Origin of the sequence: Vibrio sp. SCSIO 43086 (assembly GCF_051132235.1) — a bacterium.
GTDB lineage: Bacteria > Pseudomonadota > Gammaproteobacteria > Enterobacterales > Vibrionaceae > Vibrio > Vibrio diabolicus.
Genome location: NZ_CP072678.1, coordinates 1,268,772 through 1,326,442 on the forward strand (window position 1 = coordinate 1,268,772; position 57,671 = coordinate 1,326,442).

Genomic DNA, 57,671 nt, shown 5'->3' on the forward strand with positions numbered 1-57,671 from the left:
GAAGCTGGTTACGCTATCGATGATAACGACGGCGACGAAAACAAATACGGTAAGCTAACTGTTGCTCAAGCATGGTCTGCTGGTTCTAGCTTCTGGGCTCGTCCTGAAATCCGTGTTTACGCTTCTTACCTAACGGCTGACAAAGAAGACAACTCTAACACATTTGACAACGGTCGTTCAGACGATACGTTCCAATTCGGTGTACAAGCTGAAGCTTGGTGGTAATCATCTAACCACTAAGTCCTAAATTGTCCTAGAATGATACAGCCAGAACTTATCTGGCTGTATTTATTTAAAAAACAATAAAGAGTCGAGGTAGACAGTAATGAAAAAATGGCTTGCTCCCGTACTGCTGGGCATGTTGGCTACTGGTTGTGCGTCCGTAGAACAAGTAGAGATGAGTCCAAAAGATCAGCAACAAGTGATCACTCAATCGGGTGATATTCAATGGGTAACGGTTGATGTACCTGTGGTTACTGAATTCGCTTTGACTAATAAAAGCCAAATGCTGTTGGATGGTAACAGTGCTGGCGCTATTGCAGCGTTTGCTCTTCCGGGCAACCGTGGCAGTCTCGATATCAAATTAGAGACATTCGTAAGTAAAGAACTTCAATTTTATGCTCCTAATGTCGCAGTGATGAACTCGGCAGGAGAAACCATTTACCAAGCAGATTTCTCAAAGTTTAAGTACGAACCAGCAAAACTGTTGGACAATGATAAATTCGTACTTGATCTCAATGTGATTCCAGACATGACAGGTAACGATCTGCATGTATTGGTGTACACGACTTCCGCTGATCTAAAAGGCAGTACGCAAGTTCTGCATCCTGCAAAAGCCTTCGCCATGGCGCGCCACACTCAGCCGCCAGATATTGCAGACCCTTTAGCGAAACACAGCCCACTGGGTCAGTTCCGTTTGTCGGTATCCGCAAATGATATCGTGAATACCAAGATTGTTGCGAAAAACGACAACATTCCTCAAGGTACGGATCTCACTAGCTACTACCACAGCTCAATTGAAGCGGCGGTCGCAGCGAACGATATTCCGAAAGCACTCACCTTGCTCGATGAAGCAAAAGAGCTGGGTATTGAAGGTGCGCAACAAGTGTTTGTGAAAGCCGTAAATAAAAAATAATTGAATATAAAAGGCCAGCAAAATGCTGGCCTTTTTTCATAGAATATAAACCAATAAAAATACCCCTACATAGAGTTATCTTATTCACATATTTATTTTTATTGTTTTGTTTTTTATATTGGTTAGATCAATAATTATTGACAGTTCCTAACTTATTTTTTGTATTTAGGAAATAAATAAACTTCTCGAAGTAATTTAAATTCGCAATCCGACGATATTTATTTAGCGTTTGATATTTCCATTTTAATAACGATTAATATTTCTTTTAAACGTTGAGTTTATTTTGCTTTGGATATACTAAAAAGGAATTACGTGAAATGAACATGATGAAGACCTCTCTTGCTGCTGCCCTACTTGTTGCCTTAGTGGGTTGTCAATCGACTGCAGAATCAGAAGCGGCCGCAGAGCCAGTTGTGAATATGTCTCAAGACGAAGTGGTTGCTTTCATGAAAGCGTGTGACAACCCAGATAGCACAGCGAAAGGACCAATTTCTAAACCACTGTTTGTGGTGGGTACGTTTGCGGATTCCGACTGGAAACACGTGCCTCAACGTCAATACACCTACAAAGGAAATAATTTCTACCAAGCTGTGGTTCAAGAAAAAGTAGGCTCCTACAAAATGCAGTATGCGACCGAGTTGTGGTTCCCACAATTTACCGCTAAAGGGAATCGAATGAACGTTGGTGAATTAACACCATTAACATTTGGTGGTTACGGTACAGATACTTCAGTTGATATTAAAGAAGACGGGAAATATGTCTGGAGCCTTCAATTTGAAGGAAAAGGCAAACCGCTTCATGTTATGGTAAATAAGTGTCAATAATATTCCATTCAGTTATTTAAAATCTGTTTTTATTTATTAACCCCTACATGGGAAGCATGTTGGGGTTAATTTTATTACTCAAATGTTTGTAGGTTATTTGAGTAAGTTAGGGAGAGTAAAATGCGTAACGTCCGACGTAACCATCGCCTGTATCGATCGCTGCTTGCGTTAAGTGTGATTGGTGCTTTATCTGCGTGTAATTCTTCTGGTGGTGGTGATACTAATAGCAGCACTCCGCTACCGGATACCAGTTATGCTTGCCAAGCCAATGTCATGGCGCAAAGTAACCAACTTCGTACTTATCAAATCATGGTCGAGAGTTTTGTGGATGGCGATGCGAGCATTGGTCACGGTACGGGCTATGGCACCAGTCATCATAATGGCGATTTGCAAGGGGTGATTGATTCACTTGATTACATCCAAGATTTAGGGATGAACGCGATTTGGTTGACGCCGATTTTTGAGTCTGAAGCGATCGCAGGACAAGATCACTGGGCCGATCGTTTGGATGCCACGGGATATTTTGCGACAGATTACTTTAAGATTGACCCCAAATTTGGTGATTTAGCGACCGCGAAAACTCTAGTCGAAGAAGCACACAAACGCGGCTTATACGTGTTTTTTGATGGCGTATTTGGTCATCACAAAGATGGTTTGATCAAACCATCTCCCTCCGGCTTGTTGCCAACGGGCTCGAGTAACCCCGTTGATTACCCGGCCAGTCTCGACTTCTACAAAGAGGTAGCAACGTATTGGATCAAAGAACTCAAGATTGACGGCTGGCGTTTAGATCAAGCCTATCAAGTTCCGACAGACGCTTGGACACAACTTCGTAAAGCTGTCGATGAAGCCTCGCAAGGTGTCACGTACACCAATAGCAAAGGCGAACAAGTCTATCCGTTGGGTTACATGGTGGCAGAGATTTGGAAAGGGGAGTCTGAGATCGCGAATGAGGCGTATGGATCGAACAGCGATCCAGCATTGTGCTCTGCATTTGACTTCCCGATGCGCTATCGCATCGTAGAAACTTTGGCCGTGAATGAGAGCGGCGTGGGTGGTCGCGGTGTGGATTGGCTAGACAACGGTTACAGCACACACAACCAATATCCAACACATGCGCAGCCGAATTTGATGATCGGCAACCATGATTTAGTGCGCTTTGGTGACTTGTTACAGCGCGGAAACTTGGCGGATGTGAATGATGCAGAATATTGGTTACGCCATAAAGCCGCGTTTGCTTTCCAAGCGGCGTACACCGGGCCAATCACGTTGTACTACGGTGATGAAATCGGGGATCAAGTGGATGGTTTTGCCGCAAAAGAAGACAACAGTACCTGTGCCATTCAAGGTTTTTGCGATGATCACGTTGCGCGCAGCAGTGCGAAAATTGAAGGCGTGACGGCGACGCTTGATGCAAACCAAGCCGATCTCAAAGCTTATGTGACATCGCTGATGACAATGCGCGATGCGCATCCTGCACTTTATCAGGGGTCACGCACGAATTTAGTTGCGAGTAACGGCAGTTATGTGGACTTGAAACAATCTGGTTCGGACAAAGTCTTGTTTGCGCTAAATACCTTAGAGAGCGCTAGAAGCGTCACTCTTACTCAGGAGAGTGTTGGTACTGGTGAGTTGGTGGATTTGCTCACGAATGAAAAAATTACTTCGAGCAATGGTCAATATCAGATTCTGATGTCGCCACTACAAGGACGATTCTTTGCGGTAACTCCCTAGGGAAGTATCCAGAATCACCGCTCATCAGTTGAGCTGACCAGAAGCTTTTCTCATACACAAGCCAAGTGTTGTTGCTGACCCCCATAGGCACACACTTGGCTTTTTCCGTCCGTTTTACTTTTCCCTTAATGGTTTTCCAATGATGTGGCCGACAGGTTGCTTCGCTTTTTGCATTGGCGTTTGTTTTCGGCCGGTAGATATTTGTGAGATAAGCTGCACATTAAAAAGTAAATTAACACTTGTGCAACGTAAAAGTGTGACCGAGGGATTACTTATGCCTTACTAATATGTTTATCGTGTTTGGGATTTACATAACTAATGGAAAAGTATAATGAAATCCATAACGAAACCCCTCTGTCTTCTTGCTGTTATTAGCTCTCCGCTTGCATATAGCCAAATTCTCAATGGTGACTTTGAACAGTGGAATGGCAGTGCGCCTACGCAGTGGTCAGTGATTGACGCTGGCATCGCGGTGTCGCCAAGCAGCGAACAAATCAAATCGGGCGGCCTGGCTGCTCAAGTCGTCGTGAATACAGGTACCCAAAGCAACACTGACCTTTTGCAAACCATTAATGTGGAGCAAGGGAAAACCTATCCGTTTTCTGTCTCGGTTTATCACACCGAAGGAAATGTAAAAGCACGTCTGGTGGTTGATGGTTATCACAATTACTCAGATCCGCAGCAGGTAAACCAGTGGCAAGAGCTGGCGCACAACTACACAGCGAGCTCGAACAAGACCATCAACGTCGGTCTGCGTTTTTACGATGAGGCCGGTTTTGATGGCTCAGAAGTTGTCTACGTCGATAATTTTCAACCGACCGAGACAAGTACACAACCTCCTGTAGAAAATTGTAGCGATCATGAAGTGGTTCTTACACTCACGACGGATAACTATGGCTCAGAAACTAGCTGGGAGTTGAAAAATAGCCAAGCGCAAGTGCTTTTCTCTGGTCAGGGGTATGAGTCGTCAACCACTATTGAAAAGACCATGTGTTTAGCCGATGGTAACTACCAATTTACGATTCAAGACAGCTATGGCGACGGCATTTGCTGTGGCAATGGTTCGGGGTCTTACGCGTTGAAGGTGGGAGATAAGACTCTTGCTTCTGGCGCTGAATTCTCGAAAAGCGAAACCACCGACTTTACGTTAGGTGACTCAACCACGACCCCACCAGTGGTTGATGGTTACTACCAAGCGGCGTCTGGCAAGACGGGCTACGCTCTAAAAACGGCGCTGTTTAACATCATCAACAACCACACTAGCCGAGGTTATTCTGCGGTGTGGACCTTGGTAAAAGATGCCGATATTGATCGTTATTACGAAAATGATGGCTCTATTCTCGATATGTATTCAGAGAAACCTGCGGGCACTGATGCTATCAGCTTCACGAAAGTGACAGACCAATGTGGTCAATACAGCCAAGAAGGGGATTGCTACAACCGTGAACACTCGTTCCCGAAAAGCTGGTTTGGCGGTAAAGTTGAACCGATGAACTCAGACGGTCACCATTTGTTTGCGACCGATGGCTATGTGAACGCGAAGCGCAGTAACTGGCCATTTGGTGAAGTGGGCACCGCGACGTACGTGTCTAGTAATGGCTCTAAACTTGGTCAAGCAAGCACAGGCCTAGGTTATTTCGGTACGGTGTTTGAGCCGATCGATGAGTTTAAAGGCGATTTTGCTCGTGCCTATTTCTACATGGCAACCCGCTATGAAAATGTTGTAGGTAACTGGGAAGGCAATTCAAGCAATGCGGATGCTGTCCTTGATGGTTCAAGTTCAACGGTTTTTGAACCTTGGATGTTAAACATGCTTAAGCGTTGGCACAAAAATGATCCCGTTAGTGAAAAAGAACAAAACCGCAATCAACAAGTGTTTGAGTTTCAGGGCAATCGCAATCCATTCATTGATCACCCTGAGTTTGTTGAACAGATTTGGGGAAACTAACACCTTTTTGATTTTGGTATCCACCATTTAGTGACGCCAACAAAACAAAGGGGAAGCGTGATGCTTCCCCTTTTTCATTACGGATGTTTTTAAATGAAACTAGTTTTTTGTTACCGTCACGATTGGCGCCGACTTGTCAGCCGCGTTGAAGTGGAAGTTGTAATTTCCCGCTTCTGCAATCGCAATTTTGAGGTTTGCACTACCGCCACCGACTTCCATCGTTAGCGCTTTACCAAGCTCAACACTACCTTCGCCACCGAAGTTGGTGTCTGCTGCCCAGTCTGCGCTCGCAACTTTCATCTCGTAGTTGCCCGCCGCTAGGTCAATGTCTAGCGAGTAAACGTCATTTGCTACATAGCTGAACTTCGCAGTTGAGTCTTGCGCTGGAGTATCCCATGTGGTGATAGTGCCACGTAGGTAAAGTGCTGTTTCACCGAACGTTGGTGCATCTGCTGACTTCGTCACTGAAACGACAGGTTTTTCTACGCTTTCATCTTGAACATGTAACGCGTCCAGAGTGAAGTTGTACTTACCAGTTTCAGCGACAGACAACGTACAGTTTCCCGCAGAGCCTAAGTCTAGTGAGCCAGAAGCCAAATCCGCAGCATCACAACCGATGTTTGGATTTGCCCATCCTGAATCCGCAAATTTGAACTCGTGTTCACCAGCTTCAAGAACGCCAGTTACAGAGTACATGCCATTGCCAATAAAGGTCATCGCCCAGTCACTGCTATCTGACCACTCGTTCATGGTGCCTTTGACGTAAACCACAGTTTCGCCGTAAGGAGGAATGCTCGATACGTCTTTATTGTCCGTGTTTACTGGTAGGCCTGCACCTTGCGCGCCGTCTTGTGGCTGTACGAATACCGCTGTTGTCAGTGCTGGTACTGTGAACGTTTCATTGGCGAAGCTTGCACCTTTCACGATGTCATCCGCAGAGTTTTGTTGAACTTCATGCAGCTCGAAACCAGTTGCGCCAGCAACTTTGAAAGATTTCTCAGTTGATGTTGAGTTCACAACGGCCACGATCGCATCGTAGTTCGAATCCAAATCGGCACCTGCTGATGTGCCATCGTCGATAGACATCACAATCAAGCCTTCTACTTGGTCTTGGCCCACGTTGCGGAAATCAACACGATTCATCACTTCTTGCGCGGTGTCTAAGCGGAACAGTTCGCTTGTACTGCGGATTTTTAGTAGCTCTAGGAATTGTTGCTTCGTCAGCTCGATGTCCGTTGAGTCTGGTTTCGCCGTGCTGTCACCGACGATGGTTTTGATCAACTCCCAGTTTGCACCGTCTTTGTCTTCACGTGGTAGACCAACGTTCCAGTTATTGTCGCTTCCATCGAAGAATACACGGTTGAACCAGTCACCAGAATCGTACGAGTCACGCTGCATTGACTTAGATCGCAATAGCTCAGAACCCATGTGAATGAACGGAATACCTTGACCTAGCATCACCGTTGATAGTGATACAGACTGCATTCGTGCTCGCTCAGCAGATGAAGTGCCTGTCGCAATCTTGTAAGCGTTGTTGTCCCACAGCGTTTGGTTATCGTGCTTAGACACGTAGGAAATGTTCTCTGATGGCACTTTTGTGTAGCCTGCTGGAGCACCATTGTAATCAACATTCTTACCAAGTTTGGTTTCGCCTTTGTAATCCAGAAGGACGTAGTCAGCTAAGTTACCAGCCATACCTAGACGAACCAGATCTTGGTTGTGTAGGCGGCCATTCACAGATTCTGCATCAGTTTTAGTTTCTTCGTTCGGGTAAGCGGCGTTACCAAAGCCTTGGTTGAAGCGAAGTGGGTGCTTACCTTCAGAATCTACACCGCCATCAAACGGGCTTCCGCCACGAACTGCGTCACGCAGACGATCAGAGAAAGTACCGATTTCTGTCCCCGCCATGTTGACTTGTGTTGCTTGATCGAAGCGAGCGTTTTGCGCAACTTCACCGAAGTCCCAGCCTTCGCCGTAGAACAAAGTATTCGGATCAATTTCACGGACTTTTTCAAGTGCGTAGACCATGACATCTTTCGGCTGGTGGCCCATAAGGTCAAAACGGAAACCATCGACTTTATAGTCATCCGCCCATACCATCAATGAGTCAACCATCAGTTTACCCATCATTAGGTTCTCGGTTGCGGTGTTATCACAACAGGTTGAGTTTTCTACGCCGCCAGTGTTGACGTTTAGGCGGTGGTAGTACCCAGGGACAATTTTATCCAGTACTGATTTTTCGTTCACACCGGATGCATTCGTGTGGTTGTACACCACGTCCATGACCAGTTTCAGATCCATTTTATGCGTCGCTTGAACCATTTCGCGGAACTCAAGGATACGTTTAGAACCGTTAGGATCGGTCGCATAACTGCCTTCTGGCACGGTGTAGTGGTATGGGTCGTAACCCCAGTTGAAGCTGTCTAGCATGCGAAGATCGTTCATCAACGCTTGTGCTTTGCCCGTTGTTGGGTCGTAGCTGTTTAATACCTCTTCGATCACTTTGCCGTCGTCTTCGGTCTCACAGATGGACGCTTCTGGCTTGATGCCACAAAGTTTACCCACGGTGTCGGTGATATCGACTCGTTTGTCGGCGTCTTCATCCACGGTTGCAATATCAAATGCTGGCAGGATATGTAGCGTTGTTAGGCCAGCATCTTTTAAAGCTTGTAAGTGAGATACAGACTCACGCTCAGGTTCTGTAAGCGCCAGATATTTGCCATCAAGACTTGGTGTGCCTTTGCTGTCGTTAAAGCTGAAATCACGAATGTGTGACTCGTAAAGGACATGGTCTTCGTCTTTTTTAACCGTTGGGCGTGCGTAGTTTTTCCAATCTTGAGGCATTAAGCTTGGATCATCTAAATCAACCACTTGCGAGTATCGTGAATTCTTAGACAAGCTCATTGAATATGGGTCTGTTACCAAACGCGTTTCAACGACCCCAGTTGTAGGGTGGTACACCTTAACTTGGTAGCGATAGTATTTGTTAACAACATTACTTTGTGCCTCAGAAGCCCAGATACCTGTTGCTGGATCTTCTGTCATTGCAACGGTAGCTTCTTCCGCTAAGTTTTCATCGTAGATTATCAGATCAACATCTTGAGCAGTTGGCGCCCATAGCTTGAAGGTTGCAGCACCGCCTTCCACAATCGCGCCGAGTTCTTGACCAATCGCGTTACCTGCCTTGGAATCGGCAAACACCGCATCCAAAACGCCTGGCTTTTGCACTTCAGTTGCAGAAATGACGTCACCATTTGCGTTGTAAGCTACCATAACGATTTGTGACTTCAGGATCGTGCGTAGGGTCGCGTCATCGACATCAATACCCGCAGCTTGAAGGCTAGCAAGGTGACGGAAGCGTGATTTCAGACCATCAGATAAATCACCTGCTTTCGTCAACTCAACCGCCGTGCCACCGGAGATTTGCTTGTCTTCATCCATTTTAATGTCGTTGCTGAGGCTGTAGAACAGCTTCATGGAATCCGCATTGGTCGCCGCTTCCCACGCGATGGTGTTGGCATCTAGCCAATGCGCTTTTTGACCATCAATATCAACAGGGCGTTCTTCGATTGGCTCGTAGTAAAGCTCACTGCTGCCGTGGAAGCCAAACAACCCTTTAGATTCGCCGATTTTCGTCAGCTCTACTTTTGAGTTTGCACTGCCGAATGCTTTCTCATCACCTTTGTGCAGAATGAAGTTCATGCATTCGTGTGGGTCAGAGGCATCTGGGTTCACTTTCAGTACGTAATAAGCACCGTAGGTGTCGTTGATGCCATCGAATGGATGCGGTGCCGACCAATCCGTTCCTGTGCCAGGAATGCCCATTGCGTCTAAATCTGTGCTGGTACAGCCTTCACCGTTCCACAGGTGCAAGCCCCAACCTTCGTAGTCGCTGGCCGTTGAAGCGGACGCCACGTCGCGTTTGTAATAAATGACGACCTCGTTCTCTCCCGCAGGGTACAAGCCTGAGCCTGGGTTCGTCGTATCTTCGTTCGTGCTATCACTACCACAACCGCTGATGACTGCGACGGAAATCAAAGGCAGTACGGTTTTGGCAATTGTTGATAATTTAAATGTCTTATTGTCCACGTTTACAAATCCATTGTTATTGAATTGATATTGAGCTGCGCGCTGCCTTCGCTGACTCAGTCATCAAGAAGGTTTCGCACACGCTAGAAAGGCAGATGCCGAAAAAGGAAATGTTCAACTAGATGCTAATACACTGAATCATCAGCAAAATGTGAGAGCAGGCAGTTAAGTTTTTTACAAGTGAAAATTTTCTGTTACAGTCGATTTTGTTCACAAATTAAATAATAAAACAGACGCATAGTGAGAGCTTCTGCACATCATTAAAATGTAAATTTTTATAGGAGGAGCAAGGGGGGATGATAGGGGAGGAGAATATCTCAGCCCCAAAACCGTGATTAAGTTCTATAAAAATCGCAGTGATATTTTTTAATTAAAAATAAGTTGCAGTGATATTGAATAAAATACCGCCATTAAGTCTTGGCAAGCTTCAGATTTTCGCTAAGTGGTCGTTATATAATGAAGGTAGTCGGCGTTATGTCGGCGCGTAATCTTAAGATTTCCCTGAGAGGGAGATGAATTGGGCCCTGAAACCAAAAGAGGCTATTTATGAGTAGTATGGGCATTGCCATTGCGGCAACTGGCCTTTCACTCGTCCTGATATTTGTGTGGATGATCTCGTTGTCGATGCGGAAACAGAGACTCGAGGCAGAGAGGAAAGCTCGCGAAGCCGCTTATCGAAAGGCGATGCAAAAAGCGCGAGAGCAAGAGCGTAAAGAGCGTGAGTTCAAAGCAGAAACCGGACATATCCCCACCATTTTATTTCTAGCGAAAGAAGCTGAGAAGGACAACATTCGTCAAGCGCTGTATTGGTATGATAAAGCCGCTAAGTTGGACAACGTGACGGGAATGTACGGTATTGTTCGCTTGAGTGAGCGCATGCGTGAAGATGTGATTTTAAAAGAGCAGGCAAACTTTTGGCGTACCGCCATTGCCGGAATGGAAGGGGATACCGAAGCGAAATTTGCGACAGGCAAAGCGTTGGTTTTTGGTCGCGGAACGGAAAAAAATATTCCCAAAGGTAACCAACTGATTGAAACTGCAGCCGAAGAAGGCTGTATTGATGCCATGCTTTACATGGGTGAATGGCAACTTTCACCAGACAATAGTGCAGGACGCAGTGCAGATGCGCTTTATTGGTTTATGAAAGCGGCTGAAAAAGACAGTGCGGACGGAAAGATCCAAGTTGGCTTATGTTACCTAAATGGTGTTGGTACAGAAAAAAGCATGGTCAAAGGCTGCTATTGGCTTGAAAGAGCCGCAGAAGGTGGCAGCGCCGAGGCGATGTATCATGCTGGCGAAGCGTGGAAGGACAAAGGTAAAACAGGCAATGCGATTGCTTATGTTTGGCTGTTTCTTGCTGCCAATATGGGGTATCAGCCAGCGCGTACGTTGCGTGACGAAGTGGCGACCAATATTGGTGTTGACGTCGTCGTTGGATTGCAATCTATAGCGAAACCGTTGCAAAGGAAGCTGGCGTCAGGGATGGTAAGAAAGCATTCCATTATTCGGGCGCTGAACAAGGTGTACAAACGCGAAGCGTACTTTCCTGCAGAGGAGGAGCTTAACGCGGTGTTGAGTGACGAAAATAAAGACGATGCTAACGCATGGGATGAAGCATCGGCGCCGAACTTCCAGCCTGACATGACGACCGCAACGACGGAAGGGCAGACAACCACATCGTCCACCGAAAAAAAGCTCTCTAAAGAGGCGCTCGATTTCACGCAGAATTTCCTTCAACCATAATTTATCTTATCCATAAGCCTCATAATTGAGGCTTTTCTTTTGCCTTTCTGTCTCAGTATCTCTGTCGATCACAACTACAGACTGTAAACTTATCTAAGCGATTTATTTACTGAATTGCATACTATTTATGCGATTTTTCAACACATTTTTAGTACTTCGCTAAGGTGGGATATGTTTATCTTCAAATAGAGGGTTTTCCCTCTTTATCTACTTCTCCTGTTGGGCTCAAATCAAGTCTCTTCAATTGATAGTAATAATGATTGAAGAGCAATACTTGATGCCCAGAGTAATAGGTGAATAGTATTCATTACTTTATCTAATAATGTAAATTAAAAATTGTATTATAAATCTTAAATTGTGTTTTTATATTTAGGCATGGATTATTGATTTTATAATTAATTAGGCGCAAGATGACGTACAAAATAAAATAGCATAGATAATATGCAGAATTACACTAGGAAGTAACTTTTTCATTACATGTTTCAGCAGAAATGGAGCGAATTAGTTTTCTCTGTTTTTATTTCTATTAGAGATTTGTGTATGTTGAGAATCATTAGTGCAGATAAATTCATCTCTTCAAGATTTATCTTAGAGTACAGCAAGGCTGAGTTCGCTTCTTTATTAGGCGTTTCCGTTGCTAAGATAAGTAATATTGAAAGTGGAAAATCTTCAATCCCCCCGGTGTACGATTACGCCATTAATTATTTACTTAGTGAGCATCCTTTTAAAGATAGTGCTGTTGACGCTTTATGCTCTCACGAAACGTTAAACTTTGCTCGGCGTATTGACGTCAACACCAAAGTAAAGCGCCTGTCCTGCAAGCGCTGCGATAGCCGAAGGCTGCACGTTATGGCAGGAATGAGTGGGTTGTATTTTGTTGAGTGTATGGATTGTAAACATACCATGTACTCGTCAGGCATGTCTGTAAAGCGTTATCAGCAATGGTCGAATGGTGGAGTCAAGCTAGATAGTCATTTATTCAATTAAGTTGTTTTTTCTTTATATCCAAAGTAAAGAGCCATCAATACATGTGTTGATGGCTCTTTTATTATGTGTTTAAATTTGGTTAAAAGTGGAGTGTTTTAAACTGCAATAATATAATTTAACTTATTATATAGTGATGGAAATCTCAAAACTTTATTTTCTTATAATAACCTTCTTTTTAATAATGGGCGTTGTCACATAATTATTGAAGGTTCTTTCCTTTTAGGTGCGTTTCAATATCATTGAGATAGAAACTGGAAAGTGATGAAAGTCTCTAAATTTTAATTCGATAAAATAAGTCTTTTAAATATGAAAATTTAATCACGAAATTTGTAATTTGAATTTTAAATAAATATTTCGTTTGTAATATCTGTCCTTGTCATTTTTAAAGAACAAAAAGAGATATTTCAAATGAAACGTTTAATTATAGGTGTTAGTAATTACATGCCTGAAGACTTTAGCTTATTAGCTGAATCTTTAGATGAACAATTTAATCGTCACTTACTGCCTTTAGAACAAGTTGAATTAACCGACGTTGGTGCAGCTATTATTACGTCAGCAGACATTAAAGCGGGTCTGCACAGAATGATTTCGGAAACAGGGTACGGAATTCCTGTTTTCTTAGTGACCGATGAAACTCCAGTTTCGGCAGAAGATTACGTTTGGTTAACAGGGGTTATTGATTTAGAAAGACAATCTATCGATTACTACTGCCGTCAAATTAATGAAGCCGTGACTAAATATGAGTGTCGTCTGCTCCCTCCTTTCTTCAAGCAATTAACGCACTACGTTGAGATGGGTAACTCGGCGTTTGACTGTCCAGGGCACCAAGGTGGTCAGTTCTTCAAAAAACACCCTGCTGGTAAACAATTCTACGATTTCTTTGGCGAAAACCTGTTCCGTAGTGACTTGTGTAATGCGGACGTGGACTTAGGTGACTTACTGATCCACGAAGGTTCTGCACACCAAGCGCAAGCACACGCTGCAAAAGTATTTAACGCTGACAAAACTTACTTCGTACTCAACGGCACTTCTGCTTCAAACAAAGTGGTGTGTAACGCGCTAGTAACTGAAGGCGATTTGGTATTGTTCGACCGCAATAACCACAAGTCAAATCACCACGGCGCGTTAATCCAAGCGGGTGGTATGCCAGTTTATCTAGAAACGGCGCGTAACCCTTGGGGCTTCATTGGTGGTATGGATGAGCACTGTTTCGATGAAGAGTACATTCGTGCTCAAATCGCGAAAGTATCTCCAGAGCGTGCACGAGATGAACGTCCGTTCCGCCTGGCCATCATCCAGTTGGGTACTTACGACGGTACAATTTATAACGCTCGTTACGTTATGGATAAGATCGGCCACCTTTGTGACTACATCTTGTTTGACTCTGCATGGGTCGGCTACGAGCAGTTCATCCCTATGATGAAAGACTGTTCGCCACTGCTACTGGATCTGAAACCAGAAGATGCGGGTGTGATCGTGACTCAGTCTGTTCACAAGCAACAAGCTGGCTTCTCTCAAACGTCGCAAATCCACAAAAAAGACCGCCATATCAAAGGCCAAGCTCGTTACTGCAATCACAAACGCTTTAACAACGCGTTTATGATGCACGCATCGACATCTCCGTTCTATGCGTTGTTTGCTGCATTGGATGTGAACGCGAAAATCCACGATGGTGAAGCAGGCTTACGTTTATGGAGCTACGCGGTTAAGACAGGTATCGAAGCGCGTAAAGAAATTCTCAAAAGTTGTGAGTTAATTCGTCCGTTCATTCCAAATGAAATTGAAGGTCAACCTTGGGGCAGTTACGACACTGATGTGATCGCGACCAACAAGAAGTTCTTCATGTTCGAGCCAGATGCAAACTGGCACAAGTTTGAAGGTTATGGCGAAGGTCAATACTTTGTTGACCCATGTAAATTGTTGCTAACCACGGCAGGAATTGCCGAAGACGGCAGCTACGCAGATTTCGGTATTCCGGCAACGCTATTGGCGAACTTCCTTCGCGAAAACGGCATCATCCCTGAGAAGTGTGACTTGAACTCCATCTTGTTCCTACTCACTCCTGCCGAAGATATGGGTAAGATCCGTCACCTTGTCGCACAAATCAACCGATTTGAAAAATTCATTCGTGATGATGCACCTCTCAGTATCGTGCTACCAGGCGTCTACGAAGCGAACAAAGAGCGCTACCGTGGTTACACCATCCGTCAGCTATGTCAGGAAATGCATGACATGTACAAAGAGCTGAACGTGAAACAGCTACAAAAAGCGATGTTCCGCAGTGAATACTTCCCACAAATGGTTCACAAACCAGACGTGGCAACACGTAAATACTTCCGCGGTGAATGCGATTACCTACCACTTAAAGAGGCCGTCGGCCGCGTAGCCGCCGAAGGTGCGCTGCCTTACCCTCCAGGCATTATCTGTGTGATCACTGGTGAAATCTGGACTCAACAGGTGGTGGATTACTTCTTATCTCTAGAAGAAGGCATCAACCGATTCCCAGGCTTCGCGCCAGAAATTCAAGGTGTGTACCTTGAAGATGTCGACGGTCGCACTACCGCACATTGCTATGTCCTAAAAGATTAATCTACCCGTTCGCACCACGCTCCGGCGTCGGTGCGAACCGCTTATTCGTGGAGAATAATTTATGAGTACTGAAACTAAAAAAATGTCGGTGGTGCAGTTAACCATTCTGACGTTCATCAACATGGCTGGCTCCGGTATCATTATGCTGCCAAGTAAACTGGCACAAGTGGGCACCATTTCTGTGTTGTCTTGGCTGATCACGGCAGCGGGCTCTTTGGCGTTGGCTTATGTGTTTGCAAAATGTGGTCGCTTTAGTAAACGTGACGGCGGTATGAACGGTTACGCGTCTTACGCATTCGGTAAATCTGGTGCGTTTATGGCGGGCTGGACTTACGGTTTGTCGCTCCTTATTGCGAATATTGCGATCGCGATTACCTGTGTGGGTTACGGTTCCGCATTTTTTGAAGTGACCCTATCTCCGGTCGAAACCTGTTTGTACACCATCGCCATTCTTTGGATTTGTACTTTCGCTAACTTCGGTGGTGCGAAAATCACAGGTCAAATCGGTACCTTCACGGTATGGGGTGTGATCCTACCGGTATGTTCGCTAGGTATTGTTGGTTGGTTCTGGTTTAACCCAACCATGTACATAGAAGCTTGGAACCCACACCACCTACCATTTGGTGAAGCTGTGAGTGCTTCTATTGCCATGACACTATGGGCGTTTCTTGGTCTTGAATCGGCTTGTGCGAACTCTGAAGCAGTAGAAAACCCAGAGAAGAACGTACCAATCGCAGTATTGGGCGGTACGTTGATTGCTGCGGTGGTTTACATTGTATCGACAAACATCTGTTCTGGTATCGTTGCAAACTCTGAGCTTGCCGCTTCTACCGCGCCATTCTCAACCGTATGGTCTGTGATGCTTGGCTCAGCAGCAGGTAAAGCGGTTGCTGGTATGGCGGTATTGGCTTGTGCGGGTTCTCTATTAGGTTGGCAGTTCACTATCGCGTCAGTGTTCAAATCATCTTCTGATGCGGGCTTCTTCCCTAAATTGTTCTCTCAAGTGGACAAACGTGGTACGCCAATCAAAGGTATGGTGGCCATCACGGTTATCCAGTCGGTGCTGTCTTTAATGACTATTTCTCCAACGCTGAACGAGCAGTTCGAAGCGCTGGTTAACCTAGCGGTAGTAACGAACGTAATTCCTTACATCCTATGTATGGGCGCAATTTTCATCATGCAGCAAGTGGCGCACGTGCCAGAGCGCGAGATGAAAACCACCAACATTATCGCTCTGATTGGTTCCCTATACAGCTTCTACGCGCTATATGGTTCTGGCTACGAAGCGATGATGTGGGGCTCAATCGTCACCTTCCTAGGCTGGAGTGCTTACGGTCTGATTGCTGCCAAGCATGAGCCTTTAGCAAATTAAAAAATAATAATGAAAGAGCCTTCCCAAACGCGGTGTGGAAGGCTCTTTGTTTTTAGGCGCTTATGCCAAGCCCAAGTCAGAACAAGGCTCTTGGGAATAAATATCCAATGATGTGAAAACTCATTTTCGACATTTGGAGGACGAAAGATGATAAGTCAACCTGTTAAAATCGGTGACGATACCGCCGTAGTCATTCCAAGCGTAATCCTGACTCAACTCGGGATAACGGAAGGAGATACCCTAGAAATCGCACTGAATAAAGACAAAATGGAAATCAAGAAGATGGTGTTGAAAACCAGCGCTCCAACTTACTCTGAAGAAGTTAACGAGAATTGAGTTAGAGAATCTTGGTTTGTCGGATACACTACTGGTTTCGCAAAACTAGCGCTTGCCGCTGTCTTTGAACTATCGATAACAACAATAAGAGGTAAGGTACTATGCAAGGTATCCTCTCTATACAATCTCATGTTTCTTTTGGTCATGCTGGTAACAGCAGTGCCGTTTTCCCAATGCAACGCATGGGCTTCGAAGTATGGCCGATTCATACCGTTCAATTTTCTAACCACACGCAGTATCAAGAAGGCTGGACTGGGCGAGCGTTTGCGGCTGAAGACATCAGTGAGTTAGTTCGTGGTCTTAGTAACATCGGTGCATTGGAAAAGTGCCAAGCGGTGTTGACGGGCTACCAAGGCAGCGCAGAGCAGTGCCTTGCTGTCGAAGAAACTGTGACGAAGGTGAAGCAAGCGAACCCGAAGGCACTTTATGTTTGCGACCCTGTGATGGGCGCGCCAGACAAAGGCTGTATTGTGGCGCCGGGTATTGCAGAAAACTTGTTAAACCGTCTGATGCCAATGGCAGATGTGATCGTGCCTAACCAGTTCGAGCTAAGCCAATTTGCAGAGATGGAAATCCACTCGTTAGACGATGCGATCACGGCATGCCAACGTGCACTAGCGAAAGGTCCAAAAGTTGTGCTAGTTAAGCACCTTTACTGCCTAGAGAATGGCAGCTTCAACATGTTACTGGCAACGCAAGAAGGCATTTACTTAGCGAAGCGTCCTCAGTTTGAGTTTGCCAAACAGCCAGTTGGGGTGGGGGATTTGATCTCGGCGATTTTCACTGCAGGGCTATTGAAAGGCTGGTCTCCTAAGCAAGCGTTCCAACACTGTCATGATGCGTGTTATGGCGTATTGAGTACGACCTACCACGCCGGTGAATGGGAATTACAGACCATTATTGCCCAACAAGAATTTGTTGAACCAAGTAAACATTTCCCAATCGAAGAGGTTGTGCTGGAAATGGCATAACGCAGTGTGCTTGATGAGTAAAAAGGAGCCTGTTGGCTCCTTTTTTCTATCTATTAGTCTCTGTCTTCATCGTAAGGTGCATCCGGTGTCTGCATTGGGATCAGCTTAGGTGAAATCAGGAGTGTGGCTTCAGTCACGGATTGCACTTCGTCGATGGAAAACTCAGGCGCGAGTTCCGTCAGCATCATACCTTGTGGGGTAATTTCGAATACGCCCATTTCAGTGACAATCAAATCGACCTGGCCTACGGCGGTGAGCGGCAAAGTGCAGTGCTCGAGCAGTTTTGGGTTGCCCTTTACGGTGTGCTCCATTGCGACAATGACTTTTTTGGCGCCAACCACCAGATCCATCGCGCCGCCCATCCCCGGGACCATTTTGCCCGGAATGATCCAGTTGGCGAGGTTGCCACGCTCATCTACTTGCAGTGCGCCAAGTACGGTTGAGTCGACATGACCACCGCGAATGATGGCGAAGGAGTCAGCACTGTTGAAGTAACATGAGCCCGCGATTGCGGTGATGTTTTGTCCGCCTGCGTTGACTAAGTCAGCATCGAGTTCGGCTTCTGAAGCTAATTTATCAATGCCAAGCAGACCGTTTTCAGCTTGGAGAAGAAGCTCAACATCTTTGTCCACTTCATTGGCGACCAGTGTTGGCAAACCAATTCCGAGGTTAACGATGTCACCATCTTTCATCTCTTGAGCCACGCGCCATGCGATGCGGCGACGAATCACTTCTTTATCTAATTGTGCAGCCATTAGTTGTCCTCCACTAAGATGTAATCGACATACAAACTCGGGGTATGAACCGCCTCTGGCTCAATCTCGCCCAATTCAACAATCTGCTCTGGCTCGACTACGACGGTGTCGGCAGCGGTTGCCATTAAAGGATTAAAGTTCTGTGTGGTTTTGCTGTAGAACACGTTGCCACGACGGTCGACTTTAGAGCCGCGAATCAAGGCTAAGTCGGCTTTCAGAGGTATCTCCAGCAAGTACTGCTTGCCGTCGATGTCAATTACGCGCTTGTTTTCCGCAACGATGGTGCCAAGTCCGGTTGGGGTTAATACGCCACCTAAGCCCGCGCCAGCACTGCGGATGCGTTCTGCTAATGTCCCTTGGGGAACGAGTTCCACTTCAAGAGTGCCTTCGTTCATCTGTTTACCCGTTTCCGGGTTGGTGCCGATGTGTGAAGCGTAGAGTTTCTTCACTCGTTTTTCGGCAATTAAGCGGCTGGACCCTCGACCTGGTGAGCCAGTATCGGTGCTGATCAAAGTAATGTCTTTGATGTCCTTTTTGATTAGCAAGTCGATCAGGCGCTCTGGCGCGCCCGTTGCCATAAAGCCGCCGATCATAATGGTCATACCGTCGTGCAAAAGGATCTCAATTTGCTGCGGGGTGGCTGCTTTTTTCATATGTGTGGCTTCCATGAGATGTTCCTTCTAGCAACGTTTTAAAATTAAGGCTGTGCCCATACCACCGCCAATACACAGCGACGCGAGGCCGTAATCTTGACGTGTGCGCTGTAGCTGATAAACCAAGGTGGTCACGATACGGTTGCCGGATGCGCCAATTGGGTGACCGAGCGCAATCGCACCGCCACTGAGGTTACTGCGTTCAAGCAGCCAGGCTTCGTCGATATTGTGCTGCTCTGTGAGTGAGCGAACCACACCTAGAGCCTGTGCGGCGAAGGCTTCGTTGAGCTCAAAAACCTCGATATCTTCTATTGCCATTTCAGCTTTGGCTAAGGTATTGGCAATCGCCGACACCGGACCTAACCCCATGACTTCGGGAGCGATAGCACCTTGTCCGTATTCCACCAGTTCTGCTAATGGTGTGAGGTTATGACGTTTCACCGCGCTTTCTGACGCGAGCAAAATCGCGGACGCACCATCGTTAATTCCGGACGCATTACCTGCGGTGACACTGCCTTCTTTGTCGAACGCTGGGCGCAGTGCCTGCAAGCCTTCAAAGGTACAGTCTGCTTTTGGGTATTCGTCGTGCTTCACTTCAAATTGGCGCTTGCGATCCATGATGGTGATGGGCGCGATTTCCGCTGCAAAGTGACCACTTTCAATTGCGTTGACCGCTTTGCGTTGGCTGTGTAGTGCGAACGCATCTTGGTCTTCACGGCTGATCTGGAACTGCTTAGCGATGTTTTCTGCTGTCACGCCCATGTGGTAGTTGTGGAAGGCGTCAGTCAAACCGTCTTTGATGATGCTGTCTTCCTGGACTTGATGACCCATGCGGTAGCCGCGACGAATCTGACCAGAAGAAACATACGGTGCGTTGGACATGCTCTCCATGCCACAGGCCAGCACAAGCTCCGCGTCACCTGCTCGGATATGACTCGCGCCATCCATGATGGCTTTCATACCACTGCCGCAAATCATGTTAAGTGTGTAAGCCGGTACGGACTCTGGAATGCCCGCCTTAATTGCGGCTTGGCGACCGGGACCCATGCCCGTGCCTCCGGTGAGTACGTTGCCCACAATCACCTCATCGATTTGTTCGGGTGCAATGTCCACTTGCTCCAGTGCTGCTTTGATGGCATGAGTACCTAATTCCACCCCAGATAAGGATGCCAATGCGCCGTTAAAACTGCCAATCGGGGTGCGCTTCGCCGCCACAATAAAAATTCGTTCCATACTGCTATTTACTCCGTAATCGTTCTGTCACAATCAGTTTAGGGAGTGCCAATTGGTCGCGATATAGCCAGGAATTCAAAGCCGCTTTGCGAAAATGCAAAGTGCAAACGAGGTGTGAATCACGAACTTTTTTCCCTACCAATCTTAATGTGAAGGGAAATCAACTTAGGAGAAAAACACATGCTTGATCGTATTGCTTGCGCCCCATGCTGCTGGGGAGTAGAAGAGGCATCTCATGCGACCAACCCAAGCTGGGGTAAGGTGTTGATGGATGCGAGTGACAGTGGCTTTCGTGGTATCGAATTGGGACCGGACGGTTTCTTTCCTGAAGATCCTGAACTGCTGAAAAGTGCGTTTCGTGTACGCGGATTGCAAACGTGTTCAGGCAAGGTGCAAGTGCCGTTTTACGATTCTGCAAACATGTCTGCCATTTTGGAAGAAGTCAAAAAAGTCTGTCAGCGCTTAGATTCACTGGGCGTGAAAACCTTGCTGGTGATGGAAGGCATTCATGCTGAGCGTTATGACTATATTGGTCAAAGTGTCACGGCACCGCGCCTGAATATGGAAGGCAAACGCACTTTGATTGCCAATCTTGAGCGCATCATTGACGTGGCGAGTCAATATGGTTTGCGTTGTTTGCTCCACCCTGGCATCGGTGGTTACATCAGTTACAAAGACGAGATTGATTTTGTCATGAGCCAGATCCCAGCTAACAAGCTAGGGCTGTGCATCGACATCGGTCATGCGTTTTTAGATGGGATGGATCCATTGGCGTTGATTCGTCAGTACGGCGCGCGCATTGAGCATATTCACGTTAAAGATGTCTCGACTGACAAACTGAGATTGGCAATTCGTGACAAGTGGGAGTGGGTCGATGCGTATAGCAAGGGGCTGATTACGCCACTGGGCGATGGCGACGTCAAGCTGCAACAAGTGATGAGTGCACTGAAAGCGAGCAATTATCAAGGTTGGATTGTGGTCGAGCATGAACATGGCACGGCGGATGTGAGTCAGGTTTCGCGTGACCTAAAACGCAGTCGCGATTACTTGGCCCAGATCGTGGCGTAACTCGGACTGGATGACGAAAAGGCGAACAATGATGCTCAGCGATCCTTGGTTTTATCTTTTGGCGATTCCTGCGGTGTTAATTTATGGCATCGGCAAAGGTGGGCTTGGTGGCGCGCTGGGCATTTTAGCCGTTCCGATGATGGCGATGGTCGTGCCACCGACACAAGCGGCGGCGATTTTGCTGCCGATTCTGTTGGTGATGGATGCATTCGCGGTGCGCCATCACTATCAAAATGCTGATTATTGTACACTGAAAACCATGCTGCCAGGCGCTTTGCTTGGAGTGGTGTTGGCTGGGCTATTTCTCAGCATTACGCCAGAATCCGGGCTGAAAATCACCGTAGGTGTGTTGTCTCTACTGTTCTGCTTTCAGTATTGGTTAAGTGGGGAAGTGCAATCTAAATCCGGCAAGTTAGGCGCTTGGATTTGGAGTACGTTAAGTGGCTTTTCCAGCACGGCGATTCATGCTGGTGGTGGACCTGCAAGCATCTACCTGTTACCGTTAAAACTGCCCAAAGTCACCTTGATTGCCACCATGGCGGTGTTGTTCGGCTTGGTGAATATGGCGAAATTAGTGCCTTACATTTGGCTTGGTGAATTTGATTCGACCAACTTGATGACCGCATTCGTGTTAGTTCCACTGGCACCAGTTGGCGTTAAGATCGGCGTGTGTCTGTTGCATCGCGTCAGTCAGGAAAAAATTTATCAGCTCTGTTACCTTTTCTTATTTTTGTCTGGTGTCAAGCTCACTTACGATGGTGTCAATGCCTTGCTGTTTTAATCCCGCCCAGTTTAACAAGGGTTTTCCAATAAGAACTCTTTGAACTTGATCGCCACCGGAGACGCGGTTTTCGGCGAATGGTAGTACAAGTTCAAACTCCAAATACTGGTTTCATACTCTTCCAATAGTGGTACCAGCTTTCCGTGACCGACCGCTTCTTTGGTGACGAACTGCGGTAAATATGCCACGCCCGCGCCTTTGATTGCGCCACTTAATAGCAAGTCACTGTCGTTCACTTCAATCGTCTTTGGCACTTTGAGTACCATGTTTTCTACCCCTTGACGGAAGATCCAATCGTTACTGCCTGTTAGTGTGGTGGCGATGAGGCAAGCGTGCTGCCGCAAGTCTTCTGGCTGGGTTGGCAATCCATGCTTGTCTAGATATTGCGGTGAAGCCACAACAATAAATGGGCATTGCATCAACTCGCGTTTTACCAGTAATAAATCTTTTTCACGGTAGCCTTGGAAGCTGGCATTGGCACTGATCATCAAATCGCACGTGCTGGCGTGATCCAATGCCCAAGGGGTAACGTTGATGTTGAAGGTCACCTTTGGATTGAGCTTGGAATACTCGGCGATTTTATCCATCAGATAGTGATTGGCATACACTGGCGTGCAAGCGATGTTGATGTGGCCTTTTTCACTGTCTTGGAAGTCTTCCAGCTTGCGGCTGATACGCTCGGCGCTGTCGACTAAAGGCGAGAACTCTTCATATAAGGTTTGCCCTGCCTGTGTTGCTTCTAGCAGACGGTTGGAACGGCGACACAAAGTGGTGCCAAAATGCTGTTCCAATTCTTGCAACCAGCGGCTTCCCGCTGAGACGGAGATGTTGAACTTGCGAGCCGCGGAGGAGATAGACCCTGAGCGGATCACGTAGACAAAGAACGCCATTTTATCGAGCATGAGGTGGTCTCCAAAGCAAAAAAGGAACGGATGCTGACATCCGTTCCTTTTGTAAAGCATTAAGCAATGTTATGCACGTGCTTCAGTCTCAGTTTTTGATATCTTTTTGCCGAGTTTTTTCGCCATCGCTTCTTCCATTTTTTCTAAGCTGACGCCTTTCGTTTCAGGCACATACTTAACCACGATGACCATACAGATGAGTGACAGGATGCCGAACAACCAGAAGCTAAATGCCCCGTTGAATTGCTCTTTTAGGTATGGGTTCTCGTTCAGCATTGGGAAAGATTGCGTCACGATGAAACCTGTGAGCCATTGCGCACCAACGGCGATGGCCATTGCGCGAGAGCGGATGCTATTCGGGAAGATCTCCGAAATCATGGTCCAACATGCGCAGCCCCAAGAGGTTGCGTAAGAAACAACATACAGACACAGTGCGAATAAAGCCGCGTAACCTTCGGTTTGTTGGTAAAGCACATAGCCGACAACGAACATACCGAATGCACAGCCAAACGTGCCATATTTCATCAGCGGAAGGCGTCCAACTTTATCAATCAAGTACATACCTAGCGCGTTACCAGCGATGAACACAATGCCGACGAAGGTAGTTTGAAACAGCGCGTTTTCTGTTGAGCCAGTGATCGGTTTTAAGATCTCAGGTGTGTAGTACATGATCACATTGATACCCGTCAGCTGTTGAGCTGCTGCAACGAACGTACCGATGACTAAGATAGCGAAAAGGAGCGGAGAACGCAGGCTGACTTGGTTTTTCTTTGTTCCCCTCGATTCTTTGAGTGACTCTTGAATATCTGCGACCACACGCTCTGCGTGTTGTGGATTTGAGATTCGAGATAGCGTCTCTTTGGCTTCGGCGATCTTGCCTTTCAATACCAACCAACGTGGTGACTCAGGGATTAAGAACAATAACATGGCGAAAATCGCAGCAGGCATTACCTCTGAGCCGAGCATCCAGCGCCACCCCATGTCGACCAACCATGTTTCTGACATGCCTTTTGCGATGAGGTAGTTGACATAGAATACCCCGGTTTGACCGATGACCGCAGACTGCTGGAACATACTCACGGCGCGCCCGCGGAAGTCCTTAGGAGCCACTTCTGACATGTACATTGGCGACACTACACAAGCCAGACCTACGGCGACACCACCAACGATGCGTAGCATGACGTAAAATGTAAAGGTTTGAGCGAGAGCGGAGCCGATGGCGGAGATGATAAAGAGGATGGCGGCGATTAGGAGGGTGTTGCGTCGGCCGTATTTCAGTGCTGCCCAGCCAGCGCTGACCGCACCAATGATACTACCGAGTACGACGCTGGATACTGCCCAGCCAGTTTGAGCTGGTGACAATCCGAAGTAGTCGCGGATTGGACCAATTGCGCCCGAGATAACAGCAGTGTCGTAACCTAGTAAGATGCCTCCGAGCGCAGCGATACAACAAATCCTAACGATGTAGGCAATATTGTGCTTTCGAGCTTCGGCCTTGGATGTGGCTTCCATTGTTTTTTCCTTTATTTGAACCCCAAGCTTTCCTTTAACCATCGAATAAGATCAAGTTGGGTAGCGGCCAATACTCTGTTTTGTAGGGTACGAGTATTGGATATCTATATTACCGACGGTTAATGTTTATTATGTTTATGAAAATTATTTTTCATTTGTCGGTTGCATTAATCATATTTACTCTTTTGTTATTCGACTAGGTGTTTGTTCGCTTTTTGCTCTAAAGTGTTAGCTAAATCAAAAAATGAAAAACATTTTTCATTTTCGATATCTGGTGTAAGTAATTGAAAATTAACGAATAAAATAAAGTGAGATCTGGCTCAACTTTGCTCTCAAGGCTTGCTGTGGTTGGTGTTTTTCATGATTTTACAATTCCATGACATGTTATTTTGCTTTTGAAAAAAGTTTTTCATTTTTATTTTTTTTAGTTAATGTTGTTTCCAGTGAAACGAAATCAATGAAAGAAAAGCATTTATAAAAAGTACGCTTTTATTTCATGGCATCTATTAAATAACGCAAACATTGTCGGAGAATAAAAATGAGCAACGTGCAATATGGAATCAGCCCACTGACTTGGACAAATGATGACATGCCAGAACTGGGTGGCGATATCCCATTGGAAACTTGCCTGAGTGAAATGGCAGAAGCAGGTTTTACTGGTACAGAGCTAGGTACTAAGTACCCACGTGAACCAGAAGTTCTTATCCCTCTACTTGAAAAGCATGGCTTGGTACTCGCGTCGGGTTGGTACAGCGGTAATCTCATGACCTTGACGGCAGAAGAAGAAATCGCCGCGATGCAGGTGCACATCAAATTGCTGAAAGCGGCAGGCTGTAAGGCAATGGTGTTTGGTGAAGTGAGCAACACGGTTCATGGCGACATTAACACGCCACTTTCTCAACGCGTGATCCTAACTATGGACGAGTGGAAAACCTACTGTGCGAAGCTGACGCAAGTGGCGGAATACCTGCTTAACGAGCACGACATCAAGCTGTCTTTCCACCACCACGTCGGCACTATCTGCGAAACGGAAGATGACATCAACATCATGATGGAATTAACGGGTGATGCGGTGTACCTAACGCTAGATACGGGCCACATCACTTACGGCGGCGGTAACCCAGTCACCATGATCAAACGTTGGGGTCATCGTATTGGTCACATGCACTTTAAAGACCTTCGTCTAGAAGTGATGAAAGCAGCGCGTGATGCAGACAAATCATTCTTAAACGCAGTACTGGATGGCGTATTCACCGTACCTGGTACGGGTGATGTGGATTACGACGACGTCTTCGCAGCACTGAAAGAGCGTAACTACCAAGGTTGGTTGCTGGTGGAAGCAGAGCAAGACCCAGCGAAAGCACACCCACTGACTTACGCGAAAACCGCTTACGAGAACATCACAGGCTACGCGAAGAAATACGGTCTGTAATAGCTCGAGCAAGGAAAGGGGGAGATTCGTCTCCCCTGTATCAAGCTACGGAGACAACGTGGCTACAAAAATGATTGATACTACCGGGGAACACAATGAAAACTGTACGCCTAACTGTTGCAGAAGCGCTAGCTCAGTACCTAGCCGCTCAAATGATTGAAATTGAAGGTAAAAAAGAACAGCTGTTTGGTGCGGCTTTCGCCATCTTTGGTCACGGTAATGTGACGTGCTTTGGACAGCAGCTAAAAAATATTGAAGATAAAATACCGACTTGGCGTGGTCAAAATGAGCAGTCGATGGCAACAGCGGCAATCGCGTATGCCAAAGCGAACTTACGTCGTCGCATCGGTATCGCGACCAGTTCTATTGGTCCAGGTGCTACCAACATGGTCACCGCAGCGGGTATCGCACATACAAACCGATTACCAGTCTTATTGATTTCTGGTGACGCTTACGTCAGCCGTCTACCAGATCCTGTGCTTCAACAGCCAGAGAATTTCTACAATCCTTCGATTACTTGTAACGACGCCTTTAAACCTCTGACTCGTTACTGGGATCGCATTATCTCGCCGACACAGTTGATGCACTCATTGCCTCAAGCAATTGACACCATGCTTGATCCAGAAACCTGTGGCCCAGCATTTATCGGCTTACCACAAGATATTCAGGGTGTGGCTTACGATTTCCCTGAAATCTTCTTCCAAGAAAAAGTGCACCGCATCCGTCGTCCAGAGCCAGAAGTGGCGGATCTAGAAGATGCTAAAGCGGCGCTGCTTAGCGCGAAACAACCTCTGGTTATTTCCGGTGGTGGCGTGCATTACTCATTAGCAACGGACGAGTTGGCGGCCTTTGCGAAAAAACACAACATCCCTGTGGTGGAGACCATTGCTGGTCGCGCCACGATGCTGCAAGACAATCCTTTGAACGCAGGTCCAATCGGCGTGACAGGTTCAGACTCAGCAAACTACATGGCAGCGCATGCAGATGTGGTGTTGGCGGTGGGGACTCGCCTACAAGACTTTACCACGGGCTCTTGGTCAGTATTCAAGAACCCAGACATGAAGTTAGTCACCATCAATACGGCGCGCTTCGACGCGATTAAACATCGCGCCATTCCAGTCAAAGCCGACGCAAAACGCGGTTTGGTTGAGCTGTCTAACTTACTGGGTGATTTCCGCAGCAGCGACGAATGGGCTGCGACGGCAAAAGCACAAGCTGATGAATGGAAAGCGGTGGTGCATCGTCGCACTCACCCTCAACCAGGTGACTTACTCGAAGGGACCTCTTCTTACGCAGAAGTGATTGGTAAGCTCAACAAATCCATGCAACCAGGTGACACCGTACTGACGGCAGCTGGCGGCTTACCAGCAGAGCTGGCGATGAACTGGCAGAACTACCAAATTGGTAAGTTCGACATCGAATTTGGTTTCTCTTGTATGGGTTACGAAATCGCTGGTGGCTGGGGCGCGAAAGTGGCTAACCCAGATAACGATGTGGTTGTGCTGGTCGGTGATGGTTCTTACCTGATCCAAAACTCAGACATCTACTCTTCGGTTCTGACGGGCCACAAGATGATTGTCGTGGTGTGTGATAACGGCGGTTTCGCGGTGATCAACAAGCTACAAAACAACACGGGTAACGAGTCGTTCAACAACCTATTGGAAGACTGTCGTCGTCCAGATGGTGAAGTGGCTCGCGTGGACTTTGCTAAGCACGCCGAAGCGCAAGGTGCGATCAGCGAGAAACTGACGTCAATCGACCAGTTTGATGCGGCATTCCAACGTGCGAAAGAAGCCGACCGCACTTACGTGATTGTGGTGGACATCGACCCTGTATCGCCAATGGCTTGGTCTAAGTGTGACTGTTGGTGGGAAGTGGGTCTTCCTCAAGTGACACGCAATGACGACACGGCTGAAAAAGTGGCGTCGTGGGAAGAAGGCAGAGCAGCGCAACGTGCCGGCGTCTAAGCCCAAACCGATTTATGTATCAAAACATTCAGCTTTAAAAACAGATTTCAACAATTCGATTTATAGGCTATTAAGCAAGAGCCTATCAAGGAGTCAAACATGTTTAATGAAGAACGTCATTTTGAACAACCAATCCGTTGGGCAATGGTCGGCGGTGGTCGTGGCAGTCAAATTGGTTACTCGCACCGTAATGCGGCGCAGCGCGATGGCTTGTTCAAACTGGTCGCTGGCGCGTTCGATTTGGATGCGGATCGTTGTCGTGATTTCGGTGAAAACCTAGGTCTAGATGGTGACCGTTGCTACGCAAACTACAAAGAGATGTTTGAGAAAGAAGCGCAACGCGAAGATGGCATCCAAGCCGTATCGGTGGCAACGCCAAACTCAACCCACTACGAGATTTGTAAAGCGGCGCTAGAGGCCAACTTGCATGTGGTGTGTGAAAAACCAATTACCTTCACGACGGAAGAAGCAGAAGAGCTCAAACAGATCGCAGCAGAGCGTAATCGCGTGATCGGCGTGATGTACGGCTACAGCGGTTTCCCAATGGTGCAACAAGCACGTGAAATGGTGAAACGTGGTGACCTAGGCGAGATTCGCGTTGTGAACATGCAGTTTGCGCATGGCTTCCATAACGAAGAGTACGAGAAAAACGATCCAGGTTTGAAATGGCGCGTCAGCCCAGAAGTTTCTGGTCCAACTTACGTTTTGGGTGATGTGGGTACGCACGCTTTCTACCTATGCGAAGTGATGACAGGTCTGGAAATTGACCGTCTGTCTTGCATGCGTCAAAGCTTCATCAAGTCACGCGCACCACTCGAAGATAACGCCCACATCATGATGCAATTTAAAGAGGGTGCGGTCGGTACGCTTTGGGCATCGGCAGTAAACGCAGGCTCGATGCACCAACAAAAAATCCGCATCGTCGGCTCAAAAGCGTCTATCGAATGGTGGGATGAACAACCAAACCAACTTCGTTTCGAAGTGCAAGGTGAAGCGCCACGTATTTTAGAACGCGGCATGGGTTACCTATACCAAGACGCACCGGGTGTGGCTGCTAATCGTGTTGGTGGTGGTCACGCAGAAGGTTACTTCGAATCATGGGCGAACTTGTACCACCGTTTCGCGTTGGCATTCGATGCGGCAGACCGAGATGACCAACAAGCGTTGTCTGAAATCTGGTTCCCAGGTATCGACGCGGGTATCGAAGGTGTGCGCCTATGCGAGAAGTGTGTGGAGTCTGCCGATCAGAACGCCGCTTGGGTTGATTACAAATAATAGGAATAGACGATGACAAACATTGCACTTGAAACAAATCGACCATTGGATGCCATCGTTTTAGGACGTGCGGGCGTAGATCTCTACGCTCGTGAAGCTAAAACCGATATGGCGGATATCTCTGGCTTCAACAAATTCGTTGGTGGGTCGGCGGCAAACATCGCAGTGGGCATCGCCAAACTAGGTGGCAAGGTCGGCTTTATTGGTTGCGTTGCTGACGATGCATTCGGTGGTTACGTCAAAGGTTACATGACCGAGCAAGGCATCAACCTTGATGGCATGAGAACCGATGATTCTGGCTCGCGCACATCGGTGGCATTCACTGAGATGAAGCCAAAAGATTGCACCGTGCTTATCTACCGTAACAACGCTTCGGATTTGACCATCAAACCAGAAGAGATCGACACAGCTTACATCGCCAGCTCGAAAGTTCTGGTGGTAACGGGAACGGCATTGTCAGAAAGCCCAAGCCGTGAAGCCACCTTGATTGCGATGCAGCATGCACGCCGCAGCAAGACCTTAGTGGTATTGGATGTCGATTATCGTCCTTACTCTTGGCGCACCGATACCGATGCTTCGATTTACTACGGCATTGCCGCAGGTCTGTCGGACATTGTGATTGGTAACCGCGAAGAGTTCGACATGATGGAAACCGTCATTGCACCGGGCAACACCGATGATGACCAAACTGCGGCGCGCTTTTTGACTGAGAACACCCAAGTGGTGGTGGTGAAAGCCGGTGAGCACGGTTCAAAAGTGTACGACCGCTCTGGTCACAAGTTTGAACAAGGCATTTTCCGAGTGGAAGCCAACAAGCCATTTGGCTCTGGTGACTCATTCGCGGGCGGTCTGATTTGGACGCTAGTTACTGGCGGTTCGCTGGAAGAAGGCGTACGCAACGGCACGGCAGCAGCGGCGATTAATGTCAGCGGTCACAGCTGCACCGAAGCCATGCCAACCAAGGAACAATTATTCGATTTTATTGAGACGCGAAGTTAAGCACTGTTCGGTGCCTTCGGGCACTGAATAGCTGCGCGTTTGGTCTCCCGGGCCGGTATGTCACTTGTTGAGGGTAACAAGACAGAGTGCGTACACACCATCGTGGCCCGGCTTTTTTGTTAAGCCACGTTCAAAAGGATAGTGCAGCCTCGTTTCACCACGAGCTGTGAGGAGAAAAGAAAAATGGGTAAACATATTCCACCATTTGATAACAAGAATGAACCAATTATTGGTGCGAACGACGAAGTAACGCCATTGTGCTACTTCAACCAAGTATTCTTGGGTCAAAACGAAACCTTTGACCATGTGATCGAAGGGTATGAGTCTGTCATCGTATTGGCTGGCGGTACTTGCAGCATCACCGTAAGCAAAGACGGTGAAAGCCAAACATTCGACAACATTGGTAAGCGCAAATCAGTTTGGGATGGCAACCCAGAAGCGGTTTATGTCCCACTTGGCTACCGTGCCCAAATTCAGTGTGTCAGTGATAAAGCCGATGTGATGATTGCAGGCGGCAAGTTTGAAGCGTCGCTAGAACCTTTCTGTGTTCGCGAAGAGAACGTTGACATCGTTCAGTACGGCTCGGATGACACCAAAACACACCGTAAGATCAAGCATGTACTGGGTCAATCCAATGCGGATCAACGTGGTCGCCTACTGGTGAGTGAGCTATTTACCGTTGGCGCAGGCGGTTGGTCTGGCTTCCCGCCGCATAAGCATGATGAAGATCGCGTGAAGCCTGACGGCAGTAAAGAAACTCTTTATGAAGAAGTGTACCAGTTCCGTTTCAATCCGGATTTCGGCTTTGGTGCACAGTTCCTTTACGAACACGAAGACGATTTTGGTCCGGTTTACCACGTGCGTACTGGTTCGGTGATCGCCATCGATAAAGGTTATCACCCAAGCGTGGCAGCACCGGGGTACGAAATGTACTACTTCACTATCATCGTTGGCAAAACAGAAAAATCTTTGATTCAGCACTTTGATCCGCACCACGAATACCAAGTGGAGACGATCCCAGGCATCAAAGACATGATCGCGAAATTTAAGTAGGGGGAATCATCATGCTTGTAAATTTGAATGACCTATTGCCGGATGCGGCGGCGTCTAACTATGCGGTCCCTTGCTTTAATGTGTTCGGCTTTGAAGATGCGCGCGCCGTTGTTGAAGCGGCAGAGCAAATGAATAAACCAGTGATTTTGGCTTGCAACAAAGACGTGGTGGATTTTTACGGCGTCGAAACTGCGGCTGCGATGTTTCTAAACCTGGCGCATAAGAGCACAGTGCCTGTCGTGCTTCACCTTGACCACACCTACGAAGAAGACATCGTCTTCCGCGCGCTTAAAGCTGGCTTTAGCTCAGTGATGTTCGATGGCTCACAACTCACTCTGGACGAGAACATTGCTCGCACCAAGAAGGTCGTGGAAGTCGCACATGCATTAGGCGCATCGGTAGAAGGTGAGATTGGTTCGGTGCCATACGAGGAAGGTCGCGATCACATCAAATCGATCTACACAGAGCCGGAAGATGCCGCGCGTTTTGCCGAAGAAAGTGGCGTCGATTGTGTCGCAATTTCAGTCGGTAACGTTCACCGCTTAACCGAGCCAACTTGTACTATCGATTTTGGTCGCCTAGATCGTATAGCGAGTGCAGTGGCTGTGCCGTTAGTGATTCATGGTTCGAGTGGTATTCGTGATGAAGACATGCTCAAGCTAAAGCAAAGCCGGGTCTCCAAGTTCAATATTGGCACCTGCTTGCGACAAGCTCTGGGTCATAATCTTCGCGATTACATGAATCAGGAACCACAAAAGTTTGACCGCATTTACTTCATGCAAAAGGCGATGCCGTATGTGAAGGAAGAAGCGGTACGAAACTTTGAATTATTATCTTAAAATGGCGGCCCCTTTTGTTACTATTAGGGGCCTCTGTCTCCAAGCGTTCATTGATAGGAGAGCAGTATAACTATGGATGTTGAAGTGAAAGCACCTGCAGATTTAGACACACTAAAAGAGTTAATCGCAAAGCGTTACGACAGTTTGAGCGGACGTTTGCAGCAAGTCGCGGATTTTGTGACCGACCAGCCGATGCTGGTGGCGGTAGAAACCATGGCGACCATTGCTAAGCAAGCCAATGTGCCGTTGTCGACCTTAAGTCGATTCTCCAATGCGATGGGCTTTGATGGCTTTACTTCGATGCAAGTGCTGTTTCGCGATCAATATCTGAATCGCCCGAGAGACTACAAGGAACGTGTTCGCAAAGCTCGTGAGATGGAAGATGTCCCACATGACTCGCCGCAAGCCATTTTCCAGGACTTTGGACACGCGAACATTGAAGCATTAGAACAGCTGCAAATGTCGGTTTCTCCTCAAAAACTGGAACGAGCAGTCGCACTGATGGATGGTGCACAAACCATCTACATTCAGGGCACTCGCCGTGCTTATCCAGTGGCTTTCTATCTTTGGTATGCCCTCATGAAGTCCGACAAGAATGTGGTGCTGTTGGACGATCACGGTGGCATGTTGTCTCCGTTGACTCGACGAATGAACGATAAAGATGTTCTGTTTGCTATCACCTTCAATCCATACGCGGAAGAAACCAGCCAACTGATTGATGATGCGTGTAAAAAGAACGTGCCGATTGTCTGCATTACCGATAACCAAATGACGCCACATGGCAGCAAAATGGATGTCTGTTTTGAAGTGCAAGAAGGTGAATTGATGGGTTTCCGCTCGCTCAGCAGCTCCATGTATTTGGCTCAGGCGATTGCGGTCAGTCTCATTTGTCGAGAAGTGAAGTAACTTCATTGCTCAGTAATCTCGAATCGGGACACCTTCCTGCGGACTAAGCGGTCACGCACGCAGACTTTATCTTATACCTTTGTCCACTGATTAGGTGCAACTTAGCGGTTGCGCTGCGGGTTTGCTCGAGCTGAATTCCGCCGCGCCCTGCAATAAGCAGGGCAACGAAAAGAGGTAAATCTGATGCGTTTTGCTCTACACGGCATGTGCTCCCTGCACAGCAATATCCTATCTGATGTCCGACTCGCCAAAGAAATCGGCTATCAAGGGCTCGAAATTCATACCGAAAAACTCTGGCGTTATATTCAAGCTGGCTTTACTGCAAAGCAGCTCAGACAACGCATGGATGAGCTTGGCATCGTCCCAACGGCGATAGACATCATTGGCGCGGTTGAAGTGACAGATAAAGCTAGCCAACGTCAATTGTTCCAAGATTCAGAAACGCTGTGCCGTTTTGCGCAGGCCGTGGGTGCACCTACCATCCAGCTCAATGCTTTTGAAGCGTTAAACGGCTTAACCAAAGAGCAAAACATCGAACTCACGGCGCAGAACATTCGTCAGATTACCGACATTGGTAAGAACTATGGCATCCGTTTTCAATATGAAGGCGCGGCTTGGACTCCAATCGCCAAACTGGAAGATTACTTCCGCCTGTATGACGCCGTCGGCCGCGACAACTTTGGTTTTGTACTCGATACATGGCACTTATGGGCATGTCGCGGGGCAACCTTGGAGCAAGTGGCAAACATCGATGCCGAGCTGATTTACAACGTGCACTTGTCTGACGGCAAGCGCCCAGCTCCGGGTGAGGCTTGGCCTGATGAGCGCGCTCTACGTGGTTACTTGTTAGGACAAGGTGAAGTGCCATTAAAAGAATGGGTCGATGCGATTCGCCAAACAGGTTACGACGGCTTCTATTCTGGTGAGTTCCTCAATGACCAACTGTGGGAAGGGGATTACTACGACATCGCCGCAGATATGTTGGCGGGCATGAAGCGTCAATTCAACTAGGCGACACAGAAGGGATTTCCTATGTTTAATATTGCTTTATTTGGATCGGGTCGAATTGGTCAAGTGCATGCGGTCAATATCGAACGTTCGCCAGAAACCGCGGTTTATTCGCTTATCGAACCTTATGGGGTCTATGCGGATCAGTTTTGTGCGCAGTACCCGCAGACCAAACGCCAAACCGTAGAAGAAGCCATGGCGGATGATAACGTTCATGCGGTGTGTATTTGCTCCTCAACCGACACGCACGCTGATTTGATTGAACGCGCAGCCAAAGCCGGCAAAGCCATCTTTTGTGAGAAGCCAATCGACCTTGATTTGTGCCGAGTGCGTGATTGTTTAGGTGTGGTGAATCAACATCAAGTCCCCTTCTTGTTGGGCTTTAATCGTCGTTTTGACCCGCATTTCTTAAGCCTTAAGAAAGCGTTGGATGACGGTCAAATTGGTGAGCCTGCCAGTGTAATTATCACCTCTCGCGATCCTGCGCCACCGCCAGCGCAATACAGCAAATCGTCCGGTGGTATGTTCCGCGATATGACGATTCACGACCTCGACATGGCGCGTTTTATCTTAGGGGAAGATCCAATCGCGGTTACGGCACATGGCAGCTGCAAGGTAGATCCTGCCATCGGTGAAGCGGGGGATATCGATACCAGTGTGGTGACTCTTACATTCCCTTCTGGCGCGATGGCCACGATTCACAATAGTCGCCGTTCCAGCTATGGGTACGATCAGCGCGTCGAAGTGCATGGTGAAAAAGGCATGCTGCAAGTGGCTAACTTAACTGAGAATTTAGTAAGCCATAGTGGGGAAAGCGGGCAAATCAGTGCGACACCAAAGTACTTTTTCCTCGAGCGTTATGAGCGCGCCTATGTGGCTGAGTGGCAACACTTTGTTGAAGTGTTGAAAGGCGAAGCACCTTGCTGCTCTGGCATCGATGGTGAGATTGCTCTGACGCTGGCTGATGCAGCATTAGAGTCGATGAGCACGGGTAAGACGATTCGATTGTAAATCGCCACTAAGAGAGAAAGAATGCTAACAAAAAAGGGGAGCCACATCGGCTCCCCTTTCTAGTTATGCTTGATATCTTACAGATATATTTGCGCCTTACTGAGCTTTTTGCTGTTCTGATTTGCAAACTGCCGCAGTGAAGATAACGTCTGTTGAGCTGTTTAGCGCGGTTTCAGCAGAGTCTTGAATCACGCCGATGATGAAGCCAACCGCTACAACCTGCATTGCTACGTCGTTTGAGATACCAAACAGACCACACGCAAGTGGGATAAGTAGTAGCGAGCCACCTGCAACACCTGATGCGCCACATGCAGAAACCGCAGCCACAATACTGAGCAGTAGCGCAGTCAGTAGATCAACTTCAATACCCATAGTGTGCACAGCTGCAAGCGTTAGCGTTGTGATAGTGATTGCAGCACCAGCCATGTTAATGGTCGCACCTAGTGGGATAGATACTGAGTACGTATCTTCGTCCAGTTTTAGCTTCTCACATAGTGCCATGTTTACTGGGATATTCGCCGCACTTGAACGAGTGAAGAACGCGGTTACACCACTTTCACGTAGGCAACGGAATACAAGTGGGTAAGGGTTTTGCTTAGTTTTAACGAACACGATCGCCGGGTTTACAACGAGTGCGATGATCATCATAGCGCCAAGAAGAACCGCCAGAAGGTGTGCGTAGCTTGCTAGTGCGCTAAAGCCTGTTGTTGCGAACGTTGAAGCAACCAGACCAAAGATACCAAATGGTGCAAGACGAATGATAAAGCGAACAATGTGAGACACGCTGTGGCTGAGATCTTCAAACACGGCTTTCGTTGTTGCAGATGCGTGGTGTAGCGCAAGACCCAGACCCACACCCCAAGCAAGAATGCCAATGTAGTTTGCTTCTACTAGTGCATTTACTGGGTTGTCGACCAGTTTAAACAACAGTGTGCGTAGAATTTCAGCAATACCTTGAGGCGGCGTTGCACCTTCAGCGCCGGTGACAAGCGTTAAATTGGTCGGGAAAAGGAAGCTTAGAACCACTGCTGATAGCGCCGCGAAGAACGTACCCATCAGGTACAGTACAACGATTGGACGCATGTACGTGTGCTGGTTTTTCTTTTGGTTCGCAATTGAAGCGGCAACCAAAATAAACACAAGGATTGGCGCGATCGCTTTAAGAGCACCAACAAAAAGGCTACCAATTAATCCTGCACTTTCGGCATGGCTTGGGGAAATTGTGGCGAGCAAAATACCAAAGACAATACCGACAAGGATCTGGACGACGAGGTTACCACGAGCAAATCGGGCAACGAGGCTGTTGTGTTGCATACATCATTCCTGCAATTTTATGCCAGAGCGAGCAGGGCAATAGTCCATCATTACACGGCGATAATGCCCTTGTATTGCAAGGGGTGAGCATTGCTTCTGGTCACTAAGACACATGATTATCAATTATCCTGTTTTTATAAATTCAGCCATTTTCTTGCTGAATATCACATATCTTAGCTTGGTAATATTTTGTGTCTAGTTTTAGTTTGTTTTTGGATTAAATGTTTGCTCAATGTTATTTAAATAAGATTTTTATGTTGAAAATTATCATTAGTTATGAGTAATGGTTTTTAATAAAGTTGTTAAAAAGGAGACTTTCGTCTCCTTTGATTTTATTGACAACTCAAACGTAACAAATCAATAACTTTGTTGGCGCCTGCGCTTATCACTCATGGCATTTCGAGTGAGTTTCCCGAACTGTCGACTTTGAGCTCGTTGTTCTGCCAAAGTCGCGCCGTTAAAGGCTTGTTCTCGCAATAGTTTTTGATAGTTATTGAAACGACGAACCTCCAGTGTGCCATTTTCAATCGCAGCTTGAACTGCGCAACCCGGCTCAGTTTGATGCTGGCAATCACCAAAGCGACAACGTTGAGCGAGCCCCTCAATGTCAGAAAATGCTTCACTGACGCCCACTTCGCAGTCTGCTAGTTGAAGCTCGCGCATTCCCGGAGTATCAATCAAGATGCCGCCATCAGGTAATAGATGGATAGAGCGCGATCTGGTTGTATGTCGCCCTTTGCTATCGTCTTCACGAATATGCCCAGTCGCCTGTTCTTGCTGCCCGAGTAATGCATTCACAAGAGTTGATTTGCCAACGCCTGAAGAACCGATAAAAGCGACGGTTTGTCCTTCTTCGCACCAGCTCATGAGTGTAGAAGCACTCTCTGTTTCTAAGCCGTTGACTGTCTCTATGACTAATAGAGGGTCGAGCTTCTGTACTTGGCTTTTTAGTTCATCAATGTTGTCACACAAATCGGCTTTGGAAAGCACGATGACGGGTTCGACTTCGGCTTCATGAGCCAAGGCGAGATAGCGTTCAATACGACTTAAATTGAAGTCGTCGTTAAGGGAACAGACGATAAAAACGGTATCCACATTTGCGGCGATGAGCTGCTCTGCCACTTTGCTGCCCGCTGCTTTGCGGCTAAAGAGGCTCAAGCGATCCAGTAAGCGAACAAATTGCTGATCGTCATTTAAGATAACCCAGTCTCCGACGGTCATATTGGGTAGAGAGTGGTGGGCATTGAGGTGGACTTGCCCCGTTTCTGTCGCCAATAGGTAACCACTTCGGTGATGCGCAATCACACGTGCAAAGATAGTGTCGTCGTAATCGTCTAGTGTCAGTTGTTGCTGAAAAAATGGTTTCCAACCCAATCGTTTTAGTGGGTTTGAAGTTGAAATTAATGTGTCACAAAAAGTATGTGTTTGATTCATTGTTGAATTATCCCAGACGCAAAAAAGCGCCTTAATACAAATCGCATTAGGGTCTAATTCGGATAGAGTTGACCCCGGTGAAGACCGGGCAGAGAAGGGGAGTTGTGGCTATGCCACGTAATTGGTGCGGTTAGGGTTACCCTTGCGATGCCCAGTTAGTGTTATTCAATACAATCATCATGTGTCCTCTTCGTTGGTTAATAAATAAGTGAATTAATTAAGCCAAGAGAGTATAGCCGCCCTTTTTCTTAGAGGGTAGCTATACTGCGAAAATATTAGCTTTGTTTGTTGATGCGCTCTTCCATTATCTGCGAATACGTGTTGGCTTTTAAGCCGTATATGATTTGGACATGACGCTCATCCAGTATCACGACGCCATGCGCGCCATGATTTTTGAGTGCAGTTTTATCGATGATGGACGTCGTTCTAAGGGTAAGACGCAGCCGAGTCGCGCATGCTCCAGTTTCTAGCAGGTTTTCTATCCCCCCAATGGCGTCAATGATCGTATCGACGTCTTGTTCGACATTGGGGTTGGTTTGAGTTAGGAAACTGAAAAACTGTTTCAGCACTGACTTAACTGTCATTTGAGGAGCCTTCAGTCGTCAGTTTTGAAATGGCTTCAACAATCGGTGCCGGCGAGAGTGTATGCGGTACCTTGGTGATTAACGTGCCATCCGGCTTCAAGAAGTAAAAGTAAGAGCTGTGATCAAGCGTGTATTTGAGCTCCGAGCCTTCCAATTCGGTTTTGCGGAAAATAACACCATAGTTGTGTGCCAAAGGTGTGGTTACATCAAGCGGTGCCGATAGGCCTTCAATCATTGGATGGAAGTAATGGGCATATTTCGCCGAGGCATCGGCCTCATCACGCTCTGGATCTAAAGAAATGAACATTGGGCGCAGTTGCGCTTTTTGCGCTTCATCGATCTGATTTAGGGCTCCTGCCAGCATAGCAAGCGAAGTTGGGCAAACATCTGGGCAGCGAGTAAAACCAAAATAGACGACTCGAATGCGAGGGTCATTCACATCGAAGATATTGACGGCTTGGTTATTTTCCCCAAACAATACCGTTTGTTGAGAGGTGGAACTATCCACTTGCTCTGGCTTCGTTTTCTGATTATCTAAATAGCTTTTTACGCCAAACCCGAGGGCGAAAGCAACTACGAGAAATAGGGACCAATTGCGGCTCATAACGATTCCTTATCTTTGCATTTTTATAGCAGGGTAAACGGTACTCTCTCCATCACTGAGTTCACCAACCCAGGTCATGGCGTCTTGAGTGCAAACCGGCAGAATGATGTCACCTTGATATCGACCGGGAGCGACTTGCTTCAGTAAAAACTTGGGTTCTCCCATCTCCATTTCTCTTCCTGAAAGGCTTAGGACGAGTTGCTCAGCATCGCTTGTGTGCCACTCAACATTCAGAGTAGTAGGGACCAAGGGTTGAGCAGTATCTGCGTTGAGCGTCATCATAACATTCTCTTGAACGCACGAGGCAGTAGAGAGAAAGCAATACTCATCTATCGGTTTGATCGGAGTGGATGAAGAAAAGCTTTTTAGTAAAGTTGGGGCATAAAATCCCGCAACCAGTGCGGCTGAAACAGCGGCGATTTGTAACACTTTCATTAAGGTTCAGCATTTATCACTTAACATTACCTGCATCGTAGCACAGAAGCGTCATTCGCCAACTCGTGGCCTAGATAAATTGTGCGTTGTGCCTCGATGACAGAGATCAAAATAACCGCGCGGTGTAGGGGGTTGTTGAATCAAGCCCATAAAGATTTTCAATTGCGATGATTTTCTCTTTGCCAACAAACAAGAACGAAGCCAATTGGCTCCGTTCTTGTTTGTTGATTCCGTATTGATTTGATACCGCAGTTACTTGTCTGAATCTGCGAATTTTTCGAGACTCAAAACCAGCGCAATGGCAGCAAGCATCATCACAACGGCAAGCACTAACTGAGAAGGTTGTGATGTCACGTGTTCAAATTCAAATGGTGATAGGTTGTGCTGTAGCAAGGGCACTTGCTCACCCTTTGAATTGGTGCGCCAAGTGATGGTTTCTTTCCAAGGCCAAATCTTTGGTAACGTACCAATCATTAAGCCTGTCAAAAACATCAGAGTGAAATCGCGGAACTTGCGTAGTAACCACGACAATAGATGCGAAAAGGACAGCAAACCAATCACACAACCTGACAAAAACAGCGCCAATGTATCGACTTGGAAACCTTTCACGGCGGCTAATACAGGTGCATACATCCCAATCAATAACAAGATAAAGCTGCCAGAGATGCCCGGTAAGATCATCGCGCAAATCGCGATAGCACCAGCGAACAATGTGTTAATAGCCGTTGGTTCCATGTGCAGAGGTTTAAGCACGGTGATGCTGTAAGCAAACCCGACACCAACAAGTAAAGTCACGAAGCGGATAAGATCACGTTGTTCAACCTGACGAATAATGTGATAGACCGATACCAAAATCAGACCAAAGAAAAATGACCAAAGTGGGATCGGGTGTGTGTCAAGAAGCCAAGTGATCAACTTTGCTAGCGTAGCAATGCTGGTGAAAATACCGGCAAACAGAGCGATAAGGAAGAAACCGTTGATGTGATTAAAGGCAGCTTTAACCCCTTTTTTTCGCCAAATAGAGAAAAGTGATGGGTTAATGCGTCGAATGCTCTCAAGCAGCGTATCGTAAATGCCGGTGATAAACGCGATGGTGCCGCCTGATACGCCAGGAACAACATCTGCTGCGCCCATGGCGATTCCTTTGAAGAAAGTAATTAAGTAGTTCATTGCTCTAATGCTAAGTCGTTTCGATGGCACAGAGTATACAAACATTGCGACGAAAAAAGTATGAAATAGTGCTGTAGCTACTGGGTTTTATATCCAAGTAATTGCTTATTTTTGTTACAGGTTATGAGGTGATTCTAATACAACGATCTCTTAATATTTGGTTTACATTATTGAGATGATTAACTGCACTATCAATGGCTACGTTTGTTGCATTATGCAAATGCAATTTGATAATTGTATTTGCGTTTTGCTATATTTTATATAGACAAATTCACTTTATATGAGATCCTGTGCCCAAAAATAAGTCTTTGCATTTTGGCATGATTAATGCATAATACTTCTCGACCCTTCTTAAGCCGAGGGTCACCTAGCCAACTGACGTTGTTAGTGAATACAATTTGTTCACACTAAATATAAGCCAATCGCGATTATTGCGGTTGGCTATTTTTTTATATGAACAACGTTACTTACGTGCTTTGCAAATTGCACTTCCCTCGTTCTAGACTCATAAAAAAGGGCTGACGCATCACGCCAACCCCTTGTATTTCACTTTAGGTTTTAATCTGTTTTCTTGAGCTGATCAGTACCCCATCAACTGGAGTAAATTTTCAGCTGTCACAATGGCCTCTTTACGATTGGCGATATTGAGCTTTTGGTACAAGTTGCGAATGTGGGTTTTAATCGTGGTGCCTGCCACATCAAGCTCTTGCGCGATTTGCTCATTGCTGAAACCAGAATAAATCAAACCAAGCACCTGCCACTCACGTTGAGTCAGTGGGCTTGTGCGAACCAGTTCCGGTACGTTAGGGTGGTTTACCAGCTTCTCAATGAAGTCTTCATCAAAGTGAATAGAGCGGCTGCGCTGATTGGACGAAATATCCTTCATCAGTTGTTGAGCGCGGTGACGTTCTAGATCGCCTAACTCATGGCGGAGGCTTAACTTCTCCAGTAGCCCGCCAATGGTGGCGCCATCAATGAGGAAGTTACCTACCATCCCCGTCTGGTTTGTCATCACTAACGCTTCTTTTAGCAAAGCTTTTGCTTGCTCTTCGTCTTTTTGGCGAGCAGCAAACACCGCTTCAACCACTAAGTTGCGATTAGTATCTGTGATCAGGTTGGTTCGACGAGCTTCACTTTGGAGGAAATCCAATGCTGCGCGCGCTTCGGTATATTGACCTAAGTTGATGTGTGCGCGTGCAATGTTACGCCATTGCAATTGTGAAAAGTGGTTGCATGCCGATTCAGGACGAACCGCAGTGTTGAGCCATTCTTGCATTGCATCGGTGTTACCGCGCGCTTGCCAAAATAGGATCAACGATAGTGAAGCGTTTGCTGTCCAGTCTACATGGTAAGTCGACTGCTTCATCAAATGTTGAATGTGCTCAATGAATTTACCGGCTTTGTCTAGCTCGCCACGGCCAACCGCAATACGCGCCAGCATCGAGTAGCTGTGTAAGTGCTTACTTGGCGAATGGTTTTCGAGAATTTGCAGACCTCGGTAGGCACATTCTTCTGCTTCATCAAGTCGGTTCCAGCACCAAAGCACTTGCGCACGAATACGCAGCAAAAACTCGTGCAGAGGAACATGTTGAAGTTGCTGATCTTCAATCAAACGGAATGCGGAATCTTGCAGCTCAAAGGCGGCTTGTACGTAACCTTGCGCAATCAAAATCTCGCTTTGTTGCAATATCGCCCATAACGCTTGGTGGTAAACTTGGTACTGACGAGCCAGCTTCTCGGTTTGTTGCATCATCGGTAACGCGCGGTCGAGTTTACCTAGCACGTGGTTAACTTCGCCAACAACCGAAGTTGCCACAATGCGGCTACGGTAAATCGTGTTATCAAGTTGGCTAAGTGCTAGCTCCGCTAATTCGAGTGCTTTCTCTGGTTGGTTGCTGTTGATAGCCACTTGAGCAAGCAGCGCGTTTGCTTGACCTTGATAATGAATATCTAACTCGATGTTACGCTTTTTATGCTCCTCTTCCGCTTCTTCAAGCAGGTGACCTACTTGGTTATAACGATGCTGACTTTGAGCCAACCAAGCTCGGAGCATCGTAAGTTTTGGGTGGCTGAACAGAAGCTCAGCATCCAACTTATTAATTGAGCTTTCCAGTGTGCTGAGCTCGCCTTGGTTAAACATCTTCCAGCCGAATTCGTTTAGAATTTCTACCACCAAGTCTTTATCGTTCGACTTTTGTGCATGGTGAATCGCTTGGTGCGGTGCTTTTTGTTGTAACCAGGCAACAGCTGCATTGCGGTGAAGATCTTTTTCTTGCTGAGGAATACGCGCTTGGCGCTCATGAGACAAAAACTCGCCAAATAAGTTATGGAATCGGAACCAGTTTTGCTCCCCTTCGAGTGGGTAGATGAATAAGCCGTAGCGGTTTAATGATTCGATCAAACCAAGCGCATCTTCGCGTTGGGTGAGGGCAAACACCAACTCATCATTGAAGTGGTCAAGCACGGAAACTTGCATCAAGAAATGACGAGTTTCGTGATCGAGTAGGTCAAATACTTCTTCGACCAGATAATCCCACAAATGCGCGTGATTGAACTGTGATACTGACTCTACGGTTTGCGCCAATGTGCGGTTTTGATGTTGCGCTTGCAACGCGATCAACTGCATCGCAGATGGCCAACCTTCCACATAGGTTCTGAGGCTGTTTGCCATGTCTTCGTCGATGCCATCGGCAATACGCTGATTAAAGAAACGAGTCGTTTCTTCGGTATCGAATGCCAACATCTCGTTGCCGATTTCGATCATTAAATCACGAACACGTAAGTTTGCAGTACCCAGAGGCGGCGCTGCACGACTTGTTACCACAACGGTGAGGTTATCTGGCATGTGTTTTAAGAAGAAACGCATGGATTCATGGATTTCATCGTTGGTGATCAAGTGATAGTCATCCAGCACTACGTAGCACTCTTGATGAAAATCAGCCATTTCCGCGAATACTTCGCTGAATAAAGAACGTAGAGAAGAGATCTGGCGTTTTTCCGCCAGTTTTTGTGCGTTAGAGCAACTGAAGTTGGTGGCTTTGTTTAATGCTTGAAGCAGGTAGTTCACAAAACGAAAGCCGTCGTTATCGCTGTCATCAATGCTGTACCAACCGACGTTTGGTTTATCGGATAGCCACTGCGCTGCCATGGTGGTTTTTCCGTAACCTGCTGGGGAGCGGAATAAAACCAATTTGTAGTAAGGCGCTTGCTGTAGTAAGTCCAACACTCGTGGGCGCACGATGGCATTGTGCAGGCGTCCTGGTCGAGTAAGCTTAGATGGAATCCACATTAGTAATTATGTCCTTATTTATGTATACCCAAGTGATTGCGACATGATCATTTCAGTAAGGACCCCTCGAAAGCTTCGTCTTACTGAATGATGTCATCAGCATCAAAAACTGCTTGAATGCCGGTTAATGTCGCCTCTTGTTGGGGCTTGCATCCGTCTGAAAAACCATTCCATACGGTCACTTAGATATAAAAGCTAGCGAAAACTAGAAATAACTCACACCGCCTAATTCTAGTTTGTATAAAAAGCGTACAATCCTGTGAGCCGTGTGGGATGTTACGACATCAGAAATGTCCGTTACTTTGATCCACTTCCTAATTCTCAAGGGTTGATGGATTTACCATCAACTACGCCCTTTATTTGTGATTCTTGTCACTTAAATATCTTTTGTGTCGAGTGTATTAAGATCTCGTTGCACATCGATTATGAAAAATCTTTCCATGTTAACCAAGTTAATGTGACCAATATTACAATTTTCACATCATCAGATGAGTGGGCTATAAAAAGCGTCATGAACGGGTTTTAACCTTTCTTATATTCCATTGTGATCAAAATCACTAAGAACTGGAGCAAAGTTCACTTTGTTGAGATTTGGATCACTAACCTAGCAATGGTACCCCCTCTACGCCCTCAGCCCTCCTCCTTCAAAGGAGGAGAATTAGGAGGATGTTTATTCACAGAGGTAAATGCACGATGTATGGCAGATGAATTACCAAAAGACGTGAGAATTTCGTAATGAAACCTACTCAACAAAAACAATTTGACAAGAAGTCGTTCCAAGAAAGCGTAAAGAAACACCTATCTGTAACTTACGCTCACACGATTGAAAACGCAGACAGCCGAGCTTGGTACCTAGCAATGGGTCATGCACTGGCTGAGTTCACTACTTTAGATTTGCTTGCTACTGAAGAAGATCCACGCATTAAAGGTGCGAAGAGCGTTAACTACCTTTCGTTAGAGTTCCTTATCGGTCGTTTGACGGGTAACAACCTAATCAGCATGGGTCTGTACGAACAAGTAACAGAAGCAATGGCTGAACTCGGTTACAACCTAACTGACCTGCTAGAAGAAGAACGTGACCCATCATTGGGTAACGGTGGTCTTGGTCGTCTAGCGGCATGTTTCATGGATTCATGTGCGGCACAAGAATTCCCAACCGTCGGTTACGGCTTGCACTACGAATACGGTTTGTTCAAACAGTCTTTCAAAGATGGTCGCCAGCAAGAAGCACCTGACGCATGGCGTGGTGTAGAAGGCTACCCTTGGGAAATTGCTCGTCCAGAACTTGCACAAGAGATCGGTTTCTACGGTCACGTTGAAGTGGTTAACGAGAACGGTAAAGAAGTTCGCAAATGGGTTCCTGGCATGTCTGTAAGAGCAATGCCTTGGGATCTACCAATCGTGGGTTACGAATCAGACACGGTTTACCCGCTACGACTTTGGGAATGTCAGGCAATTGCACCATTCTCGCTAGCAAGTTTTAACAACGGTGACTACTTCGAAGCGCAGCACGCACTGATCGACGCGGGCAACATCACTAAAGTGCTTTACCCGAACGACAACCACGAGAAAGGTAAAACACTTCGTCTAATGCAACAGTACTTCCACTCAGCTGCGTCTGTACGTGACATCCTACGTCGCCACGAAGCAGCTGGCTACTCGCTAGCGGATCTACCGAAGCAAGAGACTATCCAGCTTAACGATACGCACCCGACGATTGCGATTCCTGAGCTAATGCGCATCCTGATGGACGAAAAAGGTCTAACTTGGGAAGCAGCTTGGGAAATCAGCTCTCAAACATTCGCGTACACAAACCACACGCTACTTCCAGAAGCACTAGAGACATGGCCAGAGTCGCTAATTCAGCACCTACTACCACGTCACATGGAGATCATTTACGAGATCAACCACCGCTTCCTACAAGACGTACGTGCAATGTGGCCGGGTGATGTTGCGAAACAACAGAAGCTTTCTATCATCGAAGAAGGTTTCCACCGCATGGTTCGCATGGCAAACCTATGTGTAATTGGCTCTTACGCAGTAAACGGTGTAGCGGCACTTCACTCTGAATTGGTTAAGAAAGACCTATTCCCAGAGTTCCACGAAATGTACCCAACACGTTTACACAACGTAACGAACGGTATTACGCCACGTCGTTGGTTGAAGTTCTGTAACCCAGGTCTTTCTAAGCTAATCACAGAGAAAGTCGGCCCAGAATGGCCAGCGAAACTAGAGCAACTAGAAGGCATTGCTAAGTACGCCACTGACGAGAAATTCCAGAAAGAATTCATGGCAGTGAAGAAAGAGAACAAAGAACGCCTAGCTAACTGGGTGAAAGAGAACATGGGTATCGAACTCGATACTAATGCGATCTTCGATGTTCAAATCAAGCGTCTGCACGAGTACAAGCGCCAGCACTTAGACCTTCTACACGTACTGTCTCTGTACCATCGCATTATTAACGAACCAGGCTTCGAATGTGTGCCTCGCGTTGTGTTCTTCGCAGCGAAAGCGGCACCGGGTTACCACCTAGCGAAAGAAATCATTTTCGCTATTAACAAGATTGCTGAGAAAGTGAACAACGACCCTCGCATCGGCAACAAGCTGAAAGTGGTCTTCATTCCTGATTACCGCGTGAGTATGGCTGAAATTATTATTCCTGCGGCGGACGTATCACAACAAATTTCACTTGCGGGTAAAGAAGCATCAGGTACTGGTAACATGAAGATGGCGCTTAACGGTGCCCTAACGATCGGTACGATGGATGGTGCTAACGTTGAGATTCGTGAAGAAGTAGGCGATGAGAACATCTACATCTTCGGTCTAGACGTTGAAGGTGTGAAAGCGCTGAAAGCTCAAGGTTACAACCCATTTGATTACTACAATGCGGATCACCTACTCAAAGCGTCTATGGACCTACTACTGGGTGAAGAATTCACTCCAGGTCAACCAGGCTTACTGCGTGCAACGTACGACAGCCTACTAGATGGTGGTGACCCGTACTTATGTCTTGCGGACTTCGCATCTTACGTGAAAGCGCACGAAGACATGAGCGAACAATACAAAGACCAAGCTGGCTGGGCGAAGAAAGCCATTCTTAATACCGCCCTTGTCGGCAAGTTCACCTCAGATCGCTCAATTCGCGACTATGTGAACAACATCTGGAAACTAAAAGCGGTTCACCGTTAATAGAACAGAGTTAAGACCAAGGTAGCCAAGCGCTACCTTTGGTCATTTTCCAAAAGAAGTTATTGATAACAATAAAACCCTACATGGAAGGTGTTGGTATTACCTTCGGAGAAAGCGATGAAAGAACAAACAGCATTAAAGAAAGTCGCGGAAATGGCGAGATTGGCTGATAGCTATGTCAGTGCTTGGGGAGATGAGGCAAAAGTGTCTGAGGAGACGCTACGCCGCTTGCTCGCTTCGCTTGGCTACGATACTAGCAGCGATGAAAAACTATTGGCTTCTGCTGAAAAGAAACATAAAAAAGACGTACTAGCCCCTGTTCTTGTTTTACGCGACGGCGAACCAGTCGAAGTGGAACTAAACCTAGGTACGAGTGCTCGTGAGAGTGAATTCAGCTGGCGTTTAGAAACAGAACAAGGAGAGGTACTTGAAGGCTATCTTCAGTCCCAAATTGTTCGTGATGAGCGTGCTGAGGGTGGCCCTCTAGTGTTTGCATTGCCAAAGAACTTGGCTTGGGGTTATCACAAATTGATTGTCAGCCGTAAGCGTCGTAAAACGCCTTACGAGATGTCATTGATCATCACGCCGAAAGCGTGTTTCAAACAAGACGATCTAAACCAACATAAAAAGCTATGGGGTCCTAGTATCCAGCTTTACACATTGCGTACTCAGCACAACTGGGGTATCGGTGATTTTGGTGACCTAAAACAGTTGGTGAGCGATATCGCTTCTCGTGGCGGTGACTTCATTGGTTTGAACCCGATTCACTCACTGTTCCCAGCGAACCCAGAAGGCGCGAGCCCATACAGCCCGTCTTCTCGTCGTTGGTTGAATATCATGTACATCGACGTAAGTTCTGTACCTGAATTCGCACTGAGTGCTGAAGCTCAGCAACGTGTTGGCAGTGCAGAGTTTCAACAGCGTCTACAAAAAGCACGTGATTCTCATTGGGTGAACTACACAGAAGTTTCGCAACTGAAAATGAGCGTTCTTCCGCTGCTGTTTAGTGAGTTTAAAGCTCGCCATTTAGACAAAAACACCGACCGCGCTCGTGCATTCTTGGATTTTGTAGAAAAAGGCGGCGATAGCTTGTTACACCAAGCTGCATTCGATGCGCTTCATGCGGATTTACACGCAGAAGATTTAAACATGTGGGGTTGGCCTGTATTCCCTGAGAAATACCGCACATTCGACGCAGCCGGCACTCAGAAATACATCAAAGACAATCAAGACCGCGTTCACTTGTACATGTACCTACAGTGGATCGCAGACGATCAAATCAAAGAAGCGCAGTCACTGGCAGAAGAAAAAGGCATGGCTGTGGGCTTGTACCGTGACCTTGCTGTCGGTGTTGCCGACTCAGGTAGTGAAACTTGGGCCGACGACGGTAACTTAGTGTTAGACGCCAGCATCGGTGCGCCGCCGGATGTACTTGGTCCTCTGGGTCAAAACTGGGGTCTGCCTCCGCTTAACCCTCAAGTTTTAGAAGCGACTGGCTACGACGCGTACATCAAGTTGCTACGTGCCAACATGAAGCACTGTGGTGCATTGCGTATCGACCACGTACTTGGCCTACTTCGCCTTTGGTGGATTCCAAAAGGCGAGAAAGCGACAGAAGGCGCTTACTTGTACTACCCAGTGGAAGATATGCTCGCAATCCTAGCGCTTGAGTCGCACCGTCATCAGTGCTCTGTGATTGGTGAAGACTTAGGTACTGTGCCAGATGAAATCGTCGATATCCTACGCGATGCAGGTGTGCACTCATACAAAGTGTTCTTCTTCGAAACTTCGAAAGAAGACGGTGGGTTCATTTCTCCGAAGCACTACGCAGAGCAATCGATGGCGGCACTGTGTACGCATGACATGCCAACCCTGCGTGGTTTCTGGCACTGCGATGATTTGAAAATGGGTCGTGAGATTGGCCTTTACCCAGATGAAAAACAGTTGGAAGGCTTATTTGCTGATCGCTTGAAGTGCAAGCAAGGTATCTTAGACAGCGTTCGCTGGCACGGCTATTTGCCAGAAGGCATTGGTCATGATGCTCAGTACGTACCGATGGACTCGTACCTAAGCGAAGCGCTGCAACTGCACGTAGCTGCGGGTGACTCTGCACTGCTTAGCGTTCAGCTTGAAGACTGGCTAGAAATGGATCAACCGGTCAACATTCCTGGCACGGTGGATGAGTATCCAAACTGGCGTCGTAAGTTGTCGATGAACCTAGATGAAATCTTCAGCCGTGAAGATGTGAATCGCATTTCCAAACGCCTCACTGAAGTTCGCGCACAGGCGAGCAAATAAGATGCGTAGAGTGACGTAGATGAATGAGCGGATTACCAATTTTGTTAGCTCAGAGGTACGAAAGTTCCGTCTAGGTCACTCATTCCGAAAACACAATCCGTTAGGATGAAGTACCGTTATTATGCCCGCGACAATAGCGGGCATTTTTTGTTTTTGACATCGCTTGATGCATACATGTTTTAAGCGAAGTCTTTTGTGAGTTCACAACGTTGGCTGTGGAGAAACCGATGTTTGATTCAGATTTCTGGTCTTGAAAAGGATATTGGCTCTAGGGAGAAAGATTTGAAAACCACCAAAACCAAGAAAATAAAGAAACAACACGAACGCGCATATGAACTGCTTGCTGAGGCGGCTTACTCAGACCCATTTTCGGCGTTGGGGCCATTCATTGATGATGGCGAAGGATCGCTGCGAGTGTGGATGCCGGGCGCAAACAAGGTTGAACTGCTTGTTAATGGCGAACCTCGCGTGGCACTTGAGCGTGATGGTGACAGCGGTTTTATCTTAAAAGAACAACGCAATTTACACCTGACCCACTACCGTTTGGCGGTCGATTGGAATGGTGTTGAACAAATTATTGATGACCCGTACCAGTACCACAATATTTACCAAGAGTACGAGCATCTGCATACGCCCAAAGACATGTATCACTATATGGGCGCACACTTTGTCACGCTAGAACGTGGCGGTGAAAACATCTCCGGTGTTCGCTTCCTTGTCTACGCACCGCATGCATCGGCTGTTAGCCTTGTGGGTTGCTTCAACCAATGGGACGGTCGTCGTCACCCAATGCAACGTTTAGATTATGGCATTTGGGGTTTGTTCATTCCTGGCTTAGAAGAAGGCGTTCAGTACAAATTTGAGCTCAAAGGGCCAAATGGGGAAGGGCTGCCACACAAACAAGACCCTTGGGGTTTTTACTCTGAGCAGTACCCATCGTTCGCGTCCATTACTTACGATCACAAGCGTTACCAATGGCAAGATGCCAAATGGCAAAATCGCGCAGTGACACAAAAGCGTGATGAAGCGTTATCATTTTATGAGCTGCATGCAGGGTCATGGAAGCGCAACGAGAAAGGCGATTTCCTCAACTACCGCGAACTCGCGGAGCAGTTGGTGCCATACCTTGTGGATATGGGCTACACCCACGTTGAGCTGATGCCTGTGTCTGAGCATCCATTCTACGGTTCATGGGGCTATCAACCCGTTGGCTTGTTTGCGCCAACCAGCCGTTTTGGCTCACCTGATGATTTCAAATTCTTCGTGGATGCGTGTCACCAAGCTGGTATCGGTGTAGTGCTGGATTGGGTTCCGGCGCATTTCCCATCAGATGACCACGGTTTAGCAAACTTTGACGGCACACCGCTGTTCCACGACCCGGACCCACGTCGCGGTTGGCACCAAGATTGGAACTCATACATCTACGATTTTGGCCGTGAACATGTGCGTCGCTTCCTTGTATCGAATGCGCTGTACTGGTTTGAACAATTCCATATTGATGGCATTCGCGTGGACGCAGTCGCGTCGATGCTCTATCTCGATTATTCACGTAGCCACGATCAGTGGGTACCGAACGTCGACGGTGGCAACGAAAACTACGACGCAATCGCAACCTTAAAATGGATGAACGAAGAAGTGTACAAGCACTTCCCGAATGCTATGACGATTGCGGAAGAGTCAACGGCGTTTCCGGGGGTGTCTGCGCCAACCTTTATGGGTGGTTTAGGTTTTGGCTTCAAGTGGAATATGGGGTGGATGCACGACAGTCTTTCATACATCAAAGAAGATCCTGTTCACCGCAAATACCACCACAATACCATCACATTCCCGTTGGTTTATGCGCACAGCGAAAACTACGTCTTGTCTCTCTCTCACGATGAGGTGGTGTACGGCAAAGGCTCTATCCATAACAAGATGCCGGGCGATGAATGGCAGCAAACCGCAAACCTACGTGCATACTACGGTTACATGTATGGTCAACCGGGCAAAAAGCTGAACTTCATGGGCGCGGAAATCGGCCAAACGGCGGAGTGGAACCACGATGATCAGTTGCAATGGTTCTTGCTGGAATATGAGCGTCATCAAGGCGTTCAAAAGCTGATGCGAGATTTGAACCACTTGTACCGAAATGAAGCGGCGATGCACGATCAAGATTGTGTTCCTGCTGGTTTTGAGTGGCGTCTACAAGACGAAGCGGATGCGAGTATCCTAGCGCACGAGCGTATCAGTAAAGAGGGTGAGCGTATTCTCATCATCACCAACTTTACGCCCGTACCACACGAGCGTTTCCGTTTAGGTGTTCCAAATGCAGGTCAATACGAACTACTGCTGAACACGGACGACAGCAAATACGGCGGCAGCGATTTTAAAGTGCAGACCAGTGTGAAAACGGAAAAAGTCGAAAGTGAATCACTGCCTCAATCACTTGAGCTTCGTTTACCACCTCTTTCAACCGTGTTCTACAAGCTGAACAAATAATTCAACCTAATCAAATTCTAAGCCCGTTTTACAATGTAAATCGGGCTTTTTTTGACCTATTTTTTACCTCGAAAACTTGTTGTTCCTGATTGAATCAGGCAAGCTCGCTGGTTTGTTTATCATCAATCGCTAATGCATTGGGGAGCCACACATGTTGAAAAGGCTTAAGTCATTTCTATTTAAAATGGTGTTGATATTACTGATCGCCCCAGTCGTTTTGGTTGGTGTGGTGAAATATGTCGATCCGCCAATATGGGGATGGAAGTTAAGCCGCATTGTTGCGCCACCAAAGAACTATCCAAATAGCAGCCAACACGAATGGGTACCCTTGTCGCGTATTTCAAAAAATATGCAGTTAGCGGTGATTGCGACCGAAGACCAAAAATTCCCTCATCACTATGGATTGGACTTCGAATCGCTATTCGACGTGATTGCCGAAGCAGGTGACAATGGCCCGTCGAGAGGCGCGAGCACGATTACCCAACAAGCCGCGAAAAATGTGTTTTTGTTTCCTTCTCACTCCTACGCTCGCAAGGCTTACGAGCTTTACTTTGCTTTGCTTATGGAGCTGATGTGGAGTAAAGAGCGCATTCTCGAAGTGTATCTAAATGTGATTGAATTTGGTCCCGGTATTTACGGTGCAGAAGCGGCGGCGCAGAATTATTTTGGTGTCAGTGCAAAGCAACTCTCGAAGTGGCAAGCAGCGCGTTTAGCCGTGGTGTTGCCAAACCCATATCGAATCAAAGTCTATCCACAAAGTGATTACACTGCTCGCCGCACAAGATGGGCAATGAATCAAATGAGCAATCTTGGCAGCGTGCAACTTTAAGTTCCTAAATCCATTGTGTTTAAATAGAACTACGCCCCTATATCAATAAAATGTGAAGCGTCACACCCTTTGGGGCGTAGGCAGTTAGAATGATGTGTTCAGTTTCTTATCTAGGCACAATTAGTGTGAATAAAACTAATAAATGTGCATGGTTACCATGTGCTACCAATGGACTGAACGATGAAACTGAACCTGATTACCACTACTTTACTGCTTGCGTCGGCAAGTGCCATCGCCGAGCCTAACATCACCATTTCTACCACGACCAACAGCCGTGACTTCCCATTAAGTGCAGAACAGCCTTTGGTTGTGCCTCTAACCAAAGACGGATACACGCTAAAAATCACGGGCGTTGAAGGTGACTGCGTTGCACCCGATGGTCAGAAAGTGAAGTTCAACAAACCTCTTGCGCTGAACTGCGGTAAGCCAACGGAGCTGCCATTAAAAATCCGCTTTACCGGCGATTACTCTTTTGCTTTTGATGCAGAAGCCAAAACACTGCGTTTTAAGCGTGAACCTAAGAAAGCCGCCAAGAGTGAGTTCAAACGCCCAATTCCACAAGTGCAATGTGAGGTTTACCAAGGCGGCGAAGTGACGATCGCTCTGGGGGATAGCTTTCCTGAAGGCACCAAGTTACGCGATGCTTATTCAGATCAAATGGTTGAAGTGAAAGATCAGCAAGTATCGTTGACGCCAAGTAAAGACTCAGGCGGTTTGGTGCTACTAGAGCCAGTGAAGAAAACCAAAGACGCGGTGCCATTTGATTACCGAAATGCGAACATTTACTTCGTGATGGTTGACCGTTTCAACAATGCCGATACGAGCAATGACAACAGCTATGGACGCAAGAAAGACGGCAAAGAAGAGATCGGTACTTTCCACGGCGGTGACCTTAAAGGCGTGATTGAAAAACTGGATTACATTAAGAGCCTAGGTACAGACGCGATTTGGTTGTCGCCAATCGTTGAGCAAGTGCACGGCTTTGTCGGTGGTGGCGATAGTGGTTCATTTCCGTTTTATGCATACCACGGCTACTGGACGCGCGATTTCACCAAGATTGATGAGAACTTCGGTAACGAAGAAGATTTAAAAACGCTGGTGGAAGAGGCGCACAAACGAGGCCTCAAAGTCTTGATGGATGCGGTTATCAACCATTCTGGTTACTCAACATTGGCGGATCTACAGTTCGACGGTATCGATGTGTTAAAGCCTAATGCCGATCTGCCCAAGAAATGGGGCGACTGGCAACCAAAAGCGGGTGAAAATTGGCATAGCTATCACCAGAATATTGATTATCAGAGTCCTAACTGGTCGAAATGGTGGGGCGGTGACTGGGTAAGAACAGGTCTACCGGGATACCCAGCTCCGGGTAGCAGTGATATCACTATGTCATTGGCGGGTTTGCCTGACTTTATCACCGAATCAGACAAAACCGTGAAGCCAGCGCAATGGTTATTGGATAACCCTGGTACTCGCGTAAAGGCGCGTGACAATTACACCGTCTCGGATTATCTAATTGAGTGGCAAACTGATTGGGTGAAACGCTTTGGCATTGATGGCTATCGCGTCGATACGGTGAAACACGTTGAAGGTGATGTGTGGAAACGCTTGAAAGAAGAGGCATCGAACAGCCTAGAGCAGTGGCGTAAAGAAAATGGCAAATCAGGTCAGCCGTTCTGGATGATGGGCGAAGTCTGGGGACACACCGCGTATCGCAGCCCTTATTTCGATGATGGTTTTGACGCGTTGATCAACTTCGATATGCAGAAGAAGCTAGACAAAGGCGCGGCGTGCTTTAGCCAAATGGCAGACACTTACCAAAGCTATGCGGAAACTATCGCGAACGAGAAAGACTTCAACCCAGTCAGTTACATGTCTTCTCACGATACGGAGTTGTTTTTCTCTCGCTTCAAAGACTACGGCATGCAGCGTAACGCCGCGAATGCACTGCTTCTGAGCCCAGGTGCGGTTCAGGTTTATTATGGTGATGAAGTAGGTCGTAACATTGGTCCTTACGCGGATGATTTCCACCAAGGCACACGTTCAGACATGGTTTGGAAACTATCGGATGAGAAGCAAGCACTGCTCAAACATTGGCAAACCCTTGGTCAGTTCCGTCAAGCACACCCTGCCATTGGCGCAGGTCAGCATCGAGTGATTGAACAGGAAGGTGCGTACGTTTTCTCTCGTTCGCTTGGCAATGACAAAGTCGTCGTGGCGTTTGTAGGACGTGATAAGTAACTAAACGCTCTTTATGTCGATAAATAAAAAGCCCTTCCTTGAGTTATCAAGGAAGGGCTTTGTTGTTTTAGTTCGCCAGTTCTTGGTCGATGACTTTTTCTAGCTCGTCAAACGGCACATAGCCAGGAATAACTTGATCATTAATGATCAACGCAGGCGTGCCGCGTAAACCAAGTTGCGTGAAATACTGATAGTTCTTATCAAGCAGTGCTTTGGTCTCTTTGTCGTCGACAAGCTGCGCTTCTGTCCCCGTTTTTTTCGCGATTTGTTTTAACGAACGTGCATCATGTGCGCCCGGTTTTTTCACCAGTAACTCATGCACTTGTTCGTACTTATCTCGCTGGTTTTGCCAAACATTTAATGCGTAACTTGCCGAGTTGTAGCCGTTTTTCTCGTATTGTTCTTTAAAAGAGACATTGAGGTTAAGCACTTTTATCTGCGGATATTCTTTGCCAACTTTGACCAGTTCTCCTTCTAAACGTTTACAAAAAGGGCAACTGTAGTCCGTTACGTTAATAATGGTTAACTCAGGGTTTTCAGCTCCAAAAGAGGAATGTTTGCCATCACTTAGATAGTGACGAACCTCCTTCAAGGTATCTCCAAATGACTGTTGATACGCAATGTACTCTTGAAGGTTTTGGTGTAATGAATCAAGAATTTGAGGATTCTCTTTTAGTATCTGAGTAACTTCCTCTAGCTTTTGTTCTGCGGTCTTTTCTGATGCGAAAGATACGGCAGGTACGATAGCCATCATTAACGTCAAAAGTGTACGAGTGAATGTCATAATATTTCCTAAAACTTTTAGATTTCGTTGTTTGTTATGTGAAGTGAATAAAATACGTACAAAAGTCAGGCGAGAAGGTCTCTCGCCTTGCTAGGTTTATTCTCTAAACACACAAAGTTTTAGGTGAACCCGACACTTTTCCGGTATCGGTTCTGTGTATTCCAGATAACGAATTGCTGTGGATGCCATCGGCAGCGCCACAATCAAAGCAAACAGAAAAAATGGAATAAGAATATGATCAAACTGGTGTTGGTACGCTTGAACCAGCTTCTCTGAAAGGTCGCAAGATGGTGATAAATTCACGCTTTCATCTTGCTGACTCTGTATTTGGTGAGCCTTAGGGCAGCTTTTCGAGAAGCCGGAGTTTTGGCTTAAACATACCATCACCACCCAAAACACGAGGGCGAGTGTCCACTTGGCTATTTTAGGTTGTGAGCGTAACAATGGGCTGCCTAGTCCTGTTGATTCTGGTTTATGCCGTTTGCATATGACCGGACAATCCTAACCTAAATTTCATTATGGAATGTTACTTTCGAGTTAATCGATATCGCCTCAATGCCAAAGTATGAAGTACGTCATGAATGTTGTAGAAAGCAATATTCGTCAGAATCATTGGTCGGGTTGATGAAGAAGTCCTGAGGTATCGATATAGATTAATATACCTAATTGTTAGCACAAATTTTTATTATCTTTCAAATGTGATTAAAATCATAAAACAAAACTTCATAACTGAGTCGCTAGAATGTTCGGCAGGCGGATTGATTTTGATCATCTCTCTAGCACATTATTCGAGTGAACATATGTGTCCTGTCCCACATGTGTAGGTAATGTTATGAAAAATCCTGTTCAAACCGAGCGCAAGGTTACGCTGGGGTGCTACGTTGCACTGGCGTTTGCGGTCGTCTTCTTTTCTGGTCTCATGCAATCGAATGAATGGTATGGCGTATTTGATTTCACCACGTTGAATGGCTCTTTCGGCAAGGTGGCTTATGGCGTCACCGAAACGGCTGAGGGTGTGCAAGTTGCAACAACGTCGCTTCGTGGTACTGGTGGTAGCGGTGCACGTGACGGTTTCATTTTTGCACTTACTTTGATTCCTACTGTTATGTTCGCACTGGGTATGATCAATGTACTTGAGCACTATGGTGCGCTTGAAGCAGCTCGTAAGCTTCTTACTCCTCTTCTACGTCCTCTAATGGGCATCCCAGGTAACTCTGGTCTGGCTCTGATTGCTTCTCTACAAAGTACCGATGCAGGTGCGGCGATGACTCGTCAGCTTAAAGATGAAGGCCATCTTACCAAACGCGAAACCGATGTGTTCACTATGTTCCAGTTCACCGCTGGTGCCACCATTGTTAACTTTTTTTCCTCAGGTGCGGTGCTGTTTACGCTGACGATGGCGGATGGCTCGCTTGCCGTAACGTCTTCTATTGGTTTGGCGGTTGTGGTGATGTTCTTGTTTAAAATTGTGGGCGCGAACTTATTCCGTATCTACCTAAACATCACAGAAGGTAAAGAAGACAAGCAAGATCAAAACAAATCTGAGAACTTAGAAGAGGAAACGGCGTAATGAGTGACGTAAAAGCAAGTAAGCCGATGGTGACGGATATTTTCGTTGAAGGCGCTAAAAAAGGCTGGGTTATTGCGACAACATCAACCGTGCCTAACGTTCTTATGGCGTTTGTCATCATTAAAGCGTTACAGATTACTGGCGCGTTGGATTTGATGGGCTCGGTATTTTCTCCAGTAATGGCGGTTTTTGGTTTGCCAGGTGAAGCAGCTGCGGTGCTGATTGGTGCTTGGATGTCGATGGGCGGCGCAGTTGGCGTGGTTATCACATTGTTTGACCAAGGCATCTTGAATGGTACGCACATCGCGATTCTTGCACCTGCAATTTACC

Annotated in this window: 44 protein-coding genes (2 of these 44 cut by a window edge); 29 read left to right on the plus strand and 15 right to left on the minus strand. The window is 46.9% G+C overall.

Annotated features, from left to right (window positions below; translation table 11 throughout):
- The 5 genes from J8Z23_RS21875 to J8Z23_RS21895 form a co-directional block, all read left to right on the plus strand.
- Positions 1-225: the 3' portion of a maltoporin gene (locus J8Z23_RS21875; protein ID WP_006740823.1), read on the plus strand. Its footprint begins 1,047 nt before the window's first position; only the last 225 of its 1,272 coding nucleotides appear in the window; the start codon falls outside the window, past its left edge; it ends in the stop codon at positions 223-225.
- 100 nt (positions 226-325) lie between these two features.
- Positions 326-1,135 (plus strand): MalM family protein, encoded by an 810-nt coding sequence (locus tag J8Z23_RS21880; RefSeq protein ID WP_167427807.1) that lies wholly within the window; start codon positions 326-328, stop codon positions 1,133-1,135.
- A gap of 317 nt (positions 1,136-1,452) precedes the next feature.
- Positions 1,453-1,959, plus strand: coding sequence for a glycosidase (locus tag J8Z23_RS21885; RefSeq protein ID WP_243327457.1), 507 nt, complete (start codon positions 1,453-1,455; stop codon positions 1,957-1,959).
- 120 nt (positions 1,960-2,079) lie between these two features.
- A complete protein-coding gene (locus J8Z23_RS21890; RefSeq protein ID WP_434635388.1) occupies positions 2,080-3,693 on the plus strand; it encodes an alpha-amylase family glycosyl hydrolase in 1,614 nt (537 codons plus the stop codon).
- 331 nt (positions 3,694-4,024) lie between these two features.
- Entirely contained in the window at positions 4,025-5,641 is a 1,617-nt protein-coding gene (locus J8Z23_RS21895) for an endonuclease (protein WP_434635389.1), read from the plus strand.
- Positions 5,642-5,740: 99 nt separating this feature from the next.
- Here the strand turns inward: J8Z23_RS21895 and pulA are convergent, their stop codons facing one another.
- Positions 5,741-9,730, minus strand: coding sequence for a pullulanase-type alpha-1,6-glucosidase (gene pulA / locus J8Z23_RS21900; protein WP_434635390.1), 3,990 nt, complete (start codon positions 9,728-9,730; stop codon positions 5,741-5,743).
- A gap of 546 nt (positions 9,731-10,276) precedes the next feature.
- Here pulA and J8Z23_RS21905 point away from each other — a divergent pair.
- The 6 genes from J8Z23_RS21905 (at position 10,277) to pdxY (ending at position 17,728) form a co-directional block, all read left to right on the plus strand.
- Positions 10,277-11,473 (plus strand): tetratricopeptide repeat protein, encoded by a 1,197-nt coding sequence (locus tag J8Z23_RS21905; RefSeq protein WP_046875696.1) that lies wholly within the window; start codon positions 10,277-10,279, stop codon positions 11,471-11,473.
- 540 nt (positions 11,474-12,013) lie between these two features.
- Positions 12,014-12,460 carry a helix-turn-helix transcriptional regulator gene (locus tag J8Z23_RS21910; protein WP_031780583.1) on the plus strand — a complete coding sequence of 149 codons (447 nt, stop codon included), beginning with the start codon at positions 12,014-12,016 and terminating at the stop codon, positions 12,458-12,460.
- Positions 12,461-12,868: 408 nt separating this feature from the next.
- A complete protein-coding gene (gene speF, locus J8Z23_RS21915) occupies positions 12,869-15,049 on the plus strand; it encodes an ornithine decarboxylase SpeF (protein ID WP_434635391.1) in 2,181 nt (726 codons plus the stop codon).
- Between the two features lie 61 nt (positions 15,050-15,110).
- Complete coding sequence (potE, locus tag J8Z23_RS21920) at positions 15,111-16,421, plus strand: putrescine-ornithine antiporter (RefSeq protein WP_005396773.1); 1,311 nt, start codon at positions 15,111-15,113, stop codon at positions 16,419-16,421.
- Between the two features lie 147 nt (positions 16,422-16,568).
- Positions 16,569-16,757 (plus strand): AbrB/MazE/SpoVT family DNA-binding domain-containing protein, encoded by a 189-nt coding sequence (locus J8Z23_RS21925; protein WP_434635392.1) that lies wholly within the window; start codon positions 16,569-16,571, stop codon positions 16,755-16,757.
- A gap of 101 nt (positions 16,758-16,858) precedes the next feature.
- Positions 16,859-17,728, plus strand: a complete 870-nt coding sequence (gene pdxY, locus J8Z23_RS21930; protein WP_434635393.1) for a pyridoxal kinase PdxY — start codon at positions 16,859-16,861, stop codon at positions 17,726-17,728.
- A 53-nt stretch (positions 17,729-17,781) separates the two neighbouring features.
- Here the strand turns inward: pdxY and J8Z23_RS21935 are convergent, their stop codons facing one another.
- The 3 genes from J8Z23_RS21935 to J8Z23_RS21945 are packed head-to-tail and all read right to left on the minus strand — an operon-like array spanning position 17,782 to position 20,369.
- The gene (locus tag J8Z23_RS21935) at positions 17,782-18,483 is read right to left on the minus strand and encodes a 3-oxoacid CoA-transferase subunit B (RefSeq protein ID WP_434635394.1); all 702 of its coding nucleotides are present in this window, start codon (positions 18,481-18,483) and stop codon (positions 17,782-17,784) included.
- The gene (locus tag J8Z23_RS21940) at positions 18,483-19,136 is read right to left on the minus strand and encodes a CoA transferase subunit A (RefSeq protein WP_434635845.1); all 654 of its coding nucleotides are present in this window, start codon (positions 19,134-19,136) and stop codon (positions 18,483-18,485) included. Before J8Z23_RS21940 ends, J8Z23_RS21935 begins: the two co-directional genes overlap by 1 nt.
- A 27-nt stretch (positions 19,137-19,163) precedes the next feature.
- The gene (locus J8Z23_RS21945) at positions 19,164-20,369 is read right to left on the minus strand and encodes an acetyl-CoA C-acetyltransferase (RefSeq protein WP_434635396.1); all 1,206 of its coding nucleotides are present in this window, start codon (positions 20,367-20,369) and stop codon (positions 19,164-19,166) included.
- A gap of 180 nt (positions 20,370-20,549) precedes the next feature.
- On the opposite strand from J8Z23_RS21945, the gene J8Z23_RS21950 reads away from it, so the two are divergent.
- Together J8Z23_RS21950 and J8Z23_RS21955 are read left to right on the plus strand one after the other, a co-directional pair.
- Positions 20,550-21,437: a TIM barrel protein gene (locus tag J8Z23_RS21950; RefSeq protein WP_434635397.1), complete on the plus strand. Its 888-nt coding sequence runs from the start codon at positions 20,550-20,552 to the stop codon at positions 21,435-21,437.
- A 31-nt stretch (positions 21,438-21,468) separates the two neighbouring features.
- Positions 21,469-22,218: a sulfite exporter TauE/SafE family protein gene (locus tag J8Z23_RS21955; RefSeq protein WP_434635846.1), complete on the plus strand. Its 750-nt coding sequence runs from the start codon at positions 21,469-21,471 to the stop codon at positions 22,216-22,218.
- Between the two features lie 11 nt (positions 22,219-22,229).
- On the opposite strand, the gene J8Z23_RS21960 is transcribed toward J8Z23_RS21955, so the two are convergent.
- Positions 22,230-23,120: a LysR family transcriptional regulator gene (locus J8Z23_RS21960; RefSeq protein ID WP_434635398.1), complete on the minus strand. Its 891-nt coding sequence runs from the start codon at positions 23,118-23,120 to the stop codon at positions 22,230-22,232.
- Between the two features lie 69 nt (positions 23,121-23,189).
- On the minus strand, positions 23,190-24,632 hold the full coding sequence (locus tag J8Z23_RS21965; protein ID WP_434635399.1) for a sugar porter family MFS transporter: 1,443 nt from the start codon (positions 24,630-24,632) through the stop codon (positions 23,190-23,192).
- A 538-nt stretch (positions 24,633-25,170) separates the two neighbouring features.
- On the opposite strand from J8Z23_RS21965, the gene iolE reads away from it, so the two are divergent.
- The 9 genes from iolE (at position 25,171) to iolG (ending at position 35,122) form a co-directional block, all read left to right on the plus strand.
- Positions 25,171-26,064 (plus strand): myo-inosose-2 dehydratase, encoded by an 894-nt coding sequence (gene iolE / locus J8Z23_RS21970; protein ID WP_434635400.1) that lies wholly within the window; start codon positions 25,171-25,173, stop codon positions 26,062-26,064.
- 95 nt (positions 26,065-26,159) lie between these two features.
- A complete protein-coding gene (iolD, locus tag J8Z23_RS21975) occupies positions 26,160-28,031 on the plus strand; it encodes a 3D-(3,5/4)-trihydroxycyclohexane-1,2-dione acylhydrolase (decyclizing) (protein ID WP_434635401.1) in 1,872 nt (623 codons plus the stop codon).
- A gap of 99 nt (positions 28,032-28,130) precedes the next feature.
- Entirely contained in the window at positions 28,131-29,306 is a 1,176-nt protein-coding gene (locus tag J8Z23_RS21980; RefSeq protein WP_434635402.1) for a Gfo/Idh/MocA family protein, read from the plus strand.
- 12 nt (positions 29,307-29,318) lie between these two features.
- Positions 29,319-30,305, plus strand: a complete 987-nt coding sequence (iolC, locus tag J8Z23_RS21985; protein WP_434635403.1) for a 5-dehydro-2-deoxygluconokinase — start codon at positions 29,319-29,321, stop codon at positions 30,303-30,305.
- A gap of 183 nt (positions 30,306-30,488) precedes the next feature.
- On the plus strand, positions 30,489-31,358 hold the full coding sequence (locus tag J8Z23_RS21990) for a 5-deoxy-glucuronate isomerase (RefSeq protein WP_434635404.1): 870 nt from the start codon (positions 30,489-30,491) through the stop codon (positions 31,356-31,358).
- A gap of 11 nt (positions 31,359-31,369) precedes the next feature.
- A complete protein-coding gene (locus J8Z23_RS21995; protein WP_434635405.1) occupies positions 31,370-32,197 on the plus strand; it encodes a class II fructose-bisphosphate aldolase in 828 nt (275 codons plus the stop codon).
- 72 nt (positions 32,198-32,269) lie between these two features.
- Complete coding sequence (locus J8Z23_RS22000; RefSeq protein ID WP_434635406.1) at positions 32,270-33,103, plus strand: MurR/RpiR family transcriptional regulator; 834 nt, start codon at positions 32,270-32,272, stop codon at positions 33,101-33,103.
- 183 nt (positions 33,104-33,286) lie between these two features.
- Positions 33,287-34,114 carry a sugar phosphate isomerase/epimerase family protein gene (locus J8Z23_RS22005; RefSeq protein ID WP_434635407.1) on the plus strand — a complete coding sequence of 276 codons (828 nt, stop codon included), beginning with the start codon at positions 33,287-33,289 and terminating at the stop codon, positions 34,112-34,114.
- A 21-nt stretch (positions 34,115-34,135) separates the two neighbouring features.
- Positions 34,136-35,122 carry an inositol 2-dehydrogenase gene (gene iolG / locus J8Z23_RS22010; protein ID WP_434635408.1) on the plus strand — a complete coding sequence of 329 codons (987 nt, stop codon included), beginning with the start codon at positions 34,136-34,138 and terminating at the stop codon, positions 35,120-35,122.
- Between the two features lie 96 nt (positions 35,123-35,218).
- On the opposite strand, the gene sstT is transcribed toward iolG, so the two are convergent.
- From sstT to malT, 7 genes are all read right to left on the minus strand, one after another.
- Positions 35,219-36,436 carry a serine/threonine transporter SstT gene (gene sstT / locus J8Z23_RS22015; RefSeq protein ID WP_434635409.1) on the minus strand — a complete coding sequence of 406 codons (1,218 nt, stop codon included), beginning with the start codon at positions 36,434-36,436 and terminating at the stop codon, positions 35,219-35,221.
- A 357-nt stretch (positions 36,437-36,793) separates the two neighbouring features.
- Positions 36,794-37,870: a ribosome small subunit-dependent GTPase A gene (rsgA, locus tag J8Z23_RS22020; RefSeq protein WP_434635410.1), complete on the minus strand. Its 1,077-nt coding sequence runs from the start codon at positions 37,868-37,870 to the stop codon at positions 36,794-36,796.
- Positions 37,871-38,145: 275 nt separating this feature from the next.
- The gene (locus tag J8Z23_RS22025; protein WP_434635411.1) at positions 38,146-38,454 is read right to left on the minus strand and encodes a PTS transporter subunit EIIB; all 309 of its coding nucleotides are present in this window, start codon (positions 38,452-38,454) and stop codon (positions 38,146-38,148) included.
- Entirely contained in the window at positions 38,444-39,058 is a 615-nt protein-coding gene (locus J8Z23_RS22030; RefSeq protein WP_006740812.1) for an SCO family protein, read from the minus strand. Before J8Z23_RS22030 ends, J8Z23_RS22025 begins: the two co-directional genes overlap by 11 nt.
- A 9-nt stretch (positions 39,059-39,067) precedes the next feature.
- Positions 39,068-39,493, minus strand: a complete 426-nt coding sequence (locus J8Z23_RS22035; RefSeq protein ID WP_434635413.1) for a hypothetical protein — start codon at positions 39,491-39,493, stop codon at positions 39,068-39,070.
- Between the two features lie 252 nt (positions 39,494-39,745).
- Positions 39,746-40,663 carry a DUF368 domain-containing protein gene (locus J8Z23_RS22040; protein WP_041853110.1) on the minus strand — a complete coding sequence of 306 codons (918 nt, stop codon included), beginning with the start codon at positions 40,661-40,663 and terminating at the stop codon, positions 39,746-39,748.
- 580 nt (positions 40,664-41,243) lie between these two features.
- Complete coding sequence (gene malT / locus J8Z23_RS22045) at positions 41,244-43,952, minus strand: HTH-type transcriptional regulator MalT (protein ID WP_005396763.1); 2,709 nt, start codon at positions 43,950-43,952, stop codon at positions 41,244-41,246.
- A 735-nt stretch (positions 43,953-44,687) separates the two neighbouring features.
- Here malT and J8Z23_RS22050 point away from each other — a divergent pair.
- The 5 genes from J8Z23_RS22050 to J8Z23_RS22070 all read left to right on the plus strand — a co-directional run bounded on the left by J8Z23_RS22050 (position 44,688) and on the right by J8Z23_RS22070 (position 54,987).
- Entirely contained in the window at positions 44,688-47,141 is a 2,454-nt protein-coding gene (locus J8Z23_RS22050) for a glycogen/starch/alpha-glucan phosphorylase (protein ID WP_256949528.1), read from the plus strand.
- 117 nt (positions 47,142-47,258) lie between these two features.
- Entirely contained in the window at positions 47,259-49,439 is a 2,181-nt protein-coding gene (malQ, locus tag J8Z23_RS22055) for a 4-alpha-glucanotransferase (protein ID WP_434635414.1), read from the plus strand.
- Between the two features lie 282 nt (positions 49,440-49,721).
- Positions 49,722-51,917 (plus strand): 1,4-alpha-glucan branching protein GlgB, encoded by a 2,196-nt coding sequence (glgB, locus tag J8Z23_RS22060; RefSeq protein WP_434635416.1) that lies wholly within the window; start codon positions 49,722-49,724, stop codon positions 51,915-51,917.
- A 151-nt stretch (positions 51,918-52,068) separates the two neighbouring features.
- Positions 52,069-52,746 carry a monofunctional biosynthetic peptidoglycan transglycosylase gene (gene mtgA / locus J8Z23_RS22065; RefSeq protein ID WP_124008118.1) on the plus strand — a complete coding sequence of 226 codons (678 nt, stop codon included), beginning with the start codon at positions 52,069-52,071 and terminating at the stop codon, positions 52,744-52,746.
- Between the two features lie 180 nt (positions 52,747-52,926).
- Positions 52,927-54,987, plus strand: coding sequence for an alpha-amylase (locus tag J8Z23_RS22070; protein WP_434635418.1), 2,061 nt, complete (start codon positions 52,927-52,929; stop codon positions 54,985-54,987).
- A 67-nt stretch (positions 54,988-55,054) separates the two neighbouring features.
- Here the strand turns inward: J8Z23_RS22070 and J8Z23_RS22075 are convergent, their stop codons facing one another.
- Entirely contained in the window at positions 55,055-55,771 is a 717-nt protein-coding gene (locus tag J8Z23_RS22075) for a DsbA family protein (RefSeq protein WP_006740805.1), read from the minus strand.
- A 96-nt stretch (positions 55,772-55,867) separates the two neighbouring features.
- Positions 55,868-56,155, minus strand: a complete 288-nt coding sequence (locus tag J8Z23_RS22080) for a hypothetical protein (RefSeq protein WP_164666039.1) — start codon at positions 56,153-56,155, stop codon at positions 55,868-55,870.
- A 448-nt stretch (positions 56,156-56,603) separates the two neighbouring features.
- Here J8Z23_RS22080 and J8Z23_RS22085 point away from each other — a divergent pair, with 448 nt between their 5' ends.
- Both J8Z23_RS22085 and J8Z23_RS22090 read left to right on the plus strand, forming a co-directional pair.
- Positions 56,604-57,341: a nucleoside recognition domain-containing protein gene (locus J8Z23_RS22085; RefSeq protein ID WP_434635419.1), complete on the plus strand. Its 738-nt coding sequence runs from the start codon at positions 56,604-56,606 to the stop codon at positions 57,339-57,341.
- On the plus strand, positions 57,341-57,671 hold the 5' portion of the coding sequence (locus J8Z23_RS22090) for a YjiG family protein (RefSeq protein WP_005396746.1). It continues 137 nt past the right edge of the window; the window shows 331 of its 468 coding nt (coding positions 1-331); it begins with the start codon at positions 57,341-57,343; the stop codon falls past the right edge of the window. Before J8Z23_RS22085 ends, J8Z23_RS22090 begins: the two co-directional genes overlap by 1 nt.

What these genes read in the sequence shown, in the direction of transcription:
- J8Z23_RS21880 (WP_167427807.1), top strand. Translation starts at nt 326, where the DNA reads ATGAAAAAATGGCTTGCTCCCGTACTGCTGGGCATGTTGGCTACTGGT.
- J8Z23_RS21885 (WP_243327457.1), top strand. Translation starts at nt 1,453, where the DNA reads ATGAACATGATGAAGACCTCTCTTGCTGCTGCCCTACTTGTTGCCTTA.
- J8Z23_RS21890 (WP_434635388.1), top strand. Translation starts at nt 2,080, where the DNA reads ATGCGTAACGTCCGACGTAACCATCGCCTGTATCGATCGCTGCTTGCG.
- J8Z23_RS21895 (WP_434635389.1), top strand. Translation starts at nt 4,025, where the DNA reads ATGAAATCCATAACGAAACCCCTCTGTCTTCTTGCTGTTATTAGCTCT.
- J8Z23_RS21905 (WP_046875696.1), top strand. Translation starts at nt 10,277, where the DNA reads ATGAGTAGTATGGGCATTGCCATTGCGGCAACTGGCCTTTCACTCGTC.
- J8Z23_RS21910 (WP_031780583.1), top strand. Translation starts at nt 12,014, where the DNA reads ATGTTGAGAATCATTAGTGCAGATAAATTCATCTCTTCAAGATTTATC.
- speF (WP_434635391.1), top strand. Translation starts at nt 12,869, where the DNA reads ATGAAACGTTTAATTATAGGTGTTAGTAATTACATGCCTGAAGACTTT.
- potE (WP_005396773.1), top strand. Translation starts at nt 15,111, where the DNA reads ATGAGTACTGAAACTAAAAAAATGTCGGTGGTGCAGTTAACCATTCTG.
- J8Z23_RS21925 (WP_434635392.1), top strand. Translation starts at nt 16,569, where the DNA reads ATGATAAGTCAACCTGTTAAAATCGGTGACGATACCGCCGTAGTCATT.
- pdxY (WP_434635393.1), top strand. Translation starts at nt 16,859, where the DNA reads ATGCAAGGTATCCTCTCTATACAATCTCATGTTTCTTTTGGTCATGCT.
- J8Z23_RS21935 (WP_434635394.1), bottom strand. Translation starts at nt 18,483, where the DNA reads ATGGCTGCACAATTAGATAAAGAAGTGATTCGTCGCCGCATCGCATGG.
- J8Z23_RS21940 (WP_434635845.1), bottom strand. Translation starts at nt 19,136, where the DNA reads ATGAAAAAAGCAGCCACCCCGCAGCAAATTGAGATCCTTTTGCACGAC.
- J8Z23_RS21945 (WP_434635396.1), bottom strand. Translation starts at nt 20,369, where the DNA reads ATGGAACGAATTTTTATTGTGGCGGCGAAGCGCACCCCGATTGGCAGT.
- J8Z23_RS21950 (WP_434635397.1), top strand. Translation starts at nt 20,550, where the DNA reads ATGCTTGATCGTATTGCTTGCGCCCCATGCTGCTGGGGAGTAGAAGAG.
- J8Z23_RS21955 (WP_434635846.1), top strand. Translation starts at nt 21,469, where the DNA reads ATGCTCAGCGATCCTTGGTTTTATCTTTTGGCGATTCCTGCGGTGTTA.
- J8Z23_RS21960 (WP_434635398.1), bottom strand. Translation starts at nt 23,120, where the DNA reads ATGCTCGATAAAATGGCGTTCTTTGTCTACGTGATCCGCTCAGGGTCT.
- J8Z23_RS21965 (WP_434635399.1), bottom strand. Translation starts at nt 24,632, where the DNA reads ATGGAAGCCACATCCAAGGCCGAAGCTCGAAAGCACAATATTGCCTAC.
- iolE (WP_434635400.1), top strand. Translation starts at nt 25,171, where the DNA reads ATGAGCAACGTGCAATATGGAATCAGCCCACTGACTTGGACAAATGAT.
- iolD (WP_434635401.1), top strand. Translation starts at nt 26,160, where the DNA reads ATGAAAACTGTACGCCTAACTGTTGCAGAAGCGCTAGCTCAGTACCTA.
- J8Z23_RS21980 (WP_434635402.1), top strand. Translation starts at nt 28,131, where the DNA reads ATGTTTAATGAAGAACGTCATTTTGAACAACCAATCCGTTGGGCAATG.
- iolC (WP_434635403.1), top strand. Translation starts at nt 29,319, where the DNA reads ATGACAAACATTGCACTTGAAACAAATCGACCATTGGATGCCATCGTT.
- J8Z23_RS21990 (WP_434635404.1), top strand. Translation starts at nt 30,489, where the DNA reads ATGGGTAAACATATTCCACCATTTGATAACAAGAATGAACCAATTATT.
- J8Z23_RS21995 (WP_434635405.1), top strand. Translation starts at nt 31,370, where the DNA reads ATGCTTGTAAATTTGAATGACCTATTGCCGGATGCGGCGGCGTCTAAC.
- J8Z23_RS22000 (WP_434635406.1), top strand. Translation starts at nt 32,270, where the DNA reads ATGGATGTTGAAGTGAAAGCACCTGCAGATTTAGACACACTAAAAGAG.
- J8Z23_RS22005 (WP_434635407.1), top strand. Translation starts at nt 33,287, where the DNA reads ATGCGTTTTGCTCTACACGGCATGTGCTCCCTGCACAGCAATATCCTA.
- iolG (WP_434635408.1), top strand. Translation starts at nt 34,136, where the DNA reads ATGTTTAATATTGCTTTATTTGGATCGGGTCGAATTGGTCAAGTGCAT.
- sstT (WP_434635409.1), bottom strand. Translation starts at nt 36,436, where the DNA reads ATGCAACACAACAGCCTCGTTGCCCGATTTGCTCGTGGTAACCTCGTC.
- rsgA (WP_434635410.1), bottom strand. Translation starts at nt 37,870, where the DNA reads ATGAATCAAACACATACTTTTTGTGACACATTAATTTCAACTTCAAAC.
- J8Z23_RS22025 (WP_434635411.1), bottom strand. Translation starts at nt 38,454, where the DNA reads ATGACAGTTAAGTCAGTGCTGAAACAGTTTTTCAGTTTCCTAACTCAA.
- J8Z23_RS22030 (WP_006740812.1), bottom strand. Translation starts at nt 39,058, where the DNA reads ATGAGCCGCAATTGGTCCCTATTTCTCGTAGTTGCTTTCGCCCTCGGG.
- J8Z23_RS22035 (WP_434635413.1), bottom strand. Translation starts at nt 39,493, where the DNA reads ATGAAAGTGTTACAAATCGCCGCTGTTTCAGCCGCACTGGTTGCGGGA.
- J8Z23_RS22040 (WP_041853110.1), bottom strand. Translation starts at nt 40,663, where the DNA reads ATGAACTACTTAATTACTTTCTTCAAAGGAATCGCCATGGGCGCAGCA.
- malT (WP_005396763.1), bottom strand. Translation starts at nt 43,952, where the DNA reads ATGTGGATTCCATCTAAGCTTACTCGACCAGGACGCCTGCACAATGCC.
- J8Z23_RS22050 (WP_256949528.1), top strand. Translation starts at nt 44,688, where the DNA reads ATGAAACCTACTCAACAAAAACAATTTGACAAGAAGTCGTTCCAAGAA.
- malQ (WP_434635414.1), top strand. Translation starts at nt 47,259, where the DNA reads ATGAAAGAACAAACAGCATTAAAGAAAGTCGCGGAAATGGCGAGATTG.
- mtgA (WP_124008118.1), top strand. Translation starts at nt 52,069, where the DNA reads ATGTTGAAAAGGCTTAAGTCATTTCTATTTAAAATGGTGTTGATATTA.
- J8Z23_RS22070 (WP_434635418.1), top strand. Translation starts at nt 52,927, where the DNA reads ATGAAACTGAACCTGATTACCACTACTTTACTGCTTGCGTCGGCAAGT.
- J8Z23_RS22075 (WP_006740805.1), bottom strand. Translation starts at nt 55,771, where the DNA reads ATGACATTCACTCGTACACTTTTGACGTTAATGATGGCTATCGTACCT.
- J8Z23_RS22080 (WP_164666039.1), bottom strand. Translation starts at nt 56,155, where the DNA reads ATGGTATGTTTAAGCCAAAACTCCGGCTTCTCGAAAAGCTGCCCTAAG.
- J8Z23_RS22085 (WP_434635419.1), top strand. Translation starts at nt 56,604, where the DNA reads ATGAAAAATCCTGTTCAAACCGAGCGCAAGGTTACGCTGGGGTGCTAC.